Origin of the sequence: Mucilaginibacter sp. cycad4 (genome assembly GCF_034263275.1) — a bacterium.
Taxonomy (GTDB): domain Bacteria; phylum Bacteroidota; class Bacteroidia; order Sphingobacteriales; family Sphingobacteriaceae; genus Mucilaginibacter.
Genome location: NZ_CP139559.1, coordinates 3,805,151 through 3,862,821, shown reverse-complemented (window position 1 = coordinate 3,862,821; position 57,671 = coordinate 3,805,151). Strand labels below are relative to the sequence as shown.

The 57,671-nt window shown below is 44.0% G+C and carries 33 protein-coding genes and 1 riboswitch (2 of these 34 running past the window's edge); of the genes, 26 read left to right on the top strand and 7 right to left on the bottom strand.

Going from position 1 to position 57,671, the window contains the following annotated elements; translation table 11 throughout:
* The 3 genes from SNE26_RS15535 to SNE26_RS15525 all read left to right on the top strand — a co-directional run.
* Nucleotides 1-1,593, top strand: the 3' portion of a protein-coding gene (locus SNE26_RS15535; RefSeq protein WP_321554853.1) for a glycoside hydrolase family 2 TIM barrel-domain containing protein. It extends 1,716 nt beyond the left edge of the window; only the last 1,593 of its 3,309 coding nucleotides appear in the window; its start codon lies beyond the left edge, outside the window; it ends in the stop codon at nt 1,591-1,593.
* Complete coding sequence (locus SNE26_RS15530; protein WP_321554852.1) at nt 1,590-4,928, top strand: glycosyl hydrolase; 3,339 nt, start codon at nt 1,590-1,592, stop codon at nt 4,926-4,928. The genes SNE26_RS15535 and SNE26_RS15530 overlap by 4 nt, the downstream gene beginning before the upstream one ends.
* 91 nt (nt 4,929-5,019) lie before the next feature.
* A complete protein-coding gene (locus SNE26_RS15525; protein WP_321554851.1) occupies nt 5,020-7,062 on the top strand; it encodes a glycoside hydrolase family 127 protein in 2,043 nt (680 codons plus the stop codon).
* 880 nt (nt 7,063-7,942) lie between these two features.
* On the opposite strand, the gene SNE26_RS15520 is transcribed toward SNE26_RS15525, so the two are convergent.
* From SNE26_RS15520 to SNE26_RS15490, 7 genes are read right to left on the bottom strand one after another with little or no spacing between them, the layout of a single operon-like run.
* Nucleotides 7,943-10,255, bottom strand: a complete 2,313-nt coding sequence (locus SNE26_RS15520) for a DUF5703 domain-containing protein (protein ID WP_321554850.1) — start codon at nt 10,253-10,255, stop codon at nt 7,943-7,945.
* A 1-nt stretch (nt 10,256) separates the two neighbouring features.
* Nucleotides 10,257-11,678 (bottom strand): sialate O-acetylesterase, encoded by a 1,422-nt coding sequence (locus tag SNE26_RS15515; protein WP_321554849.1) that lies wholly within the window; start codon nt 11,676-11,678, stop codon nt 10,257-10,259.
* 9 nt (nt 11,679-11,687) lie between these two features.
* Nucleotides 11,688-13,253 (bottom strand): sodium:solute symporter, encoded by a 1,566-nt coding sequence (locus tag SNE26_RS15510; protein WP_321554848.1) that lies wholly within the window; start codon nt 13,251-13,253, stop codon nt 11,688-11,690.
* Nucleotides 13,250-14,416, bottom strand: a complete 1,167-nt coding sequence (locus SNE26_RS15505; protein ID WP_321554847.1) for a four-carbon acid sugar kinase family protein — start codon at nt 14,414-14,416, stop codon at nt 13,250-13,252. The genes SNE26_RS15510 and SNE26_RS15505 overlap by 4 nt, the downstream gene beginning before the upstream one ends.
* 5 nt (nt 14,417-14,421) lie before the next feature.
* A complete protein-coding gene (gene pdxA, locus SNE26_RS15500) occupies nt 14,422-15,462 on the bottom strand; it encodes a 4-hydroxythreonine-4-phosphate dehydrogenase PdxA (protein WP_321554846.1) in 1,041 nt (346 codons plus the stop codon).
* Complete coding sequence (locus SNE26_RS15495) at nt 15,459-16,391, bottom strand: dihydrodipicolinate synthase family protein (protein ID WP_321554845.1); 933 nt, start codon at nt 16,389-16,391, stop codon at nt 15,459-15,461. The genes pdxA and SNE26_RS15495 overlap by 4 nt, the downstream gene beginning before the upstream one ends.
* A 9-nt stretch (nt 16,392-16,400) precedes the next feature.
* The gene (locus tag SNE26_RS15490; RefSeq protein WP_321554844.1) at nt 16,401-17,567 is read right to left on the bottom strand and encodes an iron-containing alcohol dehydrogenase; all 1,167 of its coding nucleotides are present in this window, start codon (nt 17,565-17,567) and stop codon (nt 16,401-16,403) included.
* Between the two features lie 414 nt (nt 17,568-17,981).
* Here SNE26_RS15490 and fbp point away from each other — a divergent pair, with 414 nt between their 5' ends.
* The 23 genes from fbp to SNE26_RS15375 form a co-directional block, all read left to right on the top strand.
* Complete coding sequence (gene fbp, locus SNE26_RS15485) at nt 17,982-19,025, top strand: class 1 fructose-bisphosphatase (RefSeq protein WP_321554843.1); 1,044 nt, start codon at nt 17,982-17,984, stop codon at nt 19,023-19,025.
* Between the two features lie 232 nt (nt 19,026-19,257).
* The gene (locus SNE26_RS15480) at nt 19,258-21,723 is read left to right on the top strand and encodes a TonB-dependent receptor (protein WP_321554842.1); all 2,466 of its coding nucleotides are present in this window, start codon (nt 19,258-19,260) and stop codon (nt 21,721-21,723) included.
* A gap of 197 nt (nt 21,724-21,920) precedes the next feature.
* On the top strand, nt 21,921-24,074 hold the full coding sequence (locus SNE26_RS15475) for an alpha-N-acetylglucosaminidase (protein WP_321554841.1): 2,154 nt from the start codon (nt 21,921-21,923) through the stop codon (nt 24,072-24,074).
* The gene (locus SNE26_RS15470) at nt 24,074-25,246 is read left to right on the top strand and encodes a DUF5009 domain-containing protein (protein WP_321554840.1); all 1,173 of its coding nucleotides are present in this window, start codon (nt 24,074-24,076) and stop codon (nt 25,244-25,246) included. Before SNE26_RS15475 ends, SNE26_RS15470 begins: the two co-directional genes overlap by 1 nt.
* A 236-nt stretch (nt 25,247-25,482) precedes the next feature.
* Nucleotides 25,483-26,442, top strand: coding sequence for a family 43 glycosylhydrolase (locus SNE26_RS15465; protein ID WP_321554839.1), 960 nt, complete (start codon nt 25,483-25,485; stop codon nt 26,440-26,442).
* Nucleotides 26,443-26,469: 27 nt separating this feature from the next.
* A complete protein-coding gene (locus SNE26_RS15460; RefSeq protein WP_321554838.1) occupies nt 26,470-28,665 on the top strand; it encodes a family 43 glycosylhydrolase in 2,196 nt (731 codons plus the stop codon).
* 199 nt (nt 28,666-28,864) lie between these two features.
* Nucleotides 28,865-29,680, top strand: a complete 816-nt coding sequence (locus SNE26_RS15455) for an AraC family transcriptional regulator (protein ID WP_321554837.1) — start codon at nt 28,865-28,867, stop codon at nt 29,678-29,680.
* 71 nt (nt 29,681-29,751) lie between these two features.
* Nucleotides 29,752-30,132 (top strand): nuclear transport factor 2 family protein, encoded by a 381-nt coding sequence (locus SNE26_RS15450; protein ID WP_321554836.1) that lies wholly within the window; start codon nt 29,752-29,754, stop codon nt 30,130-30,132.
* Between the two features lie 445 nt (nt 30,133-30,577).
* On the top strand, nt 30,578-31,354 hold the full coding sequence (locus SNE26_RS15445) for an isocitrate lyase/phosphoenolpyruvate mutase family protein (protein ID WP_321554835.1): 777 nt from the start codon (nt 30,578-30,580) through the stop codon (nt 31,352-31,354).
* A 487-nt stretch (nt 31,355-31,841) separates the two neighbouring features.
* Complete coding sequence (gene nagA / locus SNE26_RS15440; protein WP_321554834.1) at nt 31,842-33,029, top strand: N-acetylglucosamine-6-phosphate deacetylase; 1,188 nt, start codon at nt 31,842-31,844, stop codon at nt 33,027-33,029.
* 18 nt (nt 33,030-33,047) lie between these two features.
* Complete coding sequence (locus SNE26_RS15435; RefSeq protein ID WP_321554833.1) at nt 33,048-33,809, top strand: glucosamine-6-phosphate deaminase; 762 nt, start codon at nt 33,048-33,050, stop codon at nt 33,807-33,809.
* A gap of 167 nt (nt 33,810-33,976) precedes the next feature.
* A riboswitch (SAM riboswitch) is annotated at nt 33,977-34,090 on the top strand.
* Nucleotides 34,091-34,209: 119 nt separating this feature from the next.
* Complete coding sequence (locus SNE26_RS15430) at nt 34,210-34,779, top strand: TlpA disulfide reductase family protein (protein ID WP_321554832.1); 570 nt, start codon at nt 34,210-34,212, stop codon at nt 34,777-34,779.
* 377 nt (nt 34,780-35,156) lie between these two features.
* Nucleotides 35,157-38,339 carry a SusC/RagA family TonB-linked outer membrane protein gene (locus tag SNE26_RS15425; protein WP_321554831.1) on the top strand — a complete coding sequence of 1,061 codons (3,183 nt, stop codon included), beginning with the start codon at nt 35,157-35,159 and terminating at the stop codon, nt 38,337-38,339.
* Nucleotides 38,340-38,345: 6 nt separating this feature from the next.
* A complete protein-coding gene (locus tag SNE26_RS15420; protein ID WP_321554830.1) occupies nt 38,346-39,782 on the top strand; it encodes a SusD/RagB family nutrient-binding outer membrane lipoprotein in 1,437 nt (478 codons plus the stop codon).
* 89 nt (nt 39,783-39,871) lie between these two features.
* The gene (locus SNE26_RS15415; protein WP_321554829.1) at nt 39,872-40,789 is read left to right on the top strand and encodes a bestrophin family ion channel; all 918 of its coding nucleotides are present in this window, start codon (nt 39,872-39,874) and stop codon (nt 40,787-40,789) included.
* 89 nt (nt 40,790-40,878) lie between these two features.
* Nucleotides 40,879-41,421 (top strand): isopentenyl-diphosphate Delta-isomerase, encoded by a 543-nt coding sequence (gene idi / locus SNE26_RS15410; RefSeq protein ID WP_321554828.1) that lies wholly within the window; start codon nt 40,879-40,881, stop codon nt 41,419-41,421.
* A 173-nt stretch (nt 41,422-41,594) separates the two neighbouring features.
* Complete coding sequence (locus SNE26_RS15405; protein WP_321554827.1) at nt 41,595-45,785, top strand: two-component regulator propeller domain-containing protein; 4,191 nt, start codon at nt 41,595-41,597, stop codon at nt 45,783-45,785.
* 284 nt (nt 45,786-46,069) lie between these two features.
* Nucleotides 46,070-49,273 carry a TonB-dependent receptor gene (locus SNE26_RS15400; protein ID WP_321554826.1) on the top strand — a complete coding sequence of 1,068 codons (3,204 nt, stop codon included), beginning with the start codon at nt 46,070-46,072 and terminating at the stop codon, nt 49,271-49,273.
* 11 nt (nt 49,274-49,284) lie between these two features.
* Entirely contained in the window at nt 49,285-50,985 is a 1,701-nt protein-coding gene (locus SNE26_RS15395) for a RagB/SusD family nutrient uptake outer membrane protein (RefSeq protein ID WP_321554825.1), read from the top strand.
* A gap of 73 nt (nt 50,986-51,058) precedes the next feature.
* Entirely contained in the window at nt 51,059-52,561 is a 1,503-nt protein-coding gene (locus SNE26_RS15390) for an RICIN domain-containing protein (protein WP_321554824.1), read from the top strand.
* A 54-nt stretch (nt 52,562-52,615) separates the two neighbouring features.
* Entirely contained in the window at nt 52,616-54,151 is a 1,536-nt protein-coding gene (locus SNE26_RS15385; protein WP_321554823.1) for a glycoside hydrolase, read from the top strand.
* A 19-nt stretch (nt 54,152-54,170) separates the two neighbouring features.
* Nucleotides 54,171-56,603 carry a glycoside hydrolase family 2 TIM barrel-domain containing protein gene (locus SNE26_RS15380; RefSeq protein WP_321554822.1) on the top strand — a complete coding sequence of 811 codons (2,433 nt, stop codon included), beginning with the start codon at nt 54,171-54,173 and terminating at the stop codon, nt 56,601-56,603.
* A 48-nt stretch (nt 56,604-56,651) separates the two neighbouring features.
* Nucleotides 56,652-57,671: the 5' portion of a beta-galactosidase family protein gene (locus SNE26_RS15375; RefSeq protein ID WP_321554821.1), read on the top strand. The gene runs 819 nt beyond the window's last position; only the first 1,020 of its 1,839 coding nucleotides appear in the window; the start codon lies at nt 56,652-56,654; its stop codon lies off the right edge, out of view.

The following is a 57,671-nucleotide window of genomic DNA, read 5'->3' as shown; positions in this document are numbered from 1 at the left end:
ATTTATACCGCACCCTTGCTGGCTAATCAGCAAAATGGCGATAACCGTCCGATATTTTTTGTAGAGTATTCGCATGCCATGGGTAATTCTAACGGCAATTTAAAAGAGTTTTGGGATCAATGGCGCTCAACCAAAAGGGTTATTGGCGGAGCCATCTGGGAGTTTAAAGATCAGGGGCTTTTAAAACATGATTCCACAGGTAAGGCTTACTATGCTTACGGCGGTGATTATGGCGAACGCTATTTTGATAATTTCACCATCAAGGGTATCGTAGCATCCGACGGGCGGCCGAAACCTGCTATTTACGAATGTAAGCATGTTTTTCAACCTGCCGTTTGTGAGCTGATTGATGCTGATAAGGCAACTATCCACATCAAAAACTGGCATAGTGTGGCTTCACTGTCCGATTATGAGGTTACCCTGCAGTTGAGGGAAGACGGCAATATCATACTCAAAAAACAAATGCCGCGCATTAATCTTGCAGCCGGGCATGATACCATCATCAGCCTGAAACAATACCTGCCCAATTTAAAATCCAACCATGAATACCTGGCCGATATCCATTTTACCCTTGCAGAAGATAAGCCCTGGGCAGCTAAAGGCTACGAAATAGCAAGTGATCAGTTTCAGTTAACGAACACTAAATTGTTGGCGGTTCGTCCTGACGCCAAAAAATTCCCCGAGATCAAAATCTCCGAAGATGATCAAGCGTATCACATCGGTGGTAAAGATTTTGAGATAGGCATCAGTAAAGTCAATGGGGCTTTAAACTCCTATATCAGCAAAGGGCAGCAACAGGTTTTTGCACCGTTACTTCCGCATTTTACCCGCCCCGTTACGGATAATGATCATCGCGGATGGAAGATGGAGAAGAAACTGGCAGCATGGTTTAAAGCAACACCGGTATTGAAAAAAGTATCGGCACAAAAAACTGAAGATGGCTCGGTAGTTATTACAAGTGTTTATTCAATGCTTAATGATAGCGCCTCGGTTAAACTGAGCTACACCATCCGCCGTGATGGATTATTGAAAGTTTCTTATTCGTTACAGGTTAAGCCGGGTTTGCCAAACCTGCCCAAGGTTGGTATGCAAATGGGCATCGCCCGGGCCGATAGCAATATCAGTTACTACGGCCGGGGCCCTTATGAAAACTATATTGACAGGCGTACAGGTTCCGAAGCCGGCATCTATTCGCAATCTGTTAGCCAATTTATGGAGCCTTATGTTGTACCCCAGGAAAACGGCAACCGCACTGATGTATGCTGGATGCTGCTGCACCATAAAACAGGTGGCTTGCTGGTAACTGCCGATAGCCTGCTGAGTATGAGTGCCTGGCCTTATACCGAAGCAAACATTCAAAAGGCAAAGCATACCAACAAACTACAGGACGCAGGTTTCATAACCCTGAATATCGACCTGGTGCAAATGGGTGTGGGGGGTAACGACAGCTGGTCGGAAGTGGCTGAGCCTTTGGAGCAGTACCGTATCCCCGCAAAAAACTATAGCTACAGCTTTTATCTGAAACCTTATGAGGGAAAAGCAGATGCGGCTGGAAAAGCGGCTTATCAAATAAAATTTAACAGGAAGCCATGAGGAAATACATTCTTATAATCGGCTTTTGTTGCCTCTTTTTACCGGGGATAGCCCAGCAACGTAAATCGTTGCAAAAGGACGCTTTGGAACAAGCCTTTTTGCACCCGCCAGAATCTGCAAAGCCCTGGGTGTTTTGGTACTGGATGCAGGGCGCAGTAAGCCGTGAAGGTATCACGGCCGATCTGCTGGCCATGAAACAGGCCGGGATAGCCGGCGCTTATTTAATGCCGATCAAAGGGCCTGCTAATCCGCCATTTATTACCCCATCAATTAACCAGCTAAGCCCGGAGTGGTGGGCTATGGTAAAGTTTACCATGCAGGAAGCCGACAGGATAGGCGTAAAACTGGCTATGCATGATAGCGATGGTTTCGCGTTGGCGGGCGGTCCATGGATAACTCCCGAGCTTTCCATGCAGAAAGTGGTATGGTCAAAAGTTGAGGTTGAAGGCGGCAAAACCTATCATGATACTTTGCCTGTTCCAAAGCACTATAAAAACTACTATAAGGATATCGAAGTACTGGCCTATCCATCCCTCCCGGGCGAGCGAATAAGCAGTTATGATGAGCATCCGAAGGTAAGCAGCAGTGTGCCAAATACCGATGTGCAATATCTTGCGGAGAAAGGAAATACCAAAAGCTTTACAAGCAACGAGCAATGCTGGCTGCAGCTGGAATTTGAAAAGCCATTTACCTGCCGTTCGCTCATTATTCATACTTCGGCAAGTAATTACCAGTCGCAAAGGTTGTTACTTGAAGTAAGTGACGATGGGAAGGATTTTCGTTCGTTAGGCAGATTGGAGCCGCCACGCCACGGCTGGCAGGATGGGGATGCGGAGATCACAAACGCTATTACCCCAGCAACGGCAAAATATTTCAGATTTACGTATGATAAAGAAGGTTCTGAACCTGGAGCCGAAGACCTGGATTTTGCCAAATGGAAGCCAACGCTGAAACTATCAGGTATCGAATTACTGGCCGAACCACTCATCCATCAGTATGAAAGTAAGAACGGAGAGGTTTGGCGTTTAAGTAAACAAACTACAGATGTTCAATTGCCGGCTAACCTTTGTGTAGATAAAAGTAAGATCATTAACCTTACCGATAAATTAGGGGCTGATGGTAAACTGAACTGGCAGGTACCGGCGGGTAAATGGACTATCATCCGTATCGGGCATACTTCAACCGGACATACCAACGCTACAGGCGGTGGCGGTATTGGCTTGGAGTGTGATAAGTTTAACCCGGAGGCTGCCAAAATACAGTTTGATAACTGGTTTGGTAAGGCTGTAAAACAGGCTGGGCCGGAGTTGGCTAAACGTGTTTTGAAAATTTTTCATGTGGATAGCTGGGAATGCGGCAGTCAAAACTGGTCGCCGGTTTTTGCTGCGGAATTTAAAAGGAGGAGAGGGTACGATCTGTTGCCATATCTTCCGTTGATAGCCGGTGTACCGATGGAGAGCACGGAAAAATCTGAAAAGGTATTGGCCGATGTAAGGCAAACCATTGCCGAATTACTGGTAGATAATTTCTACGGCACCATGGCTAAACTGGCGCATGAACAAGGCTGCACATTTACTGCCGAAAGCGTTGCCCCAACCATGATGAGCGATGGCATGCTGCATTATCAAAAGGCTGATATCCCGATGGGCGAGTTTTGGTTCAGGAGCCCTACACATGATAAGCCCAATGATATGCTGGATGCCATATCGGGCGGACATATCTACGGCAAAAATATTATCCAGGCCGAAGCTTTTACCGAGCTGCGGTTACTATGGGACGAGCATCCCGGCATGCTCAAAACCGCTGCCGACCGCAATTTTGCCCTCGGCATCAATCGCTATGTTTTCCATGTGAATGTGCATAACCCCTGGCTTGACCGTAGGCCGGGTATGACGCTGGATGGCATCGGCTTGTTTTTTCAGCGCGACCAAACCTGGTGGCAGCCGGGTAAAGCCTGGTTTGATTATATCAGTCGTTGCCAGGCCATGCTGCAACAGGGCCATCCGGTTGCTGATATTGCCGTATTTACCGGTGAAGAAACACCCCGCCGCGCTATTTTACCCGACAGGCTGGTTAGTACCCTTCCCGGAATCTTCGGCGTGGAACGGGTAAAGCAGGAAACAGAGCGCTTAACCAACAAAGGTGTACCCATCATTAATTCGATTGAGGATGCAAGCCATTCGGCTAATATGGCGCTGCCCAAAAACTGGATAGACCCGCTGCGAGGATATAACTATGATTCTTTTAACAAAGATGCGCTATTGCGTTTAGCTACGGTAAAAAACGGCAGGATCATTTTACCTGGTGGAGCGAGTTATACTATGCTGATTGTACCGGGGCCAAGCCAGATGTCACCGCAGCCATGGCAGTTGTCGGCGGAAGTCGTAAAAAAACTTCAGCAACTTGTAAATGATGGTGCTACCATTTTATTGGGCGATCAGCGGATGAAGGCTATTTTATCTAAAAGTTCTGCGGGCAGATTGCTCATTGGCCCTTATCAAAAACAAACGTTTGACGAATTGGGCGTAACCCGTGATCTGATAGCGACGGACTCTGTTGATCAGCAGGCAAAGGATCTGGCCTGGACACATCGCAGCTCGGCTAATCTTGATATTTATTTTGTCTCCAATCAGCAGGCTATAAATCGCACTATCGATTTATCATTGAGGGTGGCGGGCCGTGTCCCCGAATTTTGGGACCCTTTAACCGGTGAGATCAGGCAATTGAATAACACCGGTAAGTTGCCTCGTACAAAGGTTAAGCTTGATTTGGCAGCTAATGGCTCCGCTTTTATCGTTTTCAGAAATGCTTCTTCTGTAGCAAAAAACGGTGATAATAACCCTGCGCATTTTAAAACGATACAAACTTTTACAAACTGGCAGGTACAGTTTGATCCTAAATTTGGCGGCCCTGCGAAGCCTGTGAAAGTCGAGCAATCTTTTGATTGGTCGCGTAGTGCTAATGATAGTATTCGTTATTATTCGGGTACAGCGGTTTACAATCATACGTTTCACTTTACCGGTAAAGCTGGGGACAAAGTATACCTTGATCTGGGAAATGTTGCCAACATGGCCCAAGTGTATTTGAACGGTATTAATTGCGGCACAGCCTGGACTTATCCTTACCGGGTAGGTTTGAGTAAAGCCATCAAATCCGGCGAAAATAAACTGATAATCAAAGTAACCAACACTTGGGCTAACCGCCTGATGGGCGATCATGCCCTGCCCGAAAATAAACGTATTACCTGGACAAACGCCCCTTACCGGTTGGAGGGCCGCCCGCTTTTGCCGGCCGGTTTGCTGAACCCGGTGAAATTGATCATTAATATCCCTTAATGATATGAAAAAGATTTTTGAATATATCCACGTCCCCTCTGGGTCTCCCGCAGAGGACCCTGAGGCTTTTATCTTGTCTCGAAATAGTAAAATGAAAACGCTGTATAAATATCTTATCATCACAGTATTGATAATTGCCGGCGGCAAACTTAACGCCCAAAACAAAGCCCTGGTAAATACCAGTAAAAGTAGTTACGCCAAACTCAGCAGCCTTAATATGGGGGCGGTAAAATGGACAAGCGGCTTTTGGGCCGACAGGTTTAAGGTTTGCCGTGATACTATGATCCCGAACCTGTGGCGTGTTTATACCGACCCGAAGATCAGTCATGCTTACCGCAACTTTGAAATAGCCGCCGGGCTGGACACAGGTTCACATGAGGGGCCTCCATTTCATGACGGCGATTTTTACAAGCTTTTTGAAGCTGTAGCCAGTATGTACGCCAATACGCATGATCACAGGTTGAATGAGCTGATGGATAAAACAATTGCCGTTATTGCCAAAGCCCAGCGAGCAGATGGCTATATCCACACGCCAACCCTTATTGAAGAACGGAAGAACAGCGGCAAGGAAAAGGCTTTTAATGACCGTCTCAATTTTGAAACTTATAACCTCGGTCACCTCATGACCGCTGCCTGTATTCACTATCGGGTTACCGGTAAAACTACGTTGCTAAAAGTTGCTATTAAAGCCACTGATTATCTCTATAAGTTTTATAAAACGGCTTCGCCCGAACTGGCGCGAAACGCTATTTGCCCCTCGCATTATATGGGCGTAGTGGAGATGTACCGTACCACCGGTGATCCTAAATACCTGGAGCTGGCTAAAAACCTGATAGATATTCGCGGACTGATGAAAGATGGTACCGACGATAACCAGGACAGGACACCTTTCCGTCAGCAAACACAGGCTATGGGGCATGCTGTACGTGCTAATTACCTTTTTGCCGGTGCAGCCGATGTTTATGCTGAAACCGGAGATACTACGCTCATGCATACTTTAAATTTAATGTGGAACGATGTAGTGAACCGCAAAATGTATATTACCGGTGGATGTGGAGCATTATATGACGGGGTTTCGCCTGATGGAACATCTTACAATCCTAACGAGGTGCAAAAGGTACATCAAGCTTACGGGCGCGATTACCAGTTGCCAAGTTTTACAGCACATAACGAAACCTGCGCCAACATTGGCAATGTACTTTGGAACTGGCGGATGCTGCAAATAACCGGGGATGCCAAATATGCCGATGTGATGGAACTGGCCTTATACAACAGCGTGCTTTCGGGCATTAGCCTTAACGGGCGTAACTTTTTATATACCAATCCGCTGGCTTATTCAGATAGTTTGCCGTTTAAACAGCGTTGGTCTAAAGATAGGGTTGGGTATATTAAATTATCTAATTGCTGTCCGCCTAACGTAGTGCGTACCATTGCCGAGGTGAGCGATTACGCTTACAGTACATCAGATAAAGGCCTGTGGTTTAACCTGTATGGCAGCAATACCATAACCGCTAAATTGAAAGATGGTACGCCGGTAAAACTAACGCAAACTACCAATTACCCCTGGGATGGAAAGATCCGCATCCGGTTTGATGAAGTGCCGGGCAATAAAGCATTCTCCGTGTTTTTGAGGATTCCGGGCTGGTGTAAGGGAGCGAGTATAAAAATGGAAGGTCAGCCGGTGCCTCAGTTAGATACTACTCCGGGAGCCTATACTCAAATTAACGCGGTTTGGCGAAAGGGAATGACAATTGATCTCGACCTGCCGATGCCGGTTACCCTTATGGAAGCTAACCCACTGGTTGAGGAAACCCGTAACCAGGTTGCCGTAAAACGTGGCCCTGTGGTTTATTGCCTTGAATCGGCTGATCTGGCAAAGGGGCAGAAGGTATTCAATGTGGCGCTTTCTGCTGCTAACCAACTCAAACCTGAAATGATCAGGATAGATAACAGCGAGATCATGAGCCTTACCGGTAAAGCCGATCTGCGCGATGAAGGCAACTGGCAAAACAGCCTGTACAAGGAGGTATCTTCGCCGAAGCAAAACGCTGTTGATATCAGACTGATCCCGTATTATGCCTGGGGGAACCGCGGGCATGTTGATATGGAGACCTGGATACCGTTGGATAGGTGAGGTGTTTTGAGGCGAAAGGTAAAAGGCGAAAGGTAAAAGGTTAGAAAAAAAACACGCCGCCGCTCGGCTCTCAGCCGGGTGGCAATTATCATGACGGCCTCTGGCCGCCGGGGCTAAAGCTATAGTTCAACTTCGATAGCATAATGTAATAAGTTTCGGTTTACATTGCTTTGGCGGCCAGAGGACGCGTAATAGTTATCCCCGGCAGGCATAGCCGTTAACATAAGGAAGAAAAAGCGCTGGATTGTGCGACTCCCCTCTTGAGAGGGGCGGAGGGGTGTGTTTCTGCTTTGATAAGCTTGTAGCAGAAACACACCCCTGCTACCACTCGCTCCTCCGCGCCCCCTCTCGAGAGGGGATTTTTAAAACCCGTTTGTTTAATTAATTGCTTAGGTTAACAGCTATGGGCTGGAGCCGGGCGGCGGCGGTTATTTTTATTGCCTATAGCTGCAACTTCGACCAGTAATTGAGCAGTGCCATCCGGCTTCAGCCGGATGGTATGAAATATCGGTGTTCATCCCTGTAATTCTGGTGGCATTATTTTGTCAGTGCTATTATAACCGATGCGATCAATCTCAAAAAGATCCAAAAAAAAGCTAAAAAAAAACGAAACAGAAAAGGTGTTTTAGGACGTTTTTGAAACTGGAAATATTTATTCTTGAAGGTTTTAACTGTTGATAATCAGGTATTTAATGGTGCTTTATGTAAAATATTATGTATTTGATAATCAATGTGTTTCATTTTTAAGGTGTTCCGCGTTTTCACTCTCAAAAAAAGGAACAGTCCCCTTTTTATAAAAAAGAACAGCGGGGGTTTTTTCAATTTTTTTTTGAGAATCAAAAAATTGGGACACCCTATTTGTTACAAATGAACGAGGGAATTATTGGGCTAACATCATTGTAATATCCTTCCTTCTATCTTCGGGGAGAACTTTCAAATCAGTCACTTTTCCACCCTTCAGGGTTGCCTCAACAGTAGTATTATAAGGTGCATGAAGTTTAAAATGCACATCCCAATCCTTTGGCCAGGCCGGGAACAGCAGGATCTTTTTATTATTAACCTGCATCAGCATTTCCTGCAGACCGATCATGCCCGAGCCGCCCCAGTTATGGTCCGGTGTCCAGTCGAAACCCGGGCCCCAGAAGGCCGGAAAGCGTCTGCCGGAGTTTTTGAGTTTGAACGTAGTAAGCCTGGCCGCTTCATTAGTAAGACCTAAACGGGCAGCAAAAATGTTATCCTGCTTCCAGCCTATGCCACTTCGGAATTTGGCTACAAGGGTATCCAGTTTCCAGGTATTCAAAGCAGTATCCAATCCAGGTTTACCTAAGCCGAAGATGCCCCATGGAAACACCGGGTAAAACTGGGTGTTTTCTTCGTTGTTAACCCTTTCCCATGATTTTGCGGGAGTAAGGGTTTTATGGCCGTCAATTTCTGCAAATGTTAAAGGGGGAATACGTTTTAGTAGGCCGGTCAATTTCAAACGCTCGTCGCCTGTTAAATAGCTATCCGGCAAGGCCAGCATCCTCTTGGTGATGGTTTGCAGGGCTGCTATGGTCGAGTTGGAGTTATAGGCCATTTTAAAAGTCTCGGCGGATGAACCGGGATATAATACAAGATGCCCGTTGCCGTCAAGCGCTTTGGCGCTGCGTTTGCGTGAAAGGTATTGGTAGTGCTCATCAAAAAAAGTGAGGCAGCTTTCAATAAAGGGAATGTATTGGTGAATGTCGTCGCCTTTATACCGCTCTGTTTCCAGCATCATGAGGCAAAACTCAAAAACAGTATCCCAGGTATATTCCAGCCAGGCATTGTATTCTAATCCCTTGTCGAAATCGGCAGGGCGTTTCCAGGTGTACTCGGCACTATTCGGCAGACCGAAATTCTCCACCTGCTCAGTAAAGCAGGCGCCATTGTGGCCCCAATAAACCTTGCTGCGTAATTCGGCATTTTTCAGGGAATGGAGATAGAAATCAAACTCAGGCTTCATCATGTCGATATCACCGCTCTTCAGCATCGGGAAATACACTAAGCGCTGGTTTTGAGCAGTCATCAAGCCTCCTCCCCAGTTACGGAAATCGGGCGTAAAAGCGTATTGAGGATTGACGAAAACGGGGTCGTAAGTAAACAGGCCGCCGTTAAATTTGGTAGGTGCTTGTCCGTAGGCATTGCAACCCAGCATATACCTGAACAACTGGTAATTTTTGCCGGTTTGCCATGCTGTAGTATCACTGGCTTGTTCATCTGCATTGATGTAGATAAAACTCCTGTCCCAGTACTGCTTCCACCAGTTGGTGGTTTTTTGCCAGGCTGTTTTGGTGTTAGCCTCAGCTTCCTGAACTACTTTTTGCAAGCCCTGCTGCCATTCATTTACAGATGCGGTTTGTTGTGTGTTGAGGTAGATCTCTATATCCTGGTTAGTAGCGGGTTTGATGCTTTCCAATTTCCAGCCTTCAAAATCTGTATTAAGGTATTGCCCTTTTGTAGTACCCGCAGGTTTTAGATTCTTACCCTTCATCAGCCCGCCAAAGGTGAGGTTTTTAAGCGGGTTGTACATTTGCTCCCTAACCGCTTCCATGCCCTGCTGCTTTACAGTAACATCAAATATGGTGGAGTCGAGGTTGTGATGGTAGAACCGGATGGCGTTGCCTTTAAATGCGATGTTATCCTTTAGCGTTTTGACATCATTGCGCGGGGCAAATTTCCAGGAGCCTTCATTTTTTTCGAGGCCTTTTACATCCCTGTCGCGGTAGCGCCAGCTTTCAAAAGTGGCTTCGGTTTTAATGGATTTATTGCTGCTGATGTTAACGTGGATCACCGGGCGGTAAACATCAACCCAAAGTCTTATTTCGGCCTTTAAACCGCCGTTTTTTCCATTGATGACTACCGAACCGTTTTGTAAAATTAGTTGCTGCTTAAAATCATTGCCGTCAAAAGGATTGGGGGAGAGTTTAACCCTTACCCGGCCAGGCTTGAGCATGGCATTGTTTTCGTCAAAAGTGCCGCTCCGGGCGATATAAAAAAGCAGCTCACCTTTTTCTACCCATACATTCAGGCCTATGTCACCGCCGCCGCAGGGCATGGACTGGCCTGAGTTTTGGCTCTGGCTGGTCCACACTTCATTGTATTGTTCAATGCCTTTGTTTTGAGCTAACGCGATATTGCAGTACAGGAAGCAAAGCAGCAGGAGTTTTTTCATATTACCAATCGTCGGTTCTGAATGAGGAAACCGGGAGCCCGTTTGTGCCGAACAGATCGCCCACAACAAAATCCTTAAAGGCGTAACGCACGGCCACCGGCTCTTTTACCAAAGGTGAAGATACAATAATTACACTGCCAGATATCATGGCCTGCGCCGGGTAAAACATTTTGTCTTTACCTGCAACTTCAAAGTTTTGGATGGGCCTGGTGAATGAGGTAAGCCCGTTTTCGGCATGCTCAAACCTGATGGTAGCCCGGTTACCGTCAACAGTCATTTCTTTATATAGCGGACTTGCATAATCAAATCCTTTAACGCCGTAAGTCTGGGCTAAAGCCAGGTAGGCCAGCCGCGTACCAACGGGCTCTTTACGCGGGGGGTGGATAGTAACCTGTTCACCAACATCAAGCAATACGGCCATGCCGCTGTTGGGTATCACTTTTAACGATTTCCGCTGAGCATCGCGCAGGTAGGCCGAATTGTATTTTCCTCCTGCATTGTACGGTGGTAGCTGGGTGTAATCGTAAGGGGCTATCTGCGTGTAATAAAAAGGGAAATCACCTTGCTGCCAAAGCTCGCGCCAGCGTTTAACCATGGCCGGGAATAGTTTTTCATATTGGTCGGGACGGTCATAATTTGATTCGCCCTGGTACCAGATACAGCCTTTGATGCCGTAACCAATCACCGGGTTCAGCATGCCATTGAACAGGGTGGTAGGTGTGCGCGATACAGCTTTGATCGAATCTGTTTTCGCAGGCACTTTGATCTCCGGAAATTCTTTTAATCCTTCAGGGTCCATCCAGGCTTCGGCGCTTGAACCGCCATAACAATCACTGATCAAACCGATAGGCACGTGAAGCATCTCATTCAACAACCTGCCGAAATAATAACCTGTAGCACTAAAATTAGAAACAAACTCAGGCGAAGCCACATGCCATTCGGACGGTTTGCTGTTTTCCTGGACTTCGGTTACCGATGAGTGGGGTACTGTGTAGATATGGATATTACTGTTGGCCGATTTCAGTATGGCATCAACAGAGCCGCTAATAGGCTGACTTTTGTAACCCTTCATCGGGATCTCCATATTCGATTGCCCGGTGCAAATCCAAACCTCACCTATAAGTACGTTGTTTAATTTGATGGTATTGCCGTCGCTGATGGTTACAGTGTATGGTCCGCCGTAAACCGGGGTGGCAACTTTGGCAAGCCATTTGCCGTTTGAATTTACTTTGGTTTTATAGCTTTTCTTATTCCATGAGGTGCTGACGGTAACTGTTGAGCCGGCTTTGTCCCAACCCCAGATTGGGGCTTCGCTTTGCTGTTGCAGTACCATGTTGTCGGTAAAAATGGATGCCAGTTTTACCTGTGCCTGCGAAGAAATGAACAGGAACAAACCAAGGCCTGATGCCAGTAACTTTTTCATTGCGATGAATTATTTTGTAAGCTTTCCGGCGCGCTTAGCTTCAAGCCACCCGCTGAAAAGGAGGTTTTTATTTAACTCGGGTTTAGGGAAAAACAAACTGGACAGGTAGCCAACTACAATCACCACCAAATGACTGTACACACCCAGCATGTATTTATGCTGATTGAAATTGTATTTACCCAAATCGAGCAGGATATGTTTATCGGCACCCAAACCAATTTTGGTTGATGTTAAAAAGGCGTAACCGGTAAACATGATACAGGCAATAATGCCGATATTCAACCCCTGCCGGTTGGCCCTGCTGCTAAATAAGCCCAATAAAAAAATACCTGCAATACCGCCGGAGAATATAGCATAGAGGGTAAACACAATACCTAATGCGCCTTCATCACCGGCAAGCATATATAAGGTGGCTATACCCATTGCGCCCAGGCCTGCCAGTACCACTATCCATCTGCCGGCCTTTAAATATTCTTTATCAGGCCTGTTGGGCCTGAACTTTTTGTAATAATCCTCTACGCCAATCGCCGAAAGACAATTCAGATCGGCTCCTAAACTGGAGATGGCTGCCGAGATCAGTGCAGCCAATATCAACCCCACAACACCGGTAGGCAATTTGCTCATGATAAAGTAAGGGAACACCGCATCAGCCTTAATACCTGCAGGCAAAGGATTTTGCTGGTAGTAGGCAAACAAAGCGGTACCAATGAACATGAACAATGCCCAAAGCGGTACGGTAAGTGCTACCCCTAATAACGATGCCCTGATGGCCGCTTTATCGGTTTTGGCGGTAAGGTAGCGCTGCACCATGGTTTGATCGGTGCCGTATTTTTGAATGGCATAAAAAACACCATTAATGGCCATTGCAATGAATGTAAGCTTTTTGAAATCCCAGGAGTAGGGGCCGAAATTGTTTTTGTGGTTTACGCTGGCTATGTGCCAAAGCTCGGGGAAGCCGCCTTTGATGGAGCAAATGAGGATGATGAATGAGGCTATACCGCCGGCGATCAATAAAAAGCCCTGTACCACATCGGCCCAGATCACCGCCTCAATACCACCTATAAGGGTAATAACAACAATCACAAAACCAATGATCCAGATGATCACAAAGGTATTGGTGTTGGTCATGTTGGAGAGCGCCAGGGCCAGCAGGAAAAACACGGTACCCATTTTTGAAAAATGGGTTAATACAAAACCTATGGAACTATAGAACCTCGCGAACAAACCAAAGCGCTTTTCAAAGTATTCATACGTGCTTACCCCTATAACTTCACGATAAAGCGGTACAATGAACCAAACCATCAGGAGCAGGATTATAGGTACCATTAACCCCTGAACCAGCAGGATCCAGTTAGATGCAAACCCTTCGCCGGGATAGGCCAGGAATGTTACACTGCTGATGAGTGTTGCCATTAACGACATGCCAATGGCCCATGCCGGAATCGAGCCGCGCGATACGAAATATTTTTTGGTAGAATTTTGTCCTTTTGAAAACCGGAGACCGATGGTTAATGAAATGGCCAGTGCCAGGGCTATGATGATATAATCTGCCAGGTGCAGGGTTTCATGTTTCATATGCAGGTATAATTATTGGTTCCCCAAACGGGGGCAGGCCAGGGGTAGCTGCCGGGTTTTAAAGTTAAACATAATTGGTTATTGCCCGCTATGCGCATATGAATAACTCCGGGAGCTATTAGTTTTGAGGGATATAATTTTTGGATGTTTAAACGCTCAAGTATAGCCCAGGCGGTCGCGCCACCCTCAATCAGCAATTCGTGAAGTGAGGTGTGATCGATAACCTGTTTTACAATATCTGCCATTTTATGGCTCAGCAATACCGGATCCACTTTAATATCCTTGATAAAATCGGGGTTTATGGCAATGATGGCATTGTTACCGGCTATAATACTGGAAGCTACATGGCTGGCAAAAAGGCCATGCACATTATCGGCGCTGGTTTCTGCACAGATGGTTGCTGCCGGTACATAATGAACTGGGATATCATTATGTCTGCCATCATTCAGGTTTAGCTTTCCCTGGTAAAATGTACTGCCAAATACAAACAAGCGTCTGCCGGTGGCTTCGGGGTTTAATGTTTCAATTGTTTGTTGTTTGGTTAAATGTTCAAGCAAGCAGGTAAACAAGTTAGCCGATCCTGCTAAAAGGGTTTCGCTGTCTGTTTTTCTTATCCAATATTTAAGGTCGTCCTCGTCACTGGCCGCTCCTATGATAATTCCTGTTGATGGCAGTTTTTCACCTTTTTTAATCAATTGGATCTTTTCATCGGCTCTTAATAATTCAATAATATTTGAGCTTAAAGCCGGGAAAGTTGGGTCATTGGCGAAATCACTCAGGTGGATTGGCTCTTCGTTGTAATAAAACGTATCGCCGATGAGTTTTTTTGAGTGATGGGGATTGCCGGGCACAATCAGTGCCCTTTTTAAACCCGATGCAGTAAGCTGGCTTTGCAGCTCCTCAATAATATGCCCTCTTAAAACCGAATCTATCTTCTTGAAAATAAATCTTGGTTTTAGTTGCTGTAACTGTACAGTAAGATCATAAACGATCTCCTTTGCGCCGGCTGTCGAAAGCGAACGCGTGTCGGTAGCAATAACAAGCAGCTCGACATCACAGTATTCATCAACAGTGGTGCTAACCTCGGTTCTTAAACCGTGGTTAAGGCCAATGCCCGCCAGTTCGGCGGCCCCTGTTAAATCATCTGCAATTACAGCGATCATATAGCTTATACTTTTATCCTGTTTTTGCTCAATTGCGCCGCCGATTCGATTGCCAGTATCATGGCATCGCTGCTGGCAACGCCTTTACCTGCAATTTCAAAAGCTGTTCCGTGATCAACCGAAGTGCGGATGATAGGTAGTCCCATAGTAATGTTGACGCCTTTTACGCTGTCCATCTGCTGCTTTTCGGCGTTCCATTTAAAGCCGGTGAGTTTAAAAGGGATGTGCCCCTGGTCGTGATACATCGCTACCACACCGCCATAATACCCGGTTGATGCTTTTGAAAACAAAGTATCGGCAGGTACGGGACCCTCTACATCGTAACCTGATTTAAAAGCTTCCTGTACTGCGGGGAGGATTTCCTGGTCATCTTCGGTACCAAACAAACCCGAATCACCCGCATGGGGGTTAAGCCCGGCTACTCCAATCTTCAGGTTTTTCTCGCCTAAAGAAATAAGGCCGTCTTGCAGCAATTCAATTACCTCAATGATGCGTTCTTTTTTAACCAAGTCACAAGCTTGTCGTAATGATACATGGGTTGATACGTGGATCACCTTCATGTTGTGCTCAACCAGCAGCATGGCATATTTTTTTGTGCCGGTGTAATGGGCGTAAATTTCGGTATGCCCGGCAAAGTGGTGACCAGCCTCGTTGATGGATTTTTTGTTGATAGGGCCGGTTACGGTTGCGTCAACTTCACCGTCAAGTGCAAGTTCAATCGCTTTTTTTACCGTCTCAAACGAAGCGTTGCCCGCCATAGCCGAGATCTCACCAAAACGAAGTTGTTCCATATCTACATTTTGCAGATCAAATACATCCGGCTTGCCGAAAATAAAACGCGCATTACGGATATCTTTGATAGAATTGATAGTGGCGTTTAGGCCCAGGCGTTTCACGATGTCAAAAAAAACGCCCGTATCACCGATAATCACCGGGCGGCAAATCTCAAACAGCCTTTCGGTAAGTAGGGCTTTAACAGCAATCTCAGGGCCAATACTGGCCGGATCGCCCATGGTTATGGCTATAATCGGTCTGTCGGCTGTCATTGATATATCGGTAAACTAAGGTTTTCAACATTAAGCATGCTTTGCAGTTTCTTTTGCAGGTCAGCCGCTTCAGCATCACTAACTTTTAACAAAGGCGGCATCATGTACGGGCGGCATAACCCGGCGCTTTGCATCAGCGATTTTAATGCTGCCAACGATTCGCCCAGCAGGCGCTTGCCCTGGTAAATATCCCCAACCAAATTGGAGTGTCTTTGTAGTTGCAGGGCGGCAGCTTCGTCATTGTTATCGGCCGCTACTATCATTTTGTAATAAATATCTGGGAACAGATTTCCTGTGCTTGGCACCAGGCCGTCGCTTCCTGTAAATAAAGCATGGGCAGATTGTGCGCCCCAGCCCAAAAAGTGGCTAAAATCGGCCCTGCCGGCCCATAATTTGAGCGAATCTTTTAAACGGTCATGATTTCGTTCGGAGTCCTTGGTGCCTACGATATTATTATGGTGGCTTAACTCATCAAGCAGGTTTAAGTTGATGGATACATTGGTAGTAGCCGGAATATTATAAACTATAAGCGGGATAGGAATTTCGTTGGCCAGCGTTTCAAAGTATGTTGTTATCTCATACTCGGTTAATGTAAAGTACGCCGGGAGGTGGGCTACGGCAACATCAATGCCTTCATCGGCACAGCGTTTTGCCAGTTCGATAGAATCTGACAGGCAATTGGATGAGATACCTGCGTAAAGCAGCCTGCCGGGTTGCCTTATTGAAGCAGCAAGTTTAATAAAATCAAGCTTGAGCTCGTTTGGTAATGAGGCTGACTCGCCGGTAGTACCGAGTATAAAAGGTACACCACCGTAGTTGAAGATGCTATCGAATATTTTTTCAACCGCTTCGTGGTCAAGCTTGTAGTTGTCGGTAAGTGGGGTAATTGATGGCACTACCAGGCCATTATATTTCTTTTTTAGTTTCATTAGTATGTATTAATAAGCAGCCTCGTAAATGTTAACAGCATCATCTATGGTTATCGGTCGCGGGTTATTTTTAAGCAGCCGGGTAATTTTCATGGCATCAGCAGCCATCTGCGGTATGGTGTTTTTATCTATGTTTATTTCTTTTAAACTTGCCGGGATCCTGCACTCACTGATCAGCTGCCTGATCTTTTCAACACCGGCATGAGCTGTTTCAAAATCATTGATACTGCTGTTGCAACCTAATGCGCGGGCAACAGCAGCATATCGTTCCGGCGCCGCCGGGATGTTATACTCCATCACAAAAGGGAGCAATAAAGCGTTTGATAAGCCATGGGCAATGTGGTACATACTGCCCAGCGGGTAGGAGAGCGCATGTACAGCTGCTGTATTAACAGGGCCTAAACAGAAGCCACCCATTAAACTGCCGATAGCTAATTGTGTACGGGCGTCCTCATCAGTACCGTCGTTTACCGCTCTAACCAAATTAGCGGCTATAAGCCTGATCCCCTCAAGCGCATACACATCAATAAAAGGATGTGCATATAAGTTGGTATAAGCTTCAAGGCAATGTGTCAAGGCATCAAGACCTGTTGCTGCGGTAACCTCTGCCGGCAAACTGATCATCAAAGCCGGATCAATGATCACCGCATCCGGAACCAGGTATGGGCTGATAATACCTTTTTTCTGATTATCAGTATCATCTATCAATATGGCATTAGGTGATGCCTCGCTGCCGGTACCCGCCGTTGTAGGTACGCAGATCAGTTTTTTAGTACGGTTTTTAAGCAGGCCAATACCGGTTATCTCTGCCAGGGTTTGATCATTATTGATCTGTGCAGCTATCAGTTTGGCTACGTCAAGCACGCTGCCACCGCCTATGCCTATTATAACATCAGCCGCAATATGTTTTACAGATGCAAGCAGGTCTTCAAAATCTTTAAATGAAGGTTCCCGTACTATTGAGGTATCAATGTGAACAGCAACTTCCGCTTCTTTAAGCTGAGCTAAAAGCGGTTCAAGCTTTCCTAACAATGGGCTGATGGTAATGATCAAAGCTGATTTATACCCGCTGTTAACAACCTCGCCGGTTAACTTCAAAAGCGAATTTTTGCCAACAATTACCTGCCCCGGAAACCGGATAGTGATGTCGCGATAAGGATGTTCAGTTTGCGGCATATACTTATATATAATAATAACAGGCCTTAGTTAATTGGTTTTGATATAAAACAAAGATGGATAATGCCGCTCCCCGTTTTTACCCAACCGTTATCCAATTATTGTACGATATTATCAAATGGGATGCCGGCTGGTAAGCTATTATGATATTATATGCTTGTAACTGAATTTATAGGCTGTAACGGTAGCAAATAAACACTAAAATAAAGGGAGACGGGTCGGGACAGTTCGATAATGAAAGCCTGGTAACTTAGCAAAAAGGTGATTATGAGGAGATAGGGCGAACTTTTAGCTATTGAATAGATAAAAGTGCTTTTATTCATCCTTAATTAAATCACCACATTATAGTTATAAACCAGCCGGCCAGATCCGGTACTTTTTAATATTTCTGTTAATCAATAAATATACATTTCCATGAAAAGAGTAAAAACGTTAGGACAATTTATTATAGAGAAACAGGCAGATTTCCCGTTTGCCAAAGGCGAGCTGTCAAGGCTTTTACGGGATATAGGTATTGCCGCTAAAATTGTAAACCGCGAGATCAGCAAAGCCGGGCTTATTGATATCATCGGCGAAACCGACTCGGTAAATTCGCATGGTGAACGGCAGAAAAAGATGGATGTTTATGCCAATGAGCAATTCATTTCGGCGTTACGCAGCGGAGGTGAGTGCTGTGTTGTTGCCTCTGAAGAAAATGACGAGCATATCCTGATTGAATCAGAGATCTCAAAACATGCCAAATATATTGTGGCTATTGATCCGCTGGATGGCTCGTCAAATATTGATGTAAATGTAAGTGTGGGTACCATATTTTCTATTTATCGCCGTAAATCTAACCAAGGTACCGCCAATCTTGAAGATGTGCTGCAGAAAGGAACTGAGCAGGTTGCAGCAGGTTATGTGATCTATGGTTCATCAACCATGATGGTATATACCACAGGCAAAGGGGTTAACGGTTTTACGCTCGACCCATCGATAGGGGAGTTTTGCTTGTCGCACCCCGATATTAGAATGCCTAAGGATGGCTATATCTATTCAATAAATGAAGGGTATTATACCCATTTCCCATTGGGGGTAAAAAAATACATTAAATATTGCCAGGTTGAAGATGTGACTACCAGCCGACCGTATACTTCAAGGTATACCGGATCAATGATTGCGGATATTCATCGTAACCTGATTAAAGGCGGTATCTTTTTATATCCAACTACCTCACAGTATCCAAACGGAAAACTGAGACTGGTATATGAATGTAACCCGATGGCCTTTATTGTTGAGCAGGCCGGCGGTATGGCATCTACAGGTTTTGAGCGGATCCTCGACCTTGATGTTAATGAACTACATCAGCGTTCGGCTATTTTTATCGGGTCGGAAAACATGGTGAAGCGGGCTGAGGATTTTATGCTGGCCTTTTCTCCGCAGCATCCATCTATAATCCAGCATAAACAGGTTATTTAATTATAAAGCTCAAAGCAAAACGCACAAGGCTTAAAGCTAATATTTTGATTATCAATATCATTAAATTGATTTTATGTAAAAAATAATGAACTGCATATATGAGCAATTTTAGTTTATATCTATTGTTATTTGAATTAACATCGACAGAAACTTTATAAACTTTAATATAAAAATTAGGTAAGACTAATTTTTTTTATTTGTTTTGTATATTATTTAAGATATGCTAAAACGAATGAGGATATTGTCTTTACTATGCTTTTTATTAGTCCCGGTAGTGGTTTCTGCACAGCATGGTTCCCTTAAAGGAAGATTAACAGCCGGCAGCGAGCCGCTCTCTTTTGCTACTGTTGCACTTTCAGGAACTTCTATTGGAGTAACTACAAACGATAAAGGTTATTACCATTTAAAAAACGTGCCGGCTGGTACATACACCATAGTATTTTCCAACATTGGGTATGTTACCGAGCGTTATAACGTGAGCGTGAAACCCGATGAGGCAACCTTATTGAATGGTAATCTGAAAGAAAGCAGCTCCAAATTAAGTGAGGTAACGGTAACCGGGGTTTCACGCAAAACCGAGTTGCGAAGTAATCCTATCCCTATAGCGGTAATGACTAAGAAAGAGATGGATCAGAACGTAAATAATAACGTTATTGATGCCATTGTAAAAGGGGTGCCGGGTGTTAACGCGGTTACTACCGGGCCCAACATCTCCAAACCGTTTATCAGGGGATTAGGTTACAACCGGGTGTTAACCTTATACGATGGTGTGCGCCAGGAAGGACAGCAGTGGGGCGATGAGCATGGCATTGAGATAGATCAATATGGTATCGGTCGTGCGGAAGTAGTGAAAGGTCCGGCGAGTTTAACTTATGGCTCGGATGCATTGGCGGGAGTGATCAACATGATCCCTTACCTGCCGGTTGGCGAAAACAATGTTTTACATGGAGATTATATAGCCGATTACCATACCAATAACGGCATGATAGGTACCTCGCTGGGTTTATCATACAAAAAAAACGACTGGCGGTATGCCTTCCGGGGAACAGCAAAAGCGGCACATGATTATCAAAACCGTATTGATGGTTACGTGTATAATACAGGCTTCCACGAGTATAATTTATCGGGCATGGCCAGGGTTGATAAAAATTGGGGTTACTCGCAAATTGCAGCAACCGTTTATGATAACCGGCAGGAAATTCCTGATGGCAGCAGGGATTCGCTTACAAGGCAGTTTACTAAACAAATAGCCGAAAGCAGTACTGATAATATCAGGAACCGACCAATTGTAAGTGACGATGAGTTAAGATCATACAGCATAACGCCGCTGCACCAGCGCATTCAGCATTATCGTATTTACACGCACAATGAGTTTAAACTGGACGAAAGCAGTAGCCTCAATGCCGCGTTTGGCTGGCAGCAAAGCATCCGAAGGGAATACAACCATCCCACGTTGACCAGTCAGCCGGGATTATATGTAGTGCTTAACACACTTAATTACGATTTGAAGTATAATTTACCAACTATCGCAGGTATAGAAAGTACCCTCGGCGTAAATGGTATGTACCAAACCAATCGAAGTAAGGCGGCTACAGATTTTCCGATCCCGGATTATAACCTGTTTGATGCCGGGACTTTCCTCTTCGCCAAAAAAACTGTTGGGAAAGTTGATATCTCGGGCGGGATCCGGTATGATAACCGGCACATCCATTGGAATGATTTTTACGTAGGGCCAAACCCAAAAAACGGATTTGAGCAGCATGTGAAGTTGCCGGATACAGCAGGAGCGCATTTGCAATTCCCGGCCTTCAGGCATGTATACCAGGGTGTTTCGGGTAGTTTGGGGATAACCTACAACATCAGCGAACGCTTATTGTTCAAGGCTAATATTGCGCGAGGATACCGAGCTCCCAATATTACCGAAATCGGCTCCAATGGACTTGACCCCGGTGCGCACATTGTATATTTAGGCAACCGCGGCTTTAACCCCGAATTTAGTTTGCAGGAGGACCTGGGTTTTATCGCCTACCTGAAGGATGTTGACCTAATTGCCGAACTGTTCAATAACCATATTGACAATTATATTTACCAGGCTAAGCTAACGGACGCCAATGGTAATGCCGTAGTAATTGTGCCGGGTAACAGTACCTACCAGTATCAACAAAGCAGCGCCCGTTTGTATGGGGCCGAGTTTACGGTTAACGTGCACCCGCAAAATATTAAATGGCTGGCTTTTAACAACAGCCTGGCTTATGTAACCGGCATCAACGGCAATAAACAGCTTATTGATGAGTCTAACGGTGCAGCTAAATATTTGCCTTTTATCCCACCGCTGCATATCCGGTCGGAGTTTAAAGCGAGCTTACAGAAGGCCTATGGTCCTTTTTCAAAAATTTATTTTAAGGCTGAGATGGATGCCTACACCACACAAAATCGTTTCTACGCTTTGGATAATACAGAGACCGCAACTCCTGGCTATGCTTTGTTTAATATCGGGGCGGGTGCGTCTGTCAAAAATAAATCGGACAAAACCATTTGTGAGCTTTTTTTGCAGGTAGATAATTTGTTTGATAAGGACTATCAATCCAACCTCAATCGTTTAAAATATTTTGAATACTACCGGTCGTCGCCAAACGGGCACCTGGGTATTTATAACATCGGGCGGAATATCAGTTTTAAAGCGATTTTCCCTTTTTGATTTATTTTCAATGAAATATGCCTTTTTTTGTTTTTATTGCCTTGAGTTTCTGTACATGATGTAAGCGTGCGATAATGATTTCAAAATTTATCGGTCGATGTGCGTAAACTCGATAATCATAAAAACATCCAAAGTAAATGACTTTTAAAACAAAGGTTTTCATTTGTATGCTGCTCTGTGGCATATGCAGTGGAATAATGAGCGCTGAGGCACAGTTGCATGTACCATCTTCTTATGCTTTAATTAAACGGGTGGTGCCCGGTTATGCACAAAATTTTATTGTTCAGCCGCTTTCCGAAAGTGAAGCCAAAGATGTTTTTGAAGTGGAAGGAGCCAAAGGTAAAATTATCTTGAGGGGCAATAATGGTATTGCGGTAGCGTCGGCATTATATTACTACCTTACCGAATATGCGCATTGCCAGATCACATGGAATGGCACAAATCTGAACCTTCCCGTAAAGTTGCCCATGCCAGCCCAAAAGGTTCATAAAACTACGCCTTACCAATACCGGTACTACCTTAACTATTGTACTTATAGCTATAGCATGAGCTGGTGGGACTGGAAACGATGGGAAAAGGAAATTGACTGGATGGCCCTTCACGGGATCAACATGCCGCTGGCTATAACCGGGCAGGAGTACGTGTGGGATAAAGTTTATAAAAGCATGGGCTTTAGCGATAAAGACATGCAGAACTTTTTTACAGGGCCGGCCTATTTTGGCTGGTTTTATATGGGCAATATTGATAAATGGGATGGGCCCCTGCCGGCAAGCTGGATAAGCAGTCATAAGGAACTGCAGGTTAAAATATTGCAGCGCGAGCGTGAACTTGGGATAAAACCGGTGCTTCCGGCGTTTACAGGTCACGTGCCGGCATCGTTTAAAACACATTTTCCCAATGCCAAGCTGAAACAAACCAACTGGAACAATGGCTTCGCCGATACTTATATCCTTGATTCGGAAGATCCCTTATTTGCGGAGATTGGTAAAAAGTTTATACAGGAACAAACCAAGGTTTACGGTACAGATCACTTATACTCTGCTGATACTTTTAATGAGAATGAGCCACCCTCAAATGATCCTAAGTTCCTGTCGGAACTGAGCGCAAGGGTTTATGACGGCATGAAAGAGGCCGATCCGAAAGCTGTTTGGGTAATGCAGGGCTGGTTGTTTTTCAGCGACCGTAAATTCTGGCAAAACGAGCAGATCAAAGCATTGTTGAATGCCGTACCCAATGATCATATGATTGTGCTTGATCTCAATACCGACTACGAACCAATATGGAAACGGACGGATGCGTTTTACGGAAAGCCCTGGATCTGGAATATGCTGCATAACTATGGGGGCAACAATAGTTTGTTTGGCAGGATAGAAGCGGTAGCAACACAGCCGGCACAGGCTCTTAACGACCCGAACTCGGGGAAAATGGTTGGGATTGGCTTAACCATGGAGGCCATTGAACAAACTCCTGTGCTTTATGAGTTAATGACACAGCATACCTGGGAAAATAAGCCAATTGATCTTGATCAATGGCTGCCGGAGTACTTATTTAATCGTTATGGTGTAAAAAGCGAGGATGCACTTGATGCCTGGCAAACGCTCAGGGCAACCGTATTTAATGGAAAGGACATCCGTGACGGGGCCGAATCGATCATCACCGGTCGGCCAACGCTTGATTCGGCTGCGATATGGACCCGCACCCGTTTAAACTACAACCGGAAAGACCTGCTGCCTGCCTGGGACAAAATCATCGCGGCTATACCTGCATGTAAACTAAGCAGCGGGTTTAATTACGACCTGGTTGATGTAACCCGGCAGGTACTGGCCAACTACGGCAGGCCGCTCCAGTTAAAATGGATCAAAGCCTATCATGATAAAGATGAAAAGGCTTTTGATAAGTATACGGCCGAATACCTTAACCTGATAACAGATATGGACAGACTGCTGGGCACCCGCAAGGATTTTATGCTTGGCCCCTGGATAGCTGATGCCCGTAGCTGGGGAACAACCTCTGGTGAAAAAGCACTTTACGAAAAAAATGCCCGTAACCTGATAACACTTTGGGGCGATGCCGATAGTCCGCTGCATGAATATTCGTGCAGGCAATGGAGCGGTTTGCTCAATGATTTTTACAAGGTACGCTGGCAAAAATTCTTTGAGTTACTGAAAGGATCAATAAAAACAGGTAAAGAGCCCGACTTTAAACAATTTGATAAATCAATCAGTAACTGGGAATGGCAATGGGTTAATTCGTCCAAAACTTATCCTGTTGCTCCTGCCGGCAGCAGCACGGTTGTTGCAAAACAGCTTTATGAAAAATACAGAACAAACATGGGGAACGATCTAAAGTAATGGATACATCAACAGCTAAACCTGGAAATATTGCTGCGAAGCCGGCAAGATTATTATCGTTAGATGCTCTTCGTGGTTTTGATATGTTTTGGATCATGAGCGGAGAAGGGGTAGTGCATGCCCTTGCTAAAGCCACCGGCTGGCCGCTTATGGTATGGATGTCGGGACAATTACATCACACTGAGTGGAACGGGATCACATTTTATGATATGATCTTTCCCCTGTTTTTGTTTATTGCAGGTGTTTCGATGCCTTATTCAATGGGAGGTAAAGTTGCCAAACATGGTGTAGCCCATCCGTATCTGTTGCCCTCATCTTCCAAAGGTGAAATTTATCGTTCCATGATCAGGCGTACCATTATCCTGCTGTTTTTAGGAGTAGTTGTTAACGGCTTGTTTAAGTTTAACGGTTTGGAGAATACCCGCTTTGCCAGTGTGCTTGGGCGTATCGGTCTGGCCTGGTTTTTTGCAGGTATTATTTATCTTAATTTCAGCATACGAGGGCAGGTTTTATGGTTTGGCATTTTGTTGCTGGGTTATTGGGCAGCCATGGAACTCATCCCGGTGCCCGGGTACGGGACAGGGGTTTTAACTATGAACGGCAGCCTTGAATCATATATCGACCGTTTGTTACTTCCGGGCAGGCTGCACGATAAAGTGCATGACCCTGAGGGCATATTATCAACCATTCCAGCTATTGGGACGGCCATGTTGGGTATTTTTACAGGCCAGTTCCTGAAGCTTGAATCTGCAAAATGGCCGATGTGGAAAAAGGGTGTTTGCTTATTCGCAGTCGGTATGTTATTTATCGGCGTAGGACTGCTTTGGAACCTTGCTTTCCCGATAAATAAACGTTTATGGACAAGTTCGTTTGTAATGTTTGTAGGCGGATGGAGCGTGGTTTTCCTTTCGATATTTTACCTGGTGATAGATGTTGCCGGGTACCGGAAATGGGCGTTTCCTTTTGTGCTTATCGGGGTAAATTCTATCCTGATCTATTTGGCAGCTGAAGGGATGGTTGATTTTCAGCATACAGCTAATTTTTTCTTCGGAGGAATTATCAGTCATCTGGCTCAAAGCTGGCAACCGGTATGGGCAGCAATATCCATTGTAATTGTACAGCTTGCGCTGTTGTACTTTTTATATAGGAATAAGATTTTCCTGAAAATATAGATTTAGATGCTGTTTAAATTTTGAAATTGTAGAGACGCATAATTGCGTCTCCTGCATGCAAGGTAGGCAGCTTACTCGGTTACAAAGTGGCTTGTCCTTTGGAAGACGCAATTATGCGTCTCTACATAAAGATATTTAATACCCAAGTAACGATCATAAAATAATTAAGATAAAATCGTATTAAATTAGTTAATTGTTAAAATAACACTTAATATTGAGATGTTTTTATCTTCGTTATGACCAAGCACCTGTTTTTCCTTTTTATTCTTGTTTTGGCTGGCACAGTTTTGCGCGCACAAAAGCAAATGATCCCAAATCCCATAACCGGCGGATATTTTGCTGATCCAACTATTGTAAAAGATAAGGGCCGTTTCTTCATTTATGCCACAATTGATCCCTGGGGTGATAAGGAACTGGCGGTACTGGAAACTACCGACTTTATCAAATTTACCCGGCATCACATCAACTGGCCTACTAAACAAGCTTGTACAAGTCCAACAGCTCTTAACGAAATGGTTTGGGCGCCATCTGTAGTAAAAGGAAAAGACAATAAATTTTACATGTATGTAGCCGTAGGCGGCGAGGTTTGGGGAGGAGTGAGCAACACGCCGCTTGGTCCGTGGAAAAACTTAAAAAGCGACAATACACCCATGGTGAAATCCACTGATTATACCGAGGTGCATAATATCGACCCGGATTGTTTTATTGATGCCGATGGCAGCGTATACCTGTATTGGGGATCGGGGTATAAATGGATCAATGGGCATTGCATGGCTGTAAAGCTGAAGGATGATATGGTTACGTTTGACGGAGCACCCCAAGACATCACTACACCTCATTTTTTTGAAGGTGCGCATATGGTTAAACGCAACCAAACCTATTACCTCATGTTTTCAGAGGGTAAAGCCATTGATGCCACCTACCAGGTAGGTTATGCGAAAGGAAATAGCCCGCTCGGCCCTTTCCGGGAAGATGAACACCGGGTTATATTAAATACTTCGGCCGATAGTACGGTGATTGGCCCCGGTCACCATACTACTTTTATCGAAAAAGGGCAGCGCTATATTTTATATCACCGCATTTTTCCGCAAAAGGAATCGTTTGTGTTGCGGCAACTGTGTTTGGATAGTTTAAATTTTGACGCGGATGGTAATATCAAAAAAGTGAGCACTAAAGGAGTCCAAAAATTCAATTGATAATTTGAACCAACAATAAATATATACATGAGAAAAATAGTTTTACTGGGCATTTTGACCATCTTTTATTTCGTATGCATTGCGCAGCCAGGTAATGGTAAGGCGGTAAAAAAGCAAGGATTATCAGGCAAGAGATCTGAACAGAATAGCAGGTTCAGTGCCTACCTCTTTACTTATTTTACTGGCGGCAAAGGCGGCGAAGAAATTCGTTTTGCCCTGAGCAATGATGGTTATCATTTCCGCGCGCTGAATAATAATAATCCTGTTTTAAAATCGGCTGACATCAGTGCTACCGGCGGTGTGCGCGACCCACATATTATGCGTGCTGCCGATGGTAAAACTTTTTATATGGTAGCAACCGACATGAACACTGAAAAATACGGCTGGGGGCCTGATTATTCTATGGTGCTGCTCAAATCAACCGACCTGGTACACTGGAGCTCTAAAACTATTGATATCACCAAGCTTTATGAAAAATTTGCTGGTGTAAACAGGGTGTGGGCTCCGCAAACTATTTATGATCCGCAGGCTAAAAAATACGTGATCTACTGGTCGATGCGTTTTGGCGAAGAGGCCGATAAGATCTATTACGCCTATGCCAACAAGGATTTTACAGGCTTGGAAACCGAACCCAAACAACTTTTCTTTAAGCCTGATGGTGGTGCCTGTATCGATGGAGATATCGTTTATAAGAACAATAAATATTACCTGTTTTTTAAAACAGAAGGATCGGGTGCAGGCATAAAAATAGCGGTATCGGATAAACTAACATCAGGATATGTATTGCGGGATAAGTACGTACAGCAAACCAAAGACCCGGTAGAGGGCGCCGGCACTTTCAAATTAAACGATGGCAGCGGTTATATTTTGATGTATGATATGTATACACAAGGTAAATACCAGTTTACCAGGACTACCGATCTTGAAAACTTTAAACTGATCGATGACGAGGTATCCATGAATTTCCATCCGCGTCATGGCACGGTAATGCCAATAACCTCAAAAGAAGCGGCGGCATTAACTGCAAAATGGGAAACGCCCGAAGATGTGGTACTTTCGCCTGTAAACAAGCAGATTAAAACCATCAATGTTGTTTTGGATCCAACAAGTCATAAAGTGCACCTGCCTGTGAAACCGGGCACTGATTTAAAATCATTTGATCCGCAGTTTACTTTGTTTCCAGGTGTTACTATCAGTCCTGCAAAACCGCAGGATTTTACGAAAGGGACAGTTAAATATTCAGTAAGCATAGCGGGTAAAAAAGCACAGGTTTTTGAGGTTACTGCCCAGGAAACCCATAACCCGGCTATAGCAGGATATTATGCCGATCCGGAGATCTTGTATGCCGAAAAAACAGGCAAGTTCTATATCTATCCAACCAGCGATGGTTTTGATGGCTGGTCGGGCAAATATTTTAAAGCGTTCTCTTCTGATGATATGGTTAACTGGAAAGATGAAGGCAAGATCCTTGATTTGCCGCAGGATGTGAGCTGGGCAAAAAAGAATGCCTGGGCACCCTGCATCATCGAAAAGAAGGTTGGTGGCGAGTATAAATACTTCTACTATTTTGCTGCTGCACAAAAAATAGGGGTTGCAACGGCAAATGATCCAGCCGGGCCGTTCACTGACTCGGGTAAACCTCTGGTAGCACAATTACCCGAAGGCGTTAAAGGCGGGCAACAGATCGATGCCGATGTTTTTGCCGATCCGCAAACAGGTAAGAATTATCTGTACTGGGGTAATGGTTATATGGCCGTAGCCGAATTAGATGATGACATGATTTCGTTGAAGCCGGGCACCACCAAAATCCTAACCCCATATGCTCATTATAATGAAGGCACCTATGTATTCTACCGTAATGGCACCTATTACTTCATGTGGTCGGAAAATGATACCCGCAGCCCTAATTACAGCGTGCATTACGGCACTGCCAAATCTCCTTTGGGACCAATCGAGATCCCTGAGCAAAACACTGTTATTGCCAAAGATGCGGCTAAAGGTATTTATGGTACAGGCCATAACTCGGTGATCCAGATCCCAGGCACGGATGAGTGGTATATTGTTTATCACCGGTTCAATTATCCCAAAGGGATTACCATGGGCGATGCCGCGGGATATAACCGTGAGGTATGTATCGATAAAATGGAATTTGATGATAAGGGACTGATCAAACAGGTGGAACCGACACATGAAGGTATAAAACCGGTACATGTAAAAAAGTAGACATAGGTTATTGGATAGTATAGCTGCCATGTGAACATACTGATAGTTCGCATGGCTTTTTTGTTTATAAATCTATCCAAACTAATTTCAGGACAGGACAATATTGGCTTTAGGCTTTATGCCTTCTGCTTTTAGCTTTTATATAATTTGTTCCGTTTTTTACAATTGGGGGACTTCGTTGTACCCTATATTTGTAGTAATGGTTTTCAAAGAAATCCTTCCGGGCCCAAAGCTGCAGCCTTATATCAAGTGCTTCTACCTGTACGAATCCGATTCGGACAGAAGCTATGATGATATCGTGTTCCCGAGCGGAACAATGGAAGTGATCTTTAACCTGGGTACCGGAAACTGGAAATCAAAAAAAGGCGATGTGTTTTACACTACGCCCCCTATCGAGCTTTGGGGCCAGATCACTAAGCCATTGGCTATACAGTCGGTAGGGAGAAATACAATGTTGGGCTTCCGCTTTTACCCGCATTCGGCAGCTTATTTTTTTGACGAAAACGTATCAGAATTTAATAATGAAATTGTTGATGCCACGCATGTATTCGGCCCTAAATTAAGAACGCTTTATTTAAAATTATTGGAGACAGTCGATCTGAATACCAAGGTGGCCATGATTGAAGATTATTTATGGAGCCGTTTGTCTGTATCTGAAAAAAAGCATTCGAAGATCAAATTCATAGGGGATATTGTAAGCAATCTTAAAAAGAACTACAGCGACGATAATATCTTGTCCATTTCAAACCGATATAATATTTCCGCAAGGCACCTGAATACCCTTTTTTCGCAGTGCACCGGTTTGCCGCCAAAATTATTTTATAAAATAAACCGCTTTCAGCATAGCCTTAACCTGGTAAGCTCCAGCGAAGAAAAACTGACCAACGTAGCGTATAGCGCAGGTTATTTTGACCAGGCCCATTTTATAAAGGAATTTAAACTTTTTACGGGTTTTACGCCCAATGCCTTTGCTGCTCAGGCATCGCCAATAAACCAGGTATTGGCAGGCGGCTAATACGCTTCCGTTTTATACAATTTTTGGCTGTTTAAGCCACATAGTTTTGCTGTTAATAAAAAAATAACAAAATGAAATCAGCAAAAACACCACAGGAAGTGCACGCAGTACTTGCGGCAGCTTTTAACACCAAAGATGTAAATGTAGTTATGAATGTGTATGATGCCAACGGCATCATTTTCCCCGAACCGGGAAAAGAAGTATCAGGCAGGGCCCAATTTGAGGAAGCTGTTAAAAGCATCTGTGCGGTGCCGGGAGTGATGGAGATCAAAACCGTTTATTGCCTGCAATCGGGCGATGTGGCTGTAGGCCGGTCGGAGTGGAGCGTTACGGACAATGGCAAAACACAAGTCGCTGCAAAAGGGATAGAGTTGATGAAGCAACAACCCGATGGCAGCTGGAAAATTGTCATCGATCATGCTTTCGGGGCTGAAGCTAATCTCGTAGCCTGATTTTCTCCATCTTAAACAAAACGAGGCTGTATCATAAATCGTGATACGGCCTTTTTTTTGACTTATTCAGATACTTAAGCGATATATATAGTTTTAGGTTAACTCTACTGACAAAGCTTGCATAGTTAAATAGGATTTACTCACAAATCTGTATAGCTATTTCCGGACGGGTCAGGAGGGTTAACAGGGTTAACACAATTCAGGGTTAACATTTACTTATGTAGTTAATAATCAGTTAATTGAGTGTTTTTATACTAAAAATATGTTAACCCCCTTTTTGTATAAATATTAGCGGCTAAATTTCAATTCATAGGTAACACAACACCAGAGGTGGTCAATTTGATTTATGATACAACCTCTTTTGTTTCGCCTTAATCTCTTCCGTTTTATACAATTTTAGACAAAACCGTAGTGCTACTTTTGAGCATAAAATAAAAACAAGAACATGAAAAATAGATTTAATGAATTTTTAGCCTTGCACCATAAAGCAGAAGCTGTGCAGATCGGCAATGTATGGAATGCACAAAGCGCACAGGTTTATGATAAGTTGAACTTTGCGGCAATCGGCACATCAAGCGCAGCTGTAGCCAGCTCTCTGGGTTTTGCAGATGGTGAAGAAATGAGTTTTGAGGACTATCTTTTTGTTATCAAACGGATAGCGGCGACAACATCGGCCATGTTAACAGTTGATCTTGAAGCCGGCTGTGCCGATACACCGGAAGAAATCTGTAATAACATAACGAAGCTAAATAATATTGGAGTAGCAGGTATCAACATAGAAGATTCGATAGTAACAGATGGTAAACGAAGCATTGTTGATGCTAATAATTTTGCCGCGAAACTTAAACAGATCACCTCATTATTAACTGCTGCCGGGGTAGAAGTATTTATAAATGTGCGGGCCGATTCCTTCCTGCTTGGTTTACCAAATGCGCTGGAGGATGCTTTAGCCCGGACTAAACTTTACCAGGATACAGGTGTACACGGTTTGTTTTTTCCTTGTATTACCCAAATAGCTGATATTGAAAAAATAACTGCGTTATCCCGCCTCCCTGTTAATGTAATGTGCATACCGGGGCTTCCGGATTTTAAGGCATTACAGGATGCTGGTGTTAAAAGGATTAGTGCAGGCCCTTTTTTGAATATGAACATTTACAAAGCATTGGAAACCTCAATTGAAAAGATAACTGCCGAAAATAGTTTTGCAAGTCTCTTTAATTGAAGCCGATAAATCTCAACTATAGGTTGTAAGGAGATGAAAACTTTTTTGCGAGACTTGAAGTTATTGTGGATGTAGTTATAAATCTACAAATAAGTTTAGGTTAAAAGTCCCTGCGGCGAGCGTTAGGGGCTTTTTGTTTTTTATAGGATAATAAGGCCTGATATTATAATGGAAATCGTTTTGAAATCATATGGCGATTAAAAAACGATAAGGTAAAAATTCCCACACGAATTTTTACGTATTAATCGAATTACACGAATTTTGAATAGGTGTTAATTTAAGATTCGTGTAGAAATTTTTCGGGAGAAGATTTAGCAAAACAAATCGAATTGTTTTAAACTCCATTTCATTCACGCAATGTTTCAAAGTCCCCCGGTAAATAAATGGAAGCGCGATTTATTGTTTTGAAATAGACATAAAAAGTGCTATAATTGTTTATGTGTACGTACACGTAATGATTTGGAATGTAACATATAAGTATCATCAAATGGACTCTCCGGGTTTAAAAATCATCAATGCAAAAATCATCACGCCAACACGGATCATCAGAAACGGTGCGTTACTGGCCCGAAACGGTAAAATCATCGCTATTGCTGAAGGTAATATTGATAGTGCCGGCGAAACGGTAATTGATGCGGGTGGTAAATACCTGTCGCCCGGCTTTATTGATATTCATGTACATGGCGGCGGGGGGCATGATTTTATGGATAATACTGTTGAGGCCTATCTTGAAATTGCAAAGCTGCACGCCAGCCATGGTACAACGGCCTTTACACCAACAACACTAAGCTGTGAGCAGGGTGCTTTACTCAAAACCCTAAGCCTGTATGAAGAATCGGTGCCATTGAACAAAGATGGGGCACAGTTTTTAGGGATGCACATTGAGGGACCTTACTTTGCTTTGGAGCAGCGCGGTGCACAGGATCCCCGCTTTATCCGGTTACCTGATCCGCAGGAATACCATGAAATTTTACGTCATTCATCCATTGTAAAACGATGGAGCGCCGCCCCCGAGTTAAAAGGCGCCGTTGAATTTGGACGTTTCCTGAAATCAAAAGGGATCTTGCCATCCATAGCGCATACCAACGCCATTTACGAAGAAGTACTTGAAGCCTATGAAAACGGATATACGCATATCACCCACTTTTACTCATGCATGTCGGGCGTAACCCGGCGCAATGCTTACAGGTATGCAGGCGTTATTGAAAGCGGTTATTTACTGGAGGACATGACGGTAGAAATAATTGCCGACGGAAGGCACCTGCCCCCGGCCTTGCTTAAGCTTGTTTATAAGATCAAGGGACCGGAAAAGATTGCCCTGATAACGGATGCCATGCGCGCCGCCGGAATGCCGCCCGGCGAAAGTATTTTAGGCGATCTCCGTAATGGCCTGAAAGTAATAGTTGAAGATAATGTGGCAAAACTGCCCGACAGAAGCGCCTTTGCCGGAAGCGTCGCGACTACCATTCAACTGGTTAAAAACATGATCACACTTGCCGATGTACCGGTAATTGATGCCGTGAAAATGATGACCCTAACCCCGGCTAAAATTATGCGGGCTGATGAAACCAAAGGATCAATAGCTGTTGGGAAAGATGCCGACCTTGTGATTTTTGATGATGAAATCAACCTGCATAAAACCATCATCGGCGGTAAAATTGTTTATTCCATTTAAACAGTTGATGATACTTCCATGTTAAAGAAAATAAAGGCAGAAAAGCTCGAAGTGATCGTGTTGAAAAACCGGGCCTCTCTTGGCCAAACAGCAGCCAAAATGGTAAGCGGGAAAATTAAACAGCTGCTGCTTACTAAACCTGTAATCAATATGATTTTCGCGGCAGCTCCGTCGCAAAATGAATTTCTGGATGCTTTGGTGAGCGACGGCGACATTGAATGGCAAAAAATAAATGCTTTTCATATGGATGAGTACCTCGGTTTACCTCGTGCTGCTCCTCAATTGTTCAGCAGTTTTCTTAAACGGATGCTTTTTGAGCGGGTGCCATTTGCCTCAGTTAACTATATCGATGGCAATGCCGCAAACTATAAAGCCGAATGTGAACGCTATGCCCTGCTGCTGAAAAATAACCCGGTTGATATTGTATGCATGGGGATAGGGGAGAACACCCATATAGCCTTTAATGATCCGCATATGGCAAACTTCCATGACCCGGAAATGGTAAAAAGAGTGCAACTGGATCATGCCTGCAGGCAACAGCAGGTTAATGACGGTTGTTTTGAAACGTTAGATACTGTACCCGAATACGCGCTTACACTAACTATCCCCGCCCTGGTGGCTGCTGCCGATATTTTTTGCATGGTGCCCGGCGCTAATAAAGCGGAGGCGGTAAAATATACCCTGCATGAGCCCGTTTCAGAGCGTTATCCCTCCACCATCTTAAAAACACATCATAACGCTATCCTTTTTGTTGATGCCGATAGTTTTAGCCGGATTTAGCAGTTCTGAGTCTTTAGCCATAAGTCAAAGTATCTAAAAGAAAAACCTGACTTATAACTTTGAACTTAACAGTTGATTATTTCATTTTATTGCAATAATTATATAAAGTCTATGGTTTTAGTAGTATTTGTATATATTTGCATCATCAAAACGGTTCTTTGAATATTTTATTATCAAGAAAGACTGAGGGAAAGGCCCTGTGATGTCTTAGCAACCTGTAAGCCCATTGTTATAAAGGTGCTAATTCCTGTCTGCCCAAAATAGGGTGGAAAAGATAATGTAATACGCTATTGCCTTGCATAGTGCAGGGCGCTGTATACTTCCTTTCTCTCTTCAATTTTCTTGTTAATAAACTATTGAAATATCACCGGGATGATATTACGGTTTAACATGTATAGCAATGAACATTAAACATTTACTTTTTACCTGCTCACTTTCAATAACTACATTGCTGGCTGCCGCGCAAACAAAAACTGCCGCCGACCCTGCTGCGGTCGACCGCGGTTATATCGTAAAAACGGGCGACGTTGCTCCGGCAGATTTCGACCTTGTACTCAACGACGGTACTAAAACATCATTAAAGCAATTGCGGGGCAAAGTGGTTATCCTGCAGTTTACCGCAAGCTGGTGCAGCGTATGCCGCGAGGAAATGCCTCATTTGGAAAAAGAGATCTGGCAGGCTTATAAAGATAAAGGCCTGGTTTTAATCGGCGTTGACCGCGATGAGCCGCTTGAAAAAGTGAAGGGTTTCCACCAGGCTATGAATATCAGTTATCCGCTGGCACTGGATCCGGGTGCTGAGATCTTCGGCCGATATGCTAACAAAAAGAGCGGCGTTACCCGCAACGTGGTTATCAACCGTGATGGAAAAATAGTTTATCTCACCCGTTTATATGATAAACAGGAATTTGCATCCATGTTAAAAGCGGTTGATGCTTTGGTGAACAATAAAATAGCATCTGTTAACTAAAAAAGCTACTGATAGCAGCCCTGTGAACAGCCATTAAATCAAAAATCTATCTATCTGCACTTATTTAATACCCGTTTTTATGAAAACAAAAACTACCCCCTTACACAAAAATGCTTCGGTTTCATTAGCACAATCAACGTGTAAATTCTATTCAAGTATGCAAAGCATGCATTGTTGCTGTTAATTTCTTACAGCATGTATGGTATTAATGCCCAGGCATGCTGCAGCTTGCAATGGCATTAATAGATACTATCCCCCTAATCAATTCTTTACAGCTATAATTAGGTTTATGAGCCGGGCAAATCATGCCTGCTGAGGCCATTGCCATGCTTTTTGTACCTGTATCGGCATTAAAAATTAAAACAATTTTAATTATCATGTTAAAAATTTACAAGCTATTACTGGCAATTGTATTGCCTTTTATTCTCGTCCAAACGGTTGCGGGGCAATCCGTTAAAATAAGCGGGGTGGTAACCGCTAAAGCCGACGGGCTGCCGCTGCCCGGTGTTAGTGTATCTGTTAAAGGTAAAAACACGGGTGCACAAACCAATGTAGATGGCAGATATGCCATCAGTGCTAATGTGAACGATGTGCTCAGGGTGAGCTATATTGGTTTTACAACCCAGGAGATTCCGGTTACGCAAGGTACTTCAACCTTAAATATCGTATTAATTGAAGCGCCAAATTCATTGAATGAGGTGGTTATAACAGCCCTCAATATCTCAAAAGATAAAAAGTCGTTGGGTTATTCCGTGCAGGGTTTAAAATCAAAAGATATATCTGAGGCAAAAGAAACCAACTTTGTAAACGCGCTGGCAGGTAAAATTGCCGGTGTACAGGTTACCAATAGCCAGGGCGATATGGGTTCATCGCGCATTGTTATCCGCGGCGAAACTTCCATATCAGGTAATAATCAGCCCTTATTTGTGGTGGATGGGGTTATAGTTGATAACAGCCAGTTTTTAGGAACTAATGGTTCAAGGGATTTTGCCAATGCTATTTCGGATCTTAATTCGGAAGATATTGAATCGGTAAGTGTGTTGAAAGGACCAAACGCTGCTGCGCTTTATGGTTCACGTGCGGCAGCAGGTGTTATTCTTATCAGGACTAAAACAGGTAAAGGTGCAAAAGGATTGGGTGTTACCATAAACTCCAATACCAGTTTTTCAAATGTGCAGTTACTGCCCGATTATCAGAACCAGTATGGACAGGGCTCAAATGGAAAATTCAATTATGTTGATGGCAAAGGCGGCGGTGTTAACGATGGTGTTGACGAAAGCTGGGGCCCTGCATTGGATGGTTCATTGATCCCGCAGTTTTATTCAAACGGCCAGGCTGTTCCGTTTGTGGCGCATCCCGATAACGTAAAAGACTTTTTCAAAACCGGGGTTACACTTAATAATGGCATCGCGATAGCAAGCAGCAGCGATAAAAGCGATTTCAGGCTATCATATAATAACCTGCACCAAACAGGTATTGTACCTAATACTTCACAAGGGCGCAACTCTTTCGCTTTAAATTCGAGCTATCGTATTAATCCTAAATTAACTGTAAATACTATTGTTGATTACAGCAAGGACGATGCTGACAACCTTCCGGGCACATATGGAAAACGGGCAACCAGCACCATGCTGCAGTTTACCTGGTTTGGTCGCCAGGTTGATATCAACCAGTTGAAAAATTATAAAGATGCCAATGGTAATACCTTTAACTGGAATAACAGCTATTACAGCAACCCTTACTGGCTGGCTTATGAAAACACGGTTGGTCAGCATAAAAATCACCTGATAGGTAGCATCGAATTGAATTATAAGATCATCGATGGCCTGTCGGCAAACTTTCGCACAGGTACCGATTATTATAATGACCGCCGTAAGATCAAAGTAGCCTATGGCACCAACGGAACGCCATTTGGCTCATACGAAGAGGATGCTTACAGCGTAAACGAAAATAATACGGAAGCGAGATTGCAATACACCAGGAAGCTAAATAATGACTTTTCGCTTGATGTATTTGGAGGCGGCAATATCGCCGTCAGGACAACCGAACGAAACGATCAGGTAGCACCAAAACTTGCCGTTGCCGGATTATATACGCTGAGCAACTCCCGCGATCCGCTGGTTTCAACCAATGAATATGGCAAACTAAAAACTTACAGCTACTTTGGCTCGGCACAGCTTGGCTTCAGAAACTATGCGTTTATTAACTTTACAACCCGTAACGATTGGTCATCAAGCTTACCGGCCGACGCGCTGTCTTATTTCTATCCATCCGTAAACGGCAGCTTAATATTGTCAGAGGCACTGGGTATCAAAAGCGATGTGCTCACCTATGCTAAATTGAGAGGAGGCTGGTCAAAAGTAGGTAAGGCGACTGATCCTTATCAATTAATTAATGTTTTCACTTCTTCAACTCTTTTTAATGGCAACCCGCAACTAAGTTCACCTGCAATTGATTTGAATAATCACCTTAAACCAGAAACTACAACATCGGCAGAAGCTGGTTTTGAACTGGGTTTTTTTCATGATAGGATACATCTGGATGTAAGTGGCTATAACACCAATAGTACTAACCAGATTCTTACAGTACAGGTAAGTTCAGCAGTAGGGTATAACTACAAAGTAATAAACGGTGGCCGTATCAACAATAAAGGCCTGGAAGTTCAGTTGGGCCTTACCCCGATTAAATCTAAAGGATTCACTTGGGATATTACTACCAACTACTCATTAAACCGCAGTAAAGTAGTTTCGCTTGATGCTGAAGGCCGCCTTGAAAACGTACCGTTAGGATCCGACCGCACTGTACAGGTTTTAGCCGCGCGTGGTTTGCCTTACGGAACACTTTATGGTACTGCTTACCAGCGCAATGCTTCCGGGCAGATTATCATTGATGGCAGCGGCATACCTGTGTTCAGCGCAACCAAACGTGCTCTTGGTAAGTATACCCCAAATTGGTTAGGAAGTATCAATAACAGTTTTTCGTACAAGGGAATTAACCTGAGCTTTTTGGTTGACGCGCGTTTCGGTGGTTCTATTTATTCAAACACAAACCGCACAGGTACCTATACCGGTGTACTTGCTTCCACATTACCTGGGCGCGGCGCTGCCAATGGCGGTTTGAGCTATTATTATCCGGATAATAAACCAACAAATCCGGCAGTGCAGGTTACCGGTGCGGCCCCTGCCGGTGTAACTGTATATAACGATGGTATGATATTTAAAGGCGTAAAGGCCGATGGCTCTCCAAATACCACTATCATACCGGCACAGTCATACTATAAAGGCTTTACCAATATTGACGAAGCTTTTGTATACGATGCCTCATATATCAAACTTCGCGAAGTGAAACTGGGCTATTCCATACCGGCAAAATTGATTAATAAGATAGGTTTCCAGGGAGCTACGTTTTCGGTAGTTGGCCGTAACCTGTGGATCATCCATAAAAACGCTCCGAATATTGATCCGGAAACTGCCTTCAATACAGGCAATGGCCAGGGATTGGAAGATCTTACCCTGCCAACTGTACGCAACATCGGTTTTAACGTAAACCTTAAATTTTAAAACATCATGAAACTTAAATATATAAGCATATTATCCGGCGCGATCTTATTATCGGTAACATCGTGCAAAAAGGAACTTGTGAGGATCAATCAAAATCCTAACGGCTCACAAACAGCACAGCCAGATTACCTTTTGACCGCTGCAACCAAAGCAACTGCCGATACTTATTGGGGGGTAGCTAATAATATGGATGCCAGTTTGCTTTTTGTGCAATACTGGTCTAAAATTCAGTATACCGATCCCGACAGGTATATTTATGCCAGCACTGCTTTTGAAGATCTTTGGTCGGCAGGTTATGCAAAAGGTATTATAAACTTTAATGAGATTATTAGACTTGCCGATGCGCAGGGTAATGCTAATTATAAAGGTGTTGCGTTGGTGCTGCGTTCATGGACATTTAGTTTATTAACCGAGGCTTTTGGCAATATCCCTTACAAGCAGGCAACCAATATCGATCAATACCTTACCCCTGCTTATGATACTCAGAAAGATGTTTATTTTGCTTTGCTGGATGACCTGAAAGCCGCTCAAACAGCGCTTGATCCTTCGGGCAAGGCTATAGCCGGTGATGTAATATATGGTAACAATATTGCATCATGGAAAAAGTTTGCCAACTCTTTAAGGTTTCGTATTGCTTTACGTATAGCCGATAGGGAACCTGCCAAAGCCAAACAAGTGCTGGCAGATATCCAGGCCGAAGGGGGCTCATACATCAGCTCGAACGCCGAAACAGCTCAGTTCACCTATATTGATTCGCCAAATCAAAACCCGGTAAGCAATCTGTTTGACACGCGTGATGATTACCGTATCAGCAAAACCATAGTTGATAAGCTGTTTGCGCTCAACGATCCGCGCTTATCTATATACGCTGCTCCAACGCAGGATGCAACACCGCAAAAATATGTTGGCTTGCCAAATGGCTTATTAGTAGGTGATGCCAGCAACTACGGTTTTACCAAAACATCAAAACCGGGTACTTACTTCAGGGCTCCGCACACCCCGGCCGTAATATTGAGTTACGCCGAGAGCTTGTTTGACAGGGCTGAAGCCGCTGCACGCGGTTTTACCACTGAGGATGCTACCTCGTTATATGGCCAGGCTGTTACAGCTGCATTAGCGCAATACGGTATCTCTTCGGCTGATATTGTAACTTATTTGGCACAGCCGGCAGTTAAATATGATGCATCTAACTATAAAAAATCAATTGGCGAGCAAAAATGGTTGGCCCTGTTTGGGCAGGGACTTGAAGGTTGGACCGAATGGCGCAGGCTTGATTACCCGCAATTGCAACCTGCCGTTACCGGGACCCTGAATGGTAAAATACCGGTAAGGTTTATTTATCCGGGCACCGAACAATCGCTGAACAAAACCAATTACCAGTCGGCAGTAGCCGCACAGGGAGCCGATGCACTTACTACCAAACTTTGGTTTGATGTAAATTAAGCAGGCATCTTTATCAAATAGGATTGAAAAACGGGTTTCTCCAAAAGGGAAATCCGTTTTTTATTGAAAATAAAGCTGAAATTTGCGGCATGATTATCAGGAAAAAAGAGCATTGGTTCAGGATGCTGTTTATCTGGCACGGCTCTGTATTGCCGCGCTTGCTGCCCCGCCTTGGTTTGTTGTTGGTATTATCTGTAATTATAGTTTATCTGCATGGTTCTTTGTTTTCGTTCAAGGTACCGCTTAATCCGGCGCCATTTACATTATTTGGTTTAGCACTTGCCCTGTTTTTAGGTTTCAGGAACAATGCCAGTTATGACCGTTTTTGGGAAGGCAGAAAATTATGGGGGGCCTTATTAAACGATACACGTTCGCTGGCCCGGCAAGCTTTCACTACCACCGGCTATCAATTTGATGATCAGGAACCAAAAAGTTTCATCCAGTTGCTCATAACTTTAACTTACAGTCTCAAGCATCAGTTACGTGGTACAGATGCCAAAACCGATCTTGAGCAAAGGCTGCCCGCCGAATTAGCCTCGCGAATAGGAAAGGCTAAATATAAACCTATCATGCTCCTGAGTGAAATGGGCAATTGGGTGCGCACAGCTAAATCGAAGGGAAAAATCGATTCTATTATACAGGTTGCCTTTGAGGAAAATTTCAATAAACTATCGGACATTGTAGGCGGCTGCGAGAGGATAGCATCTACGCCAATTCCTTACAGTTACCGGGTATTGCTTCACCGCACGGTTTATATGTATTGTTTTATGCTGCCCTTTGGCCTGGTTGATAGCCTGGGCTGGCTTACTCCATTCATAGTTGTTTTTATTGCCTATACATTTGTCGCGTTTGAAGCCATTGCCGATGAAATTGAAGAACCTTTCGGAACAGAGGATAATGATTTGGCTTTAAACGCCATGTGCCGGATGATAGAAACTACGCTGCTTGAAATAGGAGGGCAACAATTGCCAGATATTAAAGAAGTTGAGGGCCGGATAATCGACTAACATTGCCTTTTTTACGTCATAATAAAACAAAATAACAAAACTCCATAGATGAGCGTTTTTCATCAGGAGTGTAACAAAAATAACAGCGAGTGAAGATAGAGGAAACCGTGATTTTGGTTGATCGCGATGATCAGGAAATTGGTACTATGGAAAAAATGGAAGCGCATCTTCAGGGAAGCCTGCACCGCGCGTTTTCAGTTTTTATTTTTAATAAAAAAGGAGAACTCCTATTGCAGCGGCGCGCCGAAGGCAAATATCACTCGGGCGGTAAATGGACAAACACCTGCTGCAGCCATCCAAGGCCCGGCGAACTCACACTTGCAGCAGCACATCGCAGGTTACAGGAAGAAATGGGAATAGCCAGTGAGCTTAATTTTGTTTTTTCCTTTATATACCGTGCAGCTATCCAGGATGACCTGGTTGAGAATGAATACGATCATGTGTTTTTTGGTGTCACCGATGCCTTGCCCATCCCTGATCATGATGAAGTATCCTCATATAAATACACAACCATGGCCCGGCTGGCAACCGACCTTAAAGAAAACCCCGGCAATTATACCCGGTGGCTTGCCATATGTTTCGACGAGGTAATGGCTCATTATCAGCAATTACAGATCACCAATGGGCAGTAACCACTGCTGTAAATAACGCCGCACTTACAAATTTTTTATATGATAGAAGTGAGCCATTACTCCTTATTGTAACGGGTATTTTACATTTTTGCAATATTATTGTTTACTTTACAATTAATTAGGTAGCTTTAATCTTCCAATTATTTGTGTAATTCACAGCCTGCAATTTGTTAATGAAAAAGGGATCCTTCTGCTGTTTTGTTCTTTTTTTGATCATTTCTTCGGCCCATGCGCAGTCGCCCATCAAAAATAAGATCCTCAACTATTCTTTAAAAAATGGTCTTTCTTTTGGCATCGTAAACAGCATTACACAAGATGATAAGGGTTTTATGTGGTTTGCCACCAATGATGGGCTCAATCGTTTTGATGGTACAACTTTTAAGGTTTTCAAATCGCGCCTGGGCGATTCAACTGCCCTGGCCAGTAACTATGTACAAAAGGTTTTGTGCGATGTTCATGGCAGCATCTGGGTATCGTCAAGAAACGGGCTCAGCAAATTTGATAGCCGTACAGAAAAGTTTATCCATTATAAATTTGCTTCTAACAGGGCTGCCAAAAACGATATTGGTAACATCATCCAAAGCCATGACGGTAATTTATGGATAACATCCTACGGGCAGGGTTTTTCTTATTTCAATACCCAATCGGCAAAGGTTATTAACTATACCCAGGCCAATTTATCCCGGCTGTCAAGCAATAGGGTCCTCTGTTTGTATGAGGATTCAAAGGGCCTTGTTTGGGTGGGTACACAGGAAGGGAGTATCAATGTTTTTAGTCATAAAGATGGTGTGATAGCCAACCTGGCGGGCTTAGGCCCCCCAATAGCCAACCTGCCGGCTACCCGGATCAATGATATTTTTGAAGATCATTTTCACAACATGTGGATAGCAACCGGAAGCGGGCTCGGCTACTATAACAGACAATCAAATAAATTTACCCTACTGCAAACCGGTCAGCAGGGTATTAAAAGTAAACGATACATATCGGTTATTGAGGATAGCGATAAGCAGTTGCTTGTCGGGTTACAGGATGGCGGGCTGTTTAAAGTGAATATTGGCTCAACCCCTAACTATAACACCAATAACTTTTTTCTGCAACCGGTTACCGGCGATGACGGCTATTATCTTACACAGCGCTCTGTTCAAACGCTTTATATAGATAAGGATAAAAATGTTTGGGTAGGTACCTATGGCGATGGTATTTACATGGTTAGCAGCATCAAGGAAAAATTTTCAAAGATCGCTAAAAAGCGATATGGAACCAGCGGCGAAAGTTTAGTAAGGTTTTATGGCCTGTGCCAGGACCGCGACGGCTTTTTATGGCTGGGCACTGATGGCGAGGGGATTTATAAAACCAGCCACAACGGTACCTTAATAAAGCAATATAAAGCAGATGGGCAACCAGGCAGCATCACCGATAATGCCATCTTATACGGATATACCGATCAGGACGGTAATTTATGGTTTGGTACTTATGCAAAAGGCCTTTTGCAGTATAACAAGAAAACAGATTCGTTTGTCAATTACACGCACGGCCAGGGAAATGACAAAAGCCTGGGTGGTAACGATGTAAGGGTTATTTACCAGGACAGGCATAAAAATTTATGGATTGGCACTAATGGCGGCGGCTTGTGCCTGTTTAATGCCGTTACAAAAACATTCACCAATTATACACCTGCCAATAGCGGCCTTACATCGTACGATGTAAGATCAATTGCCGAAGACGATAAAGGTAATCTGTGGGTTGGTACTTATGGCGGGGGACTTGATTTTTATAACGCCGCGCAAAAGAAATTCAGCAGGTATTTTAAACCTGCCGATGAAAAAAACAATTTACCCGGCCAGGTGATTTTTTCACTCCATCCTGATAAGCAACAGCGCTTATGGATAGGAACGGAGGGGGATGGGCTAATTTCATATGATCTTAAAAACAGGGTTTTTAAAAAGTTTAATGAAACTAATGGTCTCGCCAATAATACAGTATCGGCCATTAAAGAATCATCCGATGGCTCATTATGGGTAAGTACTAATAAAGGGTTATCAAACCTTGATGCCCGTAATAACAAGATCTTAAATTATGATCAGTCGGATGGGCTGCAGGCCGGGCAGTTTAACGCGGGGTCTGTTTTGTTTGATTCCGCTAACGGCTTAATGTATTTTGGGGGAACAGAAGGGCTTAACTTTTTTGACCCTGAAAAAGTAAATCAAAGCGATTACAAACCCAAAGTTATTATCACGGGTTTGCAGATTTTTGGTAAGCAGGTTGAAGTTGGCGAGCTTGACAAGGACCATGCCGTATTGCCCGAAGCCATTAACGAAGCAAGGCAGATCACATTACAGCCCGATCAGTCGGTGTTTTCTATCCAGTATGCCTCGTTAAATTATACTTATCCTGATAAGGGCGGTTTTGCTTATAAACTGGATGGCCTTGATAAAACCTGGAACTATGTTGGCGATCAGCGGCTGGCTACCTACCGTTATCTTGAACCCGGGGATTATGTGTTCAAGGTAAAAGCATCCAACCAGGATGGCTTATGGTTTGATAATTACGCTACGTTACAGGTTAAAATCCTGCCGCCCTGGTATAAAACCTGGTGGGCATATTTAATTTATATAGCTACAGCGGGGCTTGTTACTTATTACTATATACTTTACAGAAGCCGTCAAACGAGGCTTAAATACGAAGTTAAAGTAGCCCAGCTTTCGGCCGAAAAAGATAAGGAGCTCAACGAGCGTAAACTTTCCTTCTTCACCAATATTTCGCATGAATTCCGTACACCGCTAACGCTCATCATTAACCCGGTAAAGGACATGCTGTTCGGGAAGGGCGAGGCTACTGATGATGCCGGCAATTTGCATATCATTTACCGCAATGCACGGCGCCTTTTAAGTTTGGTTGACCAGCTTTTGCTGTTCAGGAAAGCCGAAAGCGATACCGATAAGCTCAAAATAGTAAGGCTCAATATTGTATCGCTTTGTCATGAGGTGTTTTTATGTTTTAATCACCAGGCACGCACCAAACATATCCAGTTTGATTTTGTAAGCGAAAAGGAGGCGATAGAGATTTATGCCGACAGGGAAAAGATGGAAATAGCCTTATTTAACCTGATCTCGAACGCATTAAAATTTACGCCGGAGTATGGCATAGTAACTTGTACGATAACCGATTTTAATGATAAAATTACCATCGAAATAAAGGATAGCGGCTGCGGTATAGCCGAAGGTACCGGCGATCAGTTATTTGGTAAGTTTTACCAGTTACAGAATTCGGTACCCCTGGCAGGTGGCTTTGGCATCGGGCTTTACCTGGTTAAAGCATTTATTGAAAACCATAAAGGAGCTATCAGCTATACCAGCGAGCAGGGGCAGGGCACGGTATTCAATGTGTCGTTGTTAAAAGGCAGAGAGCATTTTGGACAGCAGTTTGTTTTTGAAGACGTTGCCGAAACCTCGGTGTTTTTGGATGAGCTGATGGAGAACAAAGGCGAATTAATTGCAGCGGAGCCCGAAATTGTTGTGACAGTTAATAAAAGCCATGATGCTTTAAGCTCTGATACCAAAACCATGCTGCTGATTGATGATAACCAGCAGATCCGCACTTACCTTAAACAGATCTTTACCGGTGAGTTTGAGATTTTTGAAGCTGATAACGGAACAGACGGCCTTGAGCTTGCTTATCATCTGGTGCCCGATATTGTGATAAGCGACGTAATGATGCAGGGCTTAAGCGGTATTGAAGTATGCAGCCGTATTAAGGAAGACCCTGTTTTAAATCATATTCCGGTAATATTACTTACCGCCAGTTCATCGCCCGAAATAAAGCTCAAAGGTATTGAGGGAGGGGCTGATGATTATATCAGCAAACCTTTTGAAAAGGAGATCCTGGTGGCCCGTGTTAACGGCATCCTGAAAAGCAGGAACAACCTCCAAAAGTATTTCTACAATGAGATAACCCTTAACAAATCAAATGATCTGAAGATTTCGCAGGAGTACAAGGAGTTTTTGGAGAGATGCCTCCAGATAGTTGAACAGCATTTAACCGATCCCGACTTCAGCATTAAAACACTTGCCGCCGAAATAGGCATGAGCCATTCTAATTTATATAAGCGGATCAAATCCATTTCGGGGCAATCGGCAAACAGCTTTATTCGTTTTATCCGCTTGCGTAAGGCTGCGGAGATCTTGCTCACAACCGATAGTACAGTTTATGAAACTGCCTATAAGGTAGGTTTAAATGATTTGAAATACTTCAGGGAGCAGTTCAACAAGTTGTTCGGGATAAACCCGTCTGATTATATCAAGAAATACCGCAAGCCATTTCACAACAATTACAACGTGAACCGGGATGTGATTAAGGAGAATTAGCAATATTAATTTACCCCCTCTTTAAAAAGCCTCAAAAACAGTGATTTTGAGGCTTTTTTATGAAATACCCCCTGTCTTAATCAGAATTTACCCCTCACTCAATTTTGCATTTTACACGCAATTTAGCCCTACCAATAACCAAGGTTTAAACCAGGCTTTTGTATCCGGCATTATTGTAATAGGGAAAAAGACGATAGCAACTAACCAATGCTTTAGTCGCACTCCTGTTTTTGTGCCTTTGCAGAGCAAAGTTTAAATCAATTAAAAACCAAATTAAAAACTATATGAAACTAAATTTACATGTAAAGGATTCTCCCCATCGGAAAAGGTCACCCCGCTTTTTCGTCGTTGCGGCCGGCATGGCCGTAGCTTGTTTAGCTACAGTCCAAATGCCGGTAATGGCTTTTGGGGGTACCATTAACGAGCAGCGCTTACCTGATGCCAGGATAACCGGTAAAGTTACCGACGAAAGAGGCGAAACATTGCCCGGTGTAAGCGTTGTGCTTAAAGGTACAACAACCGGCGTAATTACCGACATTAATGGTAAGTTCAGCCTTAATGTACCCGATGCGTCATCAGGTACTCTCGTATTCAAGTATATTGGCTACACTCCTCATGAAGTTAGCCTTAATGGGCAAACCACCATCAATGTGCAATTAACAGCCGATTCAAAGTCACTGAATGAGGTAGTGGTTGTAGGTTATGGTACACAGAAAAAGGCAACCTTAACAGGTTCCATTTCGCAGGTAAAAGGTTCTGAGCTGGTAAAAAGCCCTCAACCGAACCTTTCAAATGGTATTGCCGGTCGTTTTTCGGGTGTAATTGTTAACAATCGCAGCGGTGAGCCAGGGTATGACGGTTCGGGTATTACTGTACGTGGTTTGGCCACAACAGGTAATAACGATGTATTGGTTGTTGTTGACGGTATCCCTGCCCAGATAGGTGGTTTAGAGCGGCTCGACCCCAACGATATCGAAACCATGTCGGTATTAAAGGATGCGTCTGCTGCTATTTATGGTAACAGGGCCGCAAACGGTGTTATCCTCATTACCACAAAACGTGGTAAATCGGGTAAACCAACTATCAATTATAGCTTTAATCAGGGCTTTAGTTCACCAACACGCTTGCCAAAAATGGCTGATGCTGCCACTTATGCCCAGATCATGAATGAGATTAATTATGATTCGAACCCGGCAGGTGGCTTAAATCAATCTTACACAGCTGATCAGATCCAGAAATTCAAAGACGGATCAGATCCGTTAAACTATCCAAATACTGATTGGGAAAAGCAAACGCTTAAAGGGTCGGCGTTGCAAAACCAACATAGCCTTTCGGTTTCGGGCGGTGGCGAGGATATAAAATACTTTGTTTCACTGGGTACGCTTTACCAGGATGGTATTTATAAAAATGGCGCAACCAAATATCATCAATATAATTTTCGCTCAAATATTGATGCCAATGTTACCAAACGCTTAAAAGTAGGTTTGTCGTTATCTGGCCGTGAGGAAGACAGGCAGTTCCCTGTTACAGGTGCCGGCGATCTTTTTCGTTCTGTTTACCGGGCTAAGCCTATTGTTGCAGCTTATTATCCAAATGGTTTGCCAACTACAGGTATTGAAAACAATAACCCGGCCGTGCAGGCAACCGATATTGGGGGTATCAACAATAACCCTAAACAGGTTTTCAATGGTATTTTAAAAGGTAGCTATGCTATCCCCGGCATTGAAGGTTTATCTGTTGATGGTTTTTTCTCGGTTGATAAATCATACAATTTCGATAAAAATTTCAGCAAACCGTACGTTTTATACAGCTATGTTGCGAGCACACAGGTTTATAACAAAGTTACTGTAGGAGGTAACAATAATGCTGCTACTTTATTCGAGTCGCAGGAAAATCAGAGTTTGCTAACTTCCAACATCAAATTGAACTATGCACACAAATTTGGTTTGCACGATATAAGCGCTTTTGTAGGCTATGAGCAAAGCAAAAACCACAAAGAGTATTTTGATGCCACCCGCTATAACTATTTGTCATCGCAACTGCCTGATTTATCGCAAGGTGGAGGTGCAGCTACCGATTATCTTAACTCGGGATTGAGTTCAAATTATAACCGCGCCAGCTACATTAGTCGTTTAACATACTCTTATGATGAAAAGTATTTGTTTGAAGGCCAATTACGTGCCGATGGAACTTCTGTATTCCCGGGTGCGACCAGATGGGGGTATTTTCCTTCGGCTTCGGTTGGTTGGAGAATTACGAAGGAAAACTGGTTTAAAAATAGCGTCGGCTTTTTTGATGATTTGAAACTGAGGGTTTCTTATGGCTCGTTAGGTAATGATAATATATCACCTTTTCAGTATTTTAATAACTATTCTTTAGTAAATAATGGCTTTGTAGCCAGCTTACCTGGCAGTGGTTCTAACGTTATTCAGCCAAACGTCAATCTTACAAAACTGGCAAATCCTAACATAACGTGGGAAACCGCTAAAAAGCTCGATATAGGTATCAACGCCACTTTCCTTCATAACTTTACGGTAGAGGCTATTTATTTCCAGCAAAGGAGAAATAACATCCTTGCTGCAAGGAATGCTTCTGTTCCGGGATCGTCAGGTATCGTAAACCCTTATAACGATGGTTCTGCAAATTATACGCCTTTAGTACCTTTAGAAAATATTGGCAAAGTTAACAGTGATGGTTTTGAGGCAACATTAGGTTACAACAGTAGCGGTCATGACTTTACATGGGGTGTAAGCGGAAACTTCACTTATGCAAAAAGCAAAATTGTTTTTATTGATGAAGCAAGCACAGCTGCTACGTTGCCTTATCAGCGACAAACAGGACGTCCATTGGGCACATCGTTGCTCTACGATGCCATCGGTATATTCCGTACCCAGGCCGAGCTCGACGCTTATCCACATGTTCCGGGTGCAAAAGTTGGTGATTTGAAATACCTTGATTACAACAATGATGGTAAAATTACCGCCGACGACCAAACCCGTACAAAATACGGTAACATCCCTCAAATCACTTACGGGTTTAGTTTAAATGCTGCGTATAAAGGGTTTGATCTATCGGTCCTGTTTGCAGGCCAGGCCCAGGTTAGTCAATATGTGTTGCCTGAAGCAGGTAGCGTAGGTAATTTTTACAGTAGCTGGGCCGATAACCGCTTTAGTTCGTCAAATACCAATGGAACTTATCCAAGAGTAACCGACCGTGCATCGAACGCCATAAGTGGTGGTTTATACCCGAACAATTTCTGGCTCAATAATGCATCGTTCCTGAGGTTAAAGAACGCACAATTGGGCTACAATTTCAACGCACCGTTCCTGTCAAAACTTAAAATTGGCGGCTTAAGGGTTTATGCAAGCGCTTTCAACTTGTTCACTATTAGTAAAGTTAAGGATTATGATCCTGAGGGAACCAGTGGTAGCGGCCAGTTTTATCCGCAGCAACGAATTATAAACTTAGGTGCTAACGTGAAATTTTAAATCAAACGATAATGAAACTACAATATAAAACCCCGCTGTTTTTAATGATGGGCGGTATGCTGAGTATTACAGCATGTAAAAAAAATTTACTGGATGTAACCCCTACCGATAGGATCGCTTCATCGGCTATTGGTTCGGATACAGCGGTATTTGAAGCTTACGTAACTAATCGTTACATAGGTGCCAGGTTACAGGATAAAGAGGGTGATGGTTCAAACCCTGGCTTTGGCCGTGGTTTTGAGTACAGCATGTGGAGCTCACTCACTGACGAGTCAATTTATAACAATGACGATGCTACCTGGCTTATTCAAAGGGGCCAGCTTGCACCCGAAAATTTGGGCGGTGCGGGAGTACTTTGGGGGCGTAGTTACCGCAGCATAAGGGAATGTAATTCAGCATTGGCTCTTTTGCCGAATCTGTCGATGAGCGCGGCACATAAAACCCGCATTGAGGGCGAACTTAAATTTATCAGGGCTTTCCGTTACCAGGACCTGATCCGCAATTATGGCGGTGTTGTTTTGATGGGTGATAAAGTAACTAATCTTAATGATAACCTGCAGGACCCATCACTATCTAAACGTGCTTCGATTAAGGAGTGTATTGATTACGTGAGTGCCCAGCTTGATGACGCCGCATCAAAATTGCCGCTAAACAATGATGGTAGCTGGCTTTTAGGTCGTGCTACCAAAGGCGCAGCGTTGGCTTTAAAATCAAGGTTAAAATTATATGCTGCAAGCCCATTATATGCTGCTGGCACCTGGGCCGATGCTGTTACAGCTGCACAGGCAGTTATCAGCCTTAATAAATATGGTATTTACACAGGTGGCTACGCTAACCTGTTTTTGACCAACGAAACTAACGAAGCTATTTTTGAGCGTTTGTATACTAAAAATGCAAATCATACCCACCTTGAAATAGCCAACGGGCCAAACGGCTATGGCGGCTGGGCAGGTAATACACCATTGCAAAATCTGGTAGATGATTATGAAATGGACAACGGTAAAGCCATTACCGACCCCACATCTGGCTACGATCCAACTCATCCATATGACCATCGCGACCCAAGGTTTGCTGCCACTGTGTTATACAACGGTGCCCCATACCGCGAGAGAAATATCGAAGCCTTCATTCCAGGTGGAAAAGACAGTAAAGATGGTGCCGATAACTGGAACACTACCAAAACAGGCTACTATCTAAAAAAATACATGAATGATGCATATCCATTGCAAAACCCATGGGGTAACGCGGGTTTCCAGCCATGGATCTATTTCCGTTATGCCGAGATCCTGTTGAACTTTGCTGAGGCAGCTAACGAAGCTTACGGGCCTGACGTTGTTCCTTCTGGTTCATCATTATCTGCACGTACGGCTATTAACCTGATCCGTTCACGTCCGGGTGTTAATATGCCTGCTTTGGCTGGGGGAATGTCACAATCACAAATGCGTGATGCTGTACGCTATGAGCGTCGTGTTGAACTGGCGTTTGAGGAGCACCGTTTTTATGATGTACGCCGCTGGAAAATTGCCGAGGTGACCGAAAATAAACCGGCAGGGGGTGTGATTATTACTAAAAATGCCAACGGTACATTTACTTATACACCAAAAGTAGCTTTAGACGGTCGCAAGTTTGAAACCAAACATTATTGGTTACCAATACCAAGGGCCGAGATCCAGGCATCTGGTGGGCAGTTGCAGCAAAACCCAGGTTACTAACAATAACTATTCCCGGGGGAAGAACTTCTTTCTTCCCCCTTTTTTCTACCCAATTCTAACCTATAGCAAAATTATGAAGAACTTAAGTATTGCATTATTAGCGATGTGTTGTTTGGCGGCCGGGTGTAAAAAGGATATCGTATCAGTAAAAAAATCATCCACTCCGGATGAAGTAAAAATAGGAGATAAAACAGTCATTACAGATTCAACACCGGCAAGCGCGCTGAAAGGCGTGAACTGGGCTGCCGATGGTGATAACTTTAGTGACGGGATCCTGGTATTAAGCGGCTTAACATCTGCTGATAGTTATGCCACGGTATCGGCTAAAGCTGATGCTGTATTAACAGGGATCCAAACCAATACAGGAGCAAATACGGTAAGGCTGCCTGTAAACTATTCAACGGTATCACAAACCTGGTGGAACTCTTATACAGGTGTTATTGATAAGGCTCTGAGTAAAGGAATGAATGTAATACTGGGTTACTGGGAAGCTAAATCATCTGCAGACGGGAAGATAGATAACACAACCGAGTTTTGGTCGATGTGGCAAACCATTGTTGCCAAATATGGCAGCAACGCGCATGTGTATTTCGAGATCTTTAACGAGCCGCACGGCTATTCTTTAACCGACTGGACAACCATTTGCGCCCAGTGGTTAAGCAACTATCCATCTGTTCCCCAAGGCAGGATCCTGATCAGCGGTACTTCTTATTCGCAGGATATTACAGGCGTTGGCGCCGATAGCCGTTTTTCGGGTTGTTTATTGTCGATCCATGATTATACCTTTTTCAGTAACGGCACACTTACAACCGCTCTGCAATGGGAAAATCGTTTGAAAGGTAATATTGGTGCCTACAGCAGCCGTGCAGTACTTACCGAATTTGGTATCCCGATGACAGGTGGTAAAAATTATACCGGGGCCATTGGCGGCGACCAGGAAATAGCATACCTGCAGGGTTTAACCAACCAGGCACGTGCTTATGGTATGGGCGCAGTTTATTGGCCGGGCGTACGTACCGGCGATAGCTACGCCATTCAACAATTGAACGGAACCGGTACAAGCCTTACCGTGTCAACAACAAATGCATCGGGCTTAAGTCGCATTAAATATGCCTGGGGCGTAGGTGCCGGTGGTACCGATACATTTTATACCGGTGCATACTACAGGTTTTTAAATGTTAACAGCGGCCAGGCGCTTGATGTTAATGGTGGCTCAACGGCCAATGGAGCAGGCATCATACAGTGGCCTCAAAACGGGGGCAATAACCAGCAATGGGTTATTGCTGCCAACGGCGGGGGCTATTACAAAATAACTAACCGCAACAGCACGCAGTCGCTTGATGTTAATATGAGTTCAACCGCCAATGGCGCGGGCATTATACAATGGCCGTGGAACGGTGGCAACAACCAGCAATGGCAGCTTACTGCTACCAGCGATGGTATCTATAAAGTAATTAACCGCAACAGCGGGCTTGCGCTTGATGTTAACGGCGCATCAACCACAAATGGTGCAGGCATCATTCAGTGGCCTTATGGCGGCGCTGCTAACCAGCAATGGCAAATAGTGCAACAATAATATTGCAATAAAACAGCACTGTTTAGTGCTGTTTTATTTGTTGATTTAAACACGATGATAATAAAAACTACTATAAAAAAAGTACTGTTGGCCGTGGCTGCTTTGGGGATTAATATTCCTTTGGTAAGCAGCCAGGGCAAAGACGTAACTATTGATATCAATTTTTCAAAAACGCATCAACCCATTAGCAATTTTGGTGCGTCGGATGCTTGGGCATGCCAGTTTGTGGGTAACTGGCCTGATGATAAGCGCAACAAAATTGCCGACCTGCTTTTTAGCCGGGATACCTATGCCGATGGTTCACCTAAAGGGATAGGTTTGTCATTATGGAGGTTTAACATTGGTGCCGGCAGTACCCAGCAAGGAAATGAGAGTGGCATTAAAGACGAGTGGCGCCGTGCTGAATCGTTTTTAAACGGTGATGGAAGCTATAACTGGCAAAACCAGGCCGGGCAGTTGTGGTTTCTTGAGGCGGCCAAAAAGCGCGGGGTTAATCAATTTTTAGGTTTTAATAACAGTCCGCCGGTGCAGTTTACCATTAATGGCAAAGCTTACGCTACCGGGGGCAAAGTGAATATTGCACCTGATAAGTATGATGCTTATGCCGTATTCCTGGCCAAAGTGGTAAAGGGAGTTGAGCAGGTAAGCAAAGTAAAATTTGATTACATAAGCCCGATAAACGAGCCCCAATGGGATTGGAGCGATGGAGGGCAGGAGGGAGCCCCTTATAATAATGCTGAAGTTGCCGGATTAATACGGGCCATCAATAAAGAATTCATCAATAATAAAATTAGCTCAAAGATTTTGGTTGGCGAGGCCGGGAGCATCAACTACTTATTTACTAAAGGTGATAAGCCAGGTAAGGGCAGTCAGATTACAGATTTTTTCAAGCCGGGATCGGCCAATTACATAGGCGACCTGCCTTCGGTAGCCAAAACTATTGCAGCACACAGCTATTTTACCACGTCGCCAATGGCATCGTCAGTAAAAGCTCGTGGGGCATTGGCTGATAGTGTATCGGCTGTTAAGGGACTTGATTTCTGGCAGTCGGAGTATTGCATTTTAGGTGATAACGCAGGCGAGATTGATGGCAATAAGCGTGATCTGGGTATAGATGCGGCATTATATTTAGCATCGGTAATCCATACCGATCTTACGGCGGCCAACGCATCGGCCTGGCAATGGTGGACAGCCATTTCGGCCTATGACTATAAAGATGGCCTTATCTACATCGACAAAAATAAAACCGACGGCAATTTTTACAGCAGTAAAATGCTTTGGGCCATGGGTAATTACAGCAGGTTTGTTAACCCCGGGGCTGTGAGGGTTGATGCTGAAGTTTCATCGGTAGCTGAAGGAAAGCCCTTGCTGGTGTCGGCATTTAAAAATGGAAAAAACTTAACCGTGGTTATAGTTAACCAGGGTACTAATGATGTAAGCGCGGCATTTCATATGGATAATGTTAAAGTTCAGTTTACGGCATCCTATTTAACATCGCAGGGTGATGAGCTTAAAGCCGGTAAAATAACCGGGGATAAGAATGTTGTTCCGGCCCGTTCCATCGTCACCCTTACCGGGATCATTAAGTAGCATCTTATTTTCTGTCGAAATGAAAAATATAAACTATTCGCTTCTTTTTTTATTCAGCATACTATTGCTGCCGGGCTTACTTAAGGCCCAGGGCCCAGGAAAACCGGTTTTATTTAATGCGGCATGGGCTTTCCACAAGGGCGACATCAGTACAGGGATCAGTGGTATCGCTACCGAAACGCAATGGAGAACTGTGGACCTGCCACATGACTGGAGCATTGAAGGCCCTTTTAGTAATGAATGGGCAAGTGCCACCGGCTATTTGCCGGGAGGGATTGGCTGGTACAAAAAGAGTTTCGCCGGTAACAATGCATGGAAAGGGAAGCAGGTATATATTTATTTTGATGGCGTATATAAAAACAGCGAGGTATGGATCAACGGGCATTATTTAGGTAAACGCCCAAATGGCTTTATCTCGTTTCAATATGAGCTAAGCAAGTATTTAAACTTAAACGGACAAAATACGATAGCAGTAAAGGTAGACCACAACGAATTTGCTGATTCACGCTGGTATACAGGCTCAGGTATTTACCGTAATGTATACATCATTGTTAAAGACCCGGTACACATAGCCCCCTGGGATGTAGCCTTTTCTACACCCGATGTCTCGGCAGATAAAGCTACAGTAAAAATTAACGTGAGCATTACCAATAGCAAGACTACAGATGCATCTGTACTGGTAAAAGTAAACCTGCTTGGCGAAAAGGGGAAAGCAGTTGTTTCCCTGCAAAAACAGGTAATTGTAAAGCCGGGCAAACATGAGGTTGAATTTGATCAACAGATATCATCCCCTCAATTATGGGATACCGAAAAGCCTGATCTTTATAAACTACTGGTATCTCTAAACCGCAACGGCAAGCAAACTGATGAAATAACACATGCGGTAGGGATCCGCAGTATCCGTTTTGATAAGGATAAGGGCTTCTTTTTAAATGATAAAAGCACTAAACTTAAAGGTGTATGTATTCATGATGATGCCGGTGCCCTGGGTGTAGCCGTGCCGCCGGAAGTTTGGGTACGCAGGTTGAAATTATTGAAAGATGCAGGAGTAAACTCGCTCAGGCTAAGCCATAACCCTCATGCCGATTATCTGTACGATTTGTGCGATAAAATGGGCTTCTTAGTAATGGACGAAGCTTTTGACGAATGGGAGGCAGGTAAAAACAAATGGGTAGCAGGCTGGAATGTTGGTACGCCATCCAAAAACGGATACCACGAATATTTTAAGGAATGGGCAGACCGGGATGTAACTGATATGGTGTTGCGGGCACGTAACCACCCTTCCATCATTATGTGGAGCATCGGTAACGAGATAGATTATCCTAACGATCCATATACGCATGAAGTATTAAATACAGGTCGCAACCCGCAGATCTATGGTAAGGGCTACCTGCCTGATCATCCCGCGGCAAGCGGGTTAACACCTATAGCCAAACAACTGGTTAAAGCTGTAAAAGCCGTTGATCAAACCCGCCCTGTAACAGCCGCGCTGGCCGGTGTGGTGATGTCGAACGAAGTAGGCTACCCTGATGTGCTGGATGTTGTGGGCTATAATTACCAGGAATACCGATATCCCGAAGATCATAAGAAATATCCCAACCGTATTATTTACGGCAGCGAGAACGGGATGGCGCAACAAGCCTGGAACGCTGTTGATAGTAACGAATACATCTCTGCTCAATACCTATGGACAGGTATCGATTACCTGGGCGAGGCCGGCAAATGGCCGCAGCGCAGTAACGGCGCAGGGCTTATTGACCTGGCCGGCTTTAAAAAGCCGGAATATTTCTTCAGGCAAAGTCTTTGGTCGGATACGCCAATGGCTTACATAGGCGCACGCCCTATAACGGGGACTGATGACAGAGGGATCTGGAGCCACCGCACTGCTGAGCCGGTTTGGAACTGGCAGCCCGGCAGTAAAGTAAAAGTTGATTGTTTTACCAATTGCCAGGAAACAGAATTGTTTCTGAACGGCAAATCCCTTGGCAAACAGGTCCGCAGCACCGCAAGAGGGCGGGTGCCATCATGGGAGGTTGATTACCAGCCCGGCGAGCTTTTAGTAAAAGGTTACAATAATGGTGTTGAAGTATGTACCAACAGTATAAAAACAGCCGGCGATGCTTATCAACTTAATGCGGTGGCTGATAATACCCTATTTAGCCATAACACAAAAGGCTTGAGCCAGATTGAGGTTTACATTACCGATAAAAACGGTAACCCTGTATTTACTGCTACCGATGAGATAACAGTATCAATTACGGGCCCGGCTAAACTATCAGGCCTTGAAAGCGGCAGCAACAGCAGCCATGAAAGCTATCAATCAAACCAACGTAAAGCGTTGCACGGGCGCTTATTAGCTTATGTACAAACTACCGGTAAACCTGGCGTTGTACAGGTTCAGTTTAGTGCCGGTAATCTTAAATCATCAGCTATAACATTAACCGTAAAATAATCATCCCCTGATATAAATAAAAACTAAAATCCTGCTTTTTTTCAATTTATGAAACTTATAAAACTACTATTCCTCTCTGTTATCCTGTTTGCATCCGCAAAGCTGCAGGCGCAAAATGCTAAACATACTTTTGCCCTTGGCGATACTACATTCCTGCTTGATGGTAAACCGCTGCAGATCATTTCCGGCGAAATGCACTATACCCGCGTTCCGCGTGAGGCCTGGCGCCAGCGTATGAAAATGGCCAAAGCTATGGGGTTGAACACCATTGGTACCTACGTTTTCTGGAATGTTCATGAACCACAGAAAGGGCATTATGATTTTACCGGCAACAATGATATTGCCGAATTTGTAAAGATAGCACAGGAGGAAGGCCTTTGGGTGATATTACGCCCCAGCCCCTACGTTTGCGCCGAATGGGAGTTTGGCGGCTATCCTTACTGGCTCGAAAAGGAGCAGGGCTTAGTTGTACGCAGTAAGGAGCCTAAATACCTGGAAGCTTATAAAAAATATCTTACCCAGGTAGGTAGGCAATTATCACCCCTGCTGGTGAACCATGGCGGCAATATTTTAATGGTGCAGATAGAGAACGAATACGGCTCATATGGCAGCGATAAAGATTACCTGGCCCTTAACCGCAAAATGTTTATAGATGCCGGTTTTGATGGCCAGCTCTACACCTGCGATCCTGAACCTGCTATAAAAGATGGTCATTTACCGGGCTTATTACCCGCTATAAACGGTGTTGATGATGTAGCAAAAGTTAAAAAGCTTATCGGCGAAAATTATAATGGCAAGGGCCCTTATTTTATTGCCGAATGGTACCCGGCCTGGTTCGACTGGTGGGGAACTGCACATCATACCATACCTGCTGATAAATATGTACCGAAACTTGATTCGGTACTGGCCGCAGGTATTTCCATTAACATGTACATGTTTCATGGCGGTACAACACGTGCTTTCATGAACGGTGCAAACTATAATGATCAAAACCCTTATGAACCGCAGATCAGCAGCTATGATTATGATGCGCCGCTTGATGAGGCAGGTAATGCTACCGATAAGTTC

Excerpts from the sequence above, each read along its gene's own strand:
- SNE26_RS15530 (WP_321554852.1), top strand. The coding sequence starts at position 1,590 with ATGAGGAAATACATTCTTATAATCGGCTTTTGTTGCCTCTTTTTACCG.
- SNE26_RS15525 (WP_321554851.1), top strand. The coding sequence starts at position 5,020 with ATGAAAACGCTGTATAAATATCTTATCATCACAGTATTGATAATTGCC.
- SNE26_RS15520 (WP_321554850.1), bottom strand. The coding sequence starts at position 10,255 with ATGAAAAAACTCCTGCTGCTTTGCTTCCTGTACTGCAATATCGCGTTA.
- SNE26_RS15515 (WP_321554849.1), bottom strand. The coding sequence starts at position 11,678 with ATGAAAAAGTTACTGGCATCAGGCCTTGGTTTGTTCCTGTTCATTTCT.
- SNE26_RS15510 (WP_321554848.1), bottom strand. The coding sequence starts at position 13,253 with ATGAAACATGAAACCCTGCACCTGGCAGATTATATCATCATAGCCCTG.
- SNE26_RS15505 (WP_321554847.1), bottom strand. The coding sequence starts at position 14,416 with ATGATCGCTGTAATTGCAGATGATTTAACAGGGGCCGCCGAACTGGCG.
- pdxA (WP_321554846.1), bottom strand. The coding sequence starts at position 15,462 with ATGACAGCCGACAGACCGATTATAGCCATAACCATGGGCGATCCGGCC.
- SNE26_RS15495 (WP_321554845.1), bottom strand. The coding sequence starts at position 16,391 with ATGAAACTAAAAAAGAAATATAATGGCCTGGTAGTGCCATCAATTACC.
- SNE26_RS15490 (WP_321554844.1), bottom strand. The coding sequence starts at position 17,567 with ATGCCGCAAACTGAACATCCTTATCGCGACATCACTATCCGGTTTCCG.
- fbp (WP_321554843.1), top strand. The coding sequence starts at position 17,982 with ATGAAAAGAGTAAAAACGTTAGGACAATTTATTATAGAGAAACAGGCA.
- SNE26_RS15480 (WP_321554842.1), top strand. The coding sequence starts at position 19,258 with ATGAGGATATTGTCTTTACTATGCTTTTTATTAGTCCCGGTAGTGGTT.
- SNE26_RS15475 (WP_321554841.1), top strand. The coding sequence starts at position 21,921 with ATGAGCGCTGAGGCACAGTTGCATGTACCATCTTCTTATGCTTTAATT.
- SNE26_RS15470 (WP_321554840.1), top strand. The coding sequence starts at position 24,074 with ATGGATACATCAACAGCTAAACCTGGAAATATTGCTGCGAAGCCGGCA.
- SNE26_RS15465 (WP_321554839.1), top strand. The coding sequence starts at position 25,483 with ATGACCAAGCACCTGTTTTTCCTTTTTATTCTTGTTTTGGCTGGCACA.
- SNE26_RS15460 (WP_321554838.1), top strand. The coding sequence starts at position 26,470 with ATGAGAAAAATAGTTTTACTGGGCATTTTGACCATCTTTTATTTCGTA.
- SNE26_RS15455 (WP_321554837.1), top strand. The coding sequence starts at position 28,865 with ATGGTTTTCAAAGAAATCCTTCCGGGCCCAAAGCTGCAGCCTTATATC.
- SNE26_RS15450 (WP_321554836.1), top strand. The coding sequence starts at position 29,752 with ATGAAATCAGCAAAAACACCACAGGAAGTGCACGCAGTACTTGCGGCA.
- SNE26_RS15445 (WP_321554835.1), top strand. The coding sequence starts at position 30,578 with ATGAAAAATAGATTTAATGAATTTTTAGCCTTGCACCATAAAGCAGAA.
- nagA (WP_321554834.1), top strand. The coding sequence starts at position 31,842 with ATGGACTCTCCGGGTTTAAAAATCATCAATGCAAAAATCATCACGCCA.
- SNE26_RS15435 (WP_321554833.1), top strand. The coding sequence starts at position 33,048 with ATGTTAAAGAAAATAAAGGCAGAAAAGCTCGAAGTGATCGTGTTGAAA.
- SNE26_RS15430 (WP_321554832.1), top strand. The coding sequence starts at position 34,210 with ATGAACATTAAACATTTACTTTTTACCTGCTCACTTTCAATAACTACA.
- SNE26_RS15425 (WP_321554831.1), top strand. The coding sequence starts at position 35,157 with ATGTTAAAAATTTACAAGCTATTACTGGCAATTGTATTGCCTTTTATT.
- SNE26_RS15420 (WP_321554830.1), top strand. The coding sequence starts at position 38,346 with ATGAAACTTAAATATATAAGCATATTATCCGGCGCGATCTTATTATCG.
- SNE26_RS15415 (WP_321554829.1), top strand. The coding sequence starts at position 39,872 with ATGATTATCAGGAAAAAAGAGCATTGGTTCAGGATGCTGTTTATCTGG.
- SNE26_RS15405 (WP_321554827.1), top strand. The coding sequence starts at position 41,595 with ATGAAAAAGGGATCCTTCTGCTGTTTTGTTCTTTTTTTGATCATTTCT.
- SNE26_RS15400 (WP_321554826.1), top strand. The coding sequence starts at position 46,070 with ATGAAACTAAATTTACATGTAAAGGATTCTCCCCATCGGAAAAGGTCA.
- SNE26_RS15395 (WP_321554825.1), top strand. The coding sequence starts at position 49,285 with ATGAAACTACAATATAAAACCCCGCTGTTTTTAATGATGGGCGGTATG.
- SNE26_RS15390 (WP_321554824.1), top strand. The coding sequence starts at position 51,059 with ATGAAGAACTTAAGTATTGCATTATTAGCGATGTGTTGTTTGGCGGCC.
- SNE26_RS15385 (WP_321554823.1), top strand. The coding sequence starts at position 52,616 with ATGATAATAAAAACTACTATAAAAAAAGTACTGTTGGCCGTGGCTGCT.
- SNE26_RS15380 (WP_321554822.1), top strand. The coding sequence starts at position 54,171 with ATGAAAAATATAAACTATTCGCTTCTTTTTTTATTCAGCATACTATTG.